This window comes from Streptomyces sp. SN-593 (assembly GCF_016756395.1).
Lineage (GTDB): Bacteria > Actinomycetota > Actinomycetes > Streptomycetales > Streptomycetaceae > Actinacidiphila > Actinacidiphila reveromycinica.
In genome coordinates, this window is record NZ_AP018365.1 from 2418304 (window position 1) to 2474725 (window position 56422).

General features: G+C 74.1%; 55 protein-coding genes and 1 tRNA gene (2 of these 56 running past the window's edge). 31 read left to right on the forward strand and 25 right to left on the reverse strand.

Features of this window, described 5'->3' with window-relative positions:
• Window positions 1-1092: the 5' portion of a hypothetical protein gene (locus tag RVR_RS09905; protein WP_202233484.1), read on the reverse strand. The gene continues 186 nt to the left of window position 1, outside the view; the window shows 1092 of its 1278 coding nt (coding positions 1-1092); its start codon is at window positions 1090-1092; its stop codon lies beyond the left edge, outside the window.
• A gap of 440 nt (window positions 1093-1532) precedes the next feature.
• Between RVR_RS09905 and RVR_RS09910 the strand changes: the two genes are divergently transcribed.
• Together RVR_RS09910 and RVR_RS09915 are read left to right on the forward strand one after the other, a co-directional pair.
• Window positions 1533-2387 (forward strand): helix-turn-helix domain-containing protein, encoded by an 855-nt coding sequence (locus RVR_RS09910; RefSeq protein ID WP_202233485.1) that lies wholly within the window; start codon window positions 1533-1535, stop codon window positions 2385-2387.
• Window positions 2388-2410: 23 nt separating this feature from the next.
• Entirely contained in the window at window positions 2411-2650 is a 240-nt protein-coding gene (locus RVR_RS09915) for a DUF397 domain-containing protein (RefSeq protein ID WP_202233486.1), read from the forward strand.
• Here RVR_RS09915 and RVR_RS09920 read toward each other — a convergent pair.
• The gene (locus tag RVR_RS09920; RefSeq protein ID WP_202233487.1) at window positions 2574-4640 is read right to left on the reverse strand and encodes an MFS transporter; all 2067 of its coding nucleotides are present in this window, start codon (window positions 4638-4640) and stop codon (window positions 2574-2576) included. The genes RVR_RS09915 and RVR_RS09920 overlap by 77 nt on opposite strands.
• A 202-nt stretch (window positions 4641-4842) precedes the next feature.
• Here RVR_RS09920 and RVR_RS09925 point away from each other — a divergent pair, with 202 nt between their 5' ends.
• Window positions 4843-6000, forward strand: a complete 1158-nt coding sequence (locus RVR_RS09925; protein ID WP_202233488.1) for a peptidoglycan-binding domain-containing protein — start codon at window positions 4843-4845, stop codon at window positions 5998-6000.
• A gap of 131 nt (window positions 6001-6131) precedes the next feature.
• Here RVR_RS09925 and RVR_RS09930 read toward each other — a convergent pair whose 3' ends face one another.
• Entirely contained in the window at window positions 6132-6713 is a 582-nt protein-coding gene (locus RVR_RS09930) for a hypothetical protein (protein ID WP_202233489.1), read from the reverse strand.
• Window positions 6714-6985: 272 nt separating this feature from the next.
• Here RVR_RS09930 and RVR_RS09935 point away from each other — a divergent pair, with 272 nt between their 5' ends.
• Together RVR_RS09935 and RVR_RS09940 are read left to right on the forward strand one after the other, a co-directional pair.
• The gene (locus RVR_RS09935) at window positions 6986-7657 is read left to right on the forward strand and encodes an HAD family hydrolase (protein ID WP_202233490.1); all 672 of its coding nucleotides are present in this window, start codon (window positions 6986-6988) and stop codon (window positions 7655-7657) included.
• Between the two features lie 272 nt (window positions 7658-7929).
• Complete coding sequence (locus RVR_RS09940; RefSeq protein WP_202233491.1) at window positions 7930-8286, forward strand: DoxX family protein; 357 nt, start codon at window positions 7930-7932, stop codon at window positions 8284-8286.
• Between the two features lie 70 nt (window positions 8287-8356).
• Here the strand turns inward: RVR_RS09940 and RVR_RS09945 are convergent, their stop codons facing one another.
• Window positions 8357-8950 carry a TMEM165/GDT1 family protein gene (locus RVR_RS09945; protein ID WP_202233492.1) on the reverse strand — a complete coding sequence of 198 codons (594 nt, stop codon included), beginning with the start codon at window positions 8948-8950 and terminating at the stop codon, window positions 8357-8359.
• A 593-nt stretch (window positions 8951-9543) separates the two neighbouring features.
• On the opposite strand from RVR_RS09945, the gene RVR_RS39130 reads away from it, so the two are divergent.
• A complete protein-coding gene (locus RVR_RS39130) occupies window positions 9544-10488 on the forward strand; it encodes a DedA family protein (protein WP_202233493.1) in 945 nt (314 codons plus the stop codon).
• A gap of 227 nt (window positions 10489-10715) precedes the next feature.
• Window positions 10716-12134, forward strand: a complete 1419-nt coding sequence (locus tag RVR_RS09955; RefSeq protein WP_202233494.1) for a family 2B encapsulin nanocompartment shell protein — start codon at window positions 10716-10718, stop codon at window positions 12132-12134.
• Window positions 12135-12273: 139 nt separating this feature from the next.
• Here the strand turns inward: RVR_RS09955 and RVR_RS09960 are convergent, their stop codons facing one another.
• The 5 genes from RVR_RS09960 to RVR_RS09975 form a co-directional block, all read right to left on the reverse strand.
• The gene (locus RVR_RS09960) at window positions 12274-13032 is read right to left on the reverse strand and encodes a bestrophin-like domain (RefSeq protein ID WP_202233495.1); all 759 of its coding nucleotides are present in this window, start codon (window positions 13030-13032) and stop codon (window positions 12274-12276) included.
• Window positions 13033-13053: 21 nt separating this feature from the next.
• Window positions 13054-13176 carry a hypothetical protein gene (locus tag RVR_RS38575; protein ID WP_272933068.1) on the reverse strand — a complete coding sequence of 41 codons (123 nt, stop codon included), beginning with the start codon at window positions 13174-13176 and terminating at the stop codon, window positions 13054-13056.
• Between the two features lie 568 nt (window positions 13177-13744).
• The gene (locus RVR_RS09965; protein ID WP_202233496.1) at window positions 13745-14188 is read right to left on the reverse strand and encodes a hypothetical protein; all 444 of its coding nucleotides are present in this window, start codon (window positions 14186-14188) and stop codon (window positions 13745-13747) included.
• A 203-nt stretch (window positions 14189-14391) separates the two neighbouring features.
• Complete coding sequence (locus RVR_RS09970; protein ID WP_202233497.1) at window positions 14392-14937, reverse strand: flavoprotein; 546 nt, start codon at window positions 14935-14937, stop codon at window positions 14392-14394.
• 47 nt (window positions 14938-14984) lie between these two features.
• Window positions 14985-15641, reverse strand: a complete 657-nt coding sequence (locus RVR_RS09975) for a TetR/AcrR family transcriptional regulator (RefSeq protein ID WP_202233498.1) — start codon at window positions 15639-15641, stop codon at window positions 14985-14987.
• Between the two features lie 179 nt (window positions 15642-15820).
• Here RVR_RS09975 and RVR_RS09980 point away from each other — a divergent pair, with 179 nt between their 5' ends.
• The 8 genes from RVR_RS09980 to RVR_RS38580 all read left to right on the forward strand — a co-directional run bounded on the left by RVR_RS09980 (window position 15821) and on the right by RVR_RS38580 (window position 21568).
• The gene (locus tag RVR_RS09980; RefSeq protein WP_202233499.1) at window positions 15821-16540 is read left to right on the forward strand and encodes an SDR family NAD(P)-dependent oxidoreductase; all 720 of its coding nucleotides are present in this window, start codon (window positions 15821-15823) and stop codon (window positions 16538-16540) included.
• Window positions 16541-16704: 164 nt separating this feature from the next.
• Window positions 16705-17352: an HAD family hydrolase gene (locus RVR_RS09985; protein WP_202233500.1), complete on the forward strand. Its 648-nt coding sequence runs from the start codon at window positions 16705-16707 to the stop codon at window positions 17350-17352.
• A 770-nt stretch (window positions 17353-18122) separates the two neighbouring features.
• Window positions 18123-18533 (forward strand): hypothetical protein, encoded by a 411-nt coding sequence (locus tag RVR_RS37460; RefSeq protein ID WP_237404666.1) that lies wholly within the window; start codon window positions 18123-18125, stop codon window positions 18531-18533.
• A gap of 365 nt (window positions 18534-18898) precedes the next feature.
• Window positions 18899-19639: a DUF6879 family protein gene (locus tag RVR_RS09995; protein WP_202233501.1), complete on the forward strand. Its 741-nt coding sequence runs from the start codon at window positions 18899-18901 to the stop codon at window positions 19637-19639.
• Window positions 19636-20478, forward strand: a complete 843-nt coding sequence (locus RVR_RS10000) for a helix-turn-helix domain-containing protein (RefSeq protein ID WP_202233502.1) — start codon at window positions 19636-19638, stop codon at window positions 20476-20478. The genes RVR_RS09995 and RVR_RS10000 overlap by 4 nt, the downstream gene beginning before the upstream one ends.
• 109 nt (window positions 20479-20587) lie before the next feature.
• Window positions 20588-20908, forward strand: a complete 321-nt coding sequence (locus tag RVR_RS10005; protein ID WP_202233503.1) for a hypothetical protein — start codon at window positions 20588-20590, stop codon at window positions 20906-20908.
• An 81-nt stretch (window positions 20909-20989) separates the two neighbouring features.
• Window positions 20990-21181, forward strand: a complete 192-nt coding sequence (locus RVR_RS10010; protein WP_202233504.1) for a hypothetical protein — start codon at window positions 20990-20992, stop codon at window positions 21179-21181.
• Window positions 21182-21433: 252 nt separating this feature from the next.
• Window positions 21434-21568 (forward strand): hypothetical protein, encoded by a 135-nt coding sequence (locus RVR_RS38580; protein ID WP_272933069.1) that lies wholly within the window; start codon window positions 21434-21436, stop codon window positions 21566-21568.
• A 380-nt stretch (window positions 21569-21948) separates the two neighbouring features.
• Here RVR_RS38580 and RVR_RS10015 read toward each other — a convergent pair.
• Window positions 21949-22020, reverse strand: a tRNA-Val gene (locus tag RVR_RS10015).
• 209 nt (window positions 22021-22229) lie between these two features.
• Between RVR_RS10015 and RVR_RS10020 the strand changes: the two genes are divergently transcribed.
• Window positions 22230-23519 (forward strand): coiled-coil domain-containing protein, encoded by a 1290-nt coding sequence (locus RVR_RS10020; RefSeq protein ID WP_202233505.1) that lies wholly within the window; start codon window positions 22230-22232, stop codon window positions 23517-23519.
• Window positions 23520-24032: 513 nt separating this feature from the next.
• Here the strand turns inward: RVR_RS10020 and RVR_RS10025 are convergent.
• A complete protein-coding gene (locus RVR_RS10025; RefSeq protein ID WP_202233506.1) occupies window positions 24033-24254 on the reverse strand; it encodes an FmdB family zinc ribbon protein in 222 nt (73 codons plus the stop codon).
• Window positions 24255-24351: 97 nt separating this feature from the next.
• Here RVR_RS10025 and RVR_RS10030 point away from each other — a divergent pair, with 97 nt between their 5' ends.
• Window positions 24352-24912, forward strand: coding sequence for an HD domain-containing protein (locus RVR_RS10030; protein ID WP_202233507.1), 561 nt, complete (start codon window positions 24352-24354; stop codon window positions 24910-24912).
• Here the strand turns inward: RVR_RS10030 and RVR_RS10035 are convergent.
• Window positions 24872-25531, reverse strand: a complete 660-nt coding sequence (locus RVR_RS10035) for an O-methyltransferase (protein ID WP_202233508.1) — start codon at window positions 25529-25531, stop codon at window positions 24872-24874. The genes RVR_RS10030 and RVR_RS10035 overlap by 41 nt on opposite strands.
• A gap of 97 nt (window positions 25532-25628) precedes the next feature.
• On the opposite strand from RVR_RS10035, the gene RVR_RS10040 reads away from it, so the two are divergent.
• The 3 genes from RVR_RS10040 (at window position 25629) to RVR_RS10050 (ending at window position 28769) form a co-directional block, all read left to right on the forward strand.
• Entirely contained in the window at window positions 25629-26264 is a 636-nt protein-coding gene (locus tag RVR_RS10040; RefSeq protein ID WP_202233509.1) for a nucleoside/nucleotide kinase family protein, read from the forward strand.
• 97 nt (window positions 26265-26361) lie between these two features.
• The gene (locus RVR_RS10045; protein WP_202233510.1) at window positions 26362-27084 is read left to right on the forward strand and encodes a GntR family transcriptional regulator; all 723 of its coding nucleotides are present in this window, start codon (window positions 26362-26364) and stop codon (window positions 27082-27084) included.
• A gap of 326 nt (window positions 27085-27410) precedes the next feature.
• Complete coding sequence (locus RVR_RS10050; protein WP_272933070.1) at window positions 27411-28769, forward strand: MFS transporter; 1359 nt, start codon at window positions 27411-27413, stop codon at window positions 28767-28769.
• Between the two features lie 24 nt (window positions 28770-28793).
• On the opposite strand, the gene RVR_RS10055 is transcribed toward RVR_RS10050, so the two are convergent.
• The 3 genes from RVR_RS10055 to RVR_RS10065 are packed head-to-tail and all read right to left on the reverse strand — an operon-like array spanning window position 28794 to window position 33522.
• Window positions 28794-29612 (reverse strand): HAD family hydrolase, encoded by an 819-nt coding sequence (locus RVR_RS10055; RefSeq protein WP_202233511.1) that lies wholly within the window; start codon window positions 29610-29612, stop codon window positions 28794-28796.
• 11 nt (window positions 29613-29623) lie between these two features.
• Window positions 29624-32308, reverse strand: a complete 2685-nt coding sequence (locus tag RVR_RS10060; protein WP_202233512.1) for a phosphoribosyltransferase — start codon at window positions 32306-32308, stop codon at window positions 29624-29626.
• A 41-nt stretch (window positions 32309-32349) separates the two neighbouring features.
• Complete coding sequence (locus tag RVR_RS10065) at window positions 32350-33522, reverse strand: HpcH/HpaI aldolase/citrate lyase family protein (RefSeq protein ID WP_202233513.1); 1173 nt, start codon at window positions 33520-33522, stop codon at window positions 32350-32352.
• 193 nt (window positions 33523-33715) lie between these two features.
• Between RVR_RS10065 and RVR_RS10070 the strand changes: the two genes are divergently transcribed.
• Entirely contained in the window at window positions 33716-34645 is a 930-nt protein-coding gene (locus RVR_RS10070; RefSeq protein ID WP_202233514.1) for a TerD family protein, read from the forward strand.
• A 69-nt stretch (window positions 34646-34714) separates the two neighbouring features.
• On the opposite strand, the gene RVR_RS10075 is transcribed toward RVR_RS10070, so the two are convergent.
• The 8 genes from RVR_RS10075 to RVR_RS10110 form a co-directional block, all read right to left on the reverse strand.
• On the reverse strand, window positions 34715-36247 hold the full coding sequence (locus RVR_RS10075; protein ID WP_202233515.1) for a type 1 periplasmic-binding domain-containing protein: 1533 nt from the start codon (window positions 36245-36247) through the stop codon (window positions 34715-34717).
• Window positions 36244-38271 (reverse strand): hypothetical protein, encoded by a 2028-nt coding sequence (locus RVR_RS10080; protein WP_202233516.1) that lies wholly within the window; start codon window positions 38269-38271, stop codon window positions 36244-36246. The genes RVR_RS10075 and RVR_RS10080 overlap by 4 nt, the downstream gene beginning before the upstream one ends.
• A gap of 127 nt (window positions 38272-38398) precedes the next feature.
• Window positions 38399-39130 (reverse strand): TerD family protein, encoded by a 732-nt coding sequence (locus tag RVR_RS10085; protein WP_202233517.1) that lies wholly within the window; start codon window positions 39128-39130, stop codon window positions 38399-38401.
• Window positions 39131-39234: 104 nt separating this feature from the next.
• A complete protein-coding gene (locus RVR_RS10090; RefSeq protein ID WP_202233518.1) occupies window positions 39235-40404 on the reverse strand; it encodes a DUF475 domain-containing protein in 1170 nt (389 codons plus the stop codon).
• A 63-nt stretch (window positions 40405-40467) separates the two neighbouring features.
• Complete coding sequence (locus RVR_RS10095; RefSeq protein ID WP_202233519.1) at window positions 40468-41043, reverse strand: TerD family protein; 576 nt, start codon at window positions 41041-41043, stop codon at window positions 40468-40470.
• A gap of 50 nt (window positions 41044-41093) precedes the next feature.
• Entirely contained in the window at window positions 41094-41669 is a 576-nt protein-coding gene (locus tag RVR_RS10100; protein WP_202233520.1) for a TerD family protein, read from the reverse strand.
• A 101-nt stretch (window positions 41670-41770) separates the two neighbouring features.
• Entirely contained in the window at window positions 41771-42229 is a 459-nt protein-coding gene (locus RVR_RS10105) for a peroxiredoxin (RefSeq protein ID WP_202233521.1), read from the reverse strand.
• 221 nt (window positions 42230-42450) lie between these two features.
• On the reverse strand, window positions 42451-42891 hold the full coding sequence (locus RVR_RS10110) for a DUF3052 domain-containing protein (RefSeq protein ID WP_103883542.1): 441 nt from the start codon (window positions 42889-42891) through the stop codon (window positions 42451-42453).
• Window positions 42892-43340: 449 nt separating this feature from the next.
• Here RVR_RS10110 and aceE point away from each other — a divergent pair, with 449 nt between their 5' ends.
• From aceE to RVR_RS10125, 3 genes are all read left to right on the forward strand, one after another.
• Window positions 43341-46088: a pyruvate dehydrogenase (acetyl-transferring), homodimeric type gene (gene aceE / locus RVR_RS10115; protein ID WP_202233522.1), complete on the forward strand. Its 2748-nt coding sequence runs from the start codon at window positions 43341-43343 to the stop codon at window positions 46086-46088.
• 547 nt (window positions 46089-46635) lie between these two features.
• Window positions 46636-47829: an alpha/beta hydrolase gene (locus RVR_RS10120; RefSeq protein ID WP_430393228.1), complete on the forward strand. Its 1194-nt coding sequence runs from the start codon at window positions 46636-46638 to the stop codon at window positions 47827-47829.
• Between the two features lie 54 nt (window positions 47830-47883).
• Window positions 47884-48606, forward strand: coding sequence for a DUF4429 domain-containing protein (locus tag RVR_RS10125; protein ID WP_202233523.1), 723 nt, complete (start codon window positions 47884-47886; stop codon window positions 48604-48606).
• A gap of 99 nt (window positions 48607-48705) precedes the next feature.
• On the opposite strand, the gene RVR_RS10130 is transcribed toward RVR_RS10125, so the two are convergent.
• Window positions 48706-49167 carry a MerR family transcriptional regulator gene (locus RVR_RS10130; protein ID WP_202233524.1) on the reverse strand — a complete coding sequence of 154 codons (462 nt, stop codon included), beginning with the start codon at window positions 49165-49167 and terminating at the stop codon, window positions 48706-48708.
• Window positions 49168-49394: 227 nt separating this feature from the next.
• Here RVR_RS10130 and RVR_RS10135 point away from each other — a divergent pair, with 227 nt between their 5' ends.
• The 7 genes from RVR_RS10135 (at window position 49395) to fabF (ending at window position 56016) form a co-directional block, all read left to right on the forward strand.
• Complete coding sequence (locus RVR_RS10135; RefSeq protein ID WP_202233525.1) at window positions 49395-50216, forward strand: serine hydrolase domain-containing protein; 822 nt, start codon at window positions 49395-49397, stop codon at window positions 50214-50216.
• Complete coding sequence (locus tag RVR_RS10140) at window positions 50213-50920, forward strand: pirin family protein (RefSeq protein WP_202233526.1); 708 nt, start codon at window positions 50213-50215, stop codon at window positions 50918-50920. The genes RVR_RS10135 and RVR_RS10140 overlap by 4 nt, the downstream gene beginning before the upstream one ends.
• Before the next feature lie 149 nt (window positions 50921-51069).
• On the forward strand, window positions 51070-52209 hold the full coding sequence (locus RVR_RS10145; RefSeq protein ID WP_202238515.1) for a PucR family transcriptional regulator: 1140 nt from the start codon (window positions 51070-51072) through the stop codon (window positions 52207-52209).
• A gap of 90 nt (window positions 52210-52299) precedes the next feature.
• A complete protein-coding gene (locus RVR_RS10150; RefSeq protein ID WP_202233527.1) occupies window positions 52300-53295 on the forward strand; it encodes an ACP S-malonyltransferase in 996 nt (331 codons plus the stop codon).
• A complete protein-coding gene (locus tag RVR_RS10155; RefSeq protein ID WP_202233528.1) occupies window positions 53292-54326 on the forward strand; it encodes a ketoacyl-ACP synthase III in 1035 nt (344 codons plus the stop codon). The genes RVR_RS10150 and RVR_RS10155 overlap by 4 nt, the downstream gene beginning before the upstream one ends.
• 67 nt (window positions 54327-54393) lie before the next feature.
• Window positions 54394-54639: an acyl carrier protein gene (locus RVR_RS10160; protein ID WP_202233529.1), complete on the forward strand. Its 246-nt coding sequence runs from the start codon at window positions 54394-54396 to the stop codon at window positions 54637-54639.
• Between the two features lie 108 nt (window positions 54640-54747).
• Window positions 54748-56016 (forward strand): beta-ketoacyl-ACP synthase II, encoded by a 1269-nt coding sequence (fabF, locus tag RVR_RS10165; protein WP_202233530.1) that lies wholly within the window; start codon window positions 54748-54750, stop codon window positions 56014-56016.
• Window positions 56017-56097: 81 nt separating this feature from the next.
• Here fabF and RVR_RS10170 read toward each other — a convergent pair whose 3' ends face one another.
• Window positions 56098-56422: the 3' end of an NAD(P)-dependent oxidoreductase gene (locus RVR_RS10170; protein WP_202233531.1), read on the reverse strand. Its footprint extends 557 nt past the window's final position; only the last 325 of its 882 coding nucleotides appear in the window; its start codon lies beyond the right edge, outside the window; the stop codon is at window positions 56098-56100.

A 56422-nucleotide genomic window follows, 5' to 3' on the forward strand; every position in this document is an offset into this window, starting at 1 on the left:
GGGGGCCGGGGCGGCAGCCGGGGACGGGCCCGGCCCACCGGTCCCGGCGGCGGGGTCGGGATCGCCGGCCTGCACGTGCAGGTCGGGTGGGGGTGAACTCGCGCGCAGGCCGGTTCCACCGCCGCTCCCGCCCCACGCGGCGGCGTGCGGCGGGCCGTCGGCGCCCTGCGGCGCCCGCGTGATCTCGGCGACCGCCTCCTCCGGGAACCGTGCCGGTACCGGGAACCGGCGGCCGAGCACCTCGGCCGGGTGCGCGGCCTTGCCGCGGTCGACGGCGAACAGCCTGGTGACGGGCAGGAAGAGGGCCGGCCGCGGGCGGGCGAGGGGGTGGATGTCCTCCTCGGTGCCGCGCCGGTCGGGCCGCGCGACGGAGCCGGGGTCGCCCACGGCCCGGCGGCCGTTGTCGGTGCTCCGCGCGGCGGCCTCGACGTCCGGCAGAGGCACCGTCTCGTCGCCCGGCCCGCCCATGGTGTCGAACGCGTGCGGGTCGTTGAAGACGGGCCCGCACGCGTGCACTTCGGCCACCGCGTCCTGCACGCCGGCGCGGATGCGCAGCGGCCGGCGGGTGAGGTCGGCGACGGCCGCCGCGTCGCGTTCGCGCCGCCGCCGGGTGACGGCGTCGGCGCCGGCGGAGGCCGGACCCGCGTGCGGGCGGCCCTTCTTGAGCACCACCGCGTCCCCGGTGCGGGTGACGGTGCCGGCGTGGACGCCACCGCCGTCGGAGAAGTACGGGGCCTGCCCGATGCGGTAGGGCGGGTCGGCGACGGTGGCGGCGTTGCGCGCCGCCGACTGCGGCGCGGGGAACTCCGGCAGGGTGGCCCGGCCGGGCACGTGGGAGGCGGGGCACTGGTCGTCGGGCGCCAGCCGGCCCTCGCGGCCCTCGACCGCGGGCACCGGGCCGCCGGGCCCGGCGTACGTGGAGTCGCGCGGGTGCACCGGTCGGGGCCCGGGCACGAACGGTACGGCGGCGGCGCCCGGGGCCTTCCCGTCCCCGGGCGCCGCGGCCTCGTCACCGGTGGTCGCGGACAGCCGGTCCGGGCTCTCGTGGAAGTGCCGGTCGGCGAGGCGGAAGACCTCGTGGTGGTTGTCCATCGATCCCCCCTCATCACGGTGACGACACCGAGACTGGCACCGGAGGCGGAATCGGGAGAAGTCACCGTTGTCACCTGATCGCCGTGCGGAACGCATATGTCGGACCGTCGGATCACCTGACGTACGACAGCCGCGATGCGTTCCCCGCCGCGCGCCCTCGGTGTTCGCCCAGCGTGAACGCGCCTCCCCGCCCGACCCTCCCGCCGCACACGGCAGCCCTGCCACTCGCGCGCCGACCCGGTCGGCGTTCTCGGCGCACCCAAGCAACGCGACGTCACAGCAAGGGAGTTGACTATGCGAGAGTAAGATCTCCGAGGTGTTATGGGGCAATCATGCACCACTGCAACATTGTCTCTGATTAGGTACGGATTTCCTGAAACGATCTGGACCCCGCGAGAGCGGAACGGCACACTCGGAAACCAGCACCAAGAAGGGACACCATGCCGCTCAGGAGCACCGCGACCGCCCGCCAGGAGCGCCTAGGCGCGGAGCTGAGAAAGATGCGGGAAGCCGCCGGCATCACCGCCCGCGACACCGCGCGGTTGCTCGGCACCGACCCGGCGAAGGTCAGCCACATCGAAGCGGGGCGGCTCGGTGTCAGCGAGGAGCGGTTAAGGCGTCTCGCCGCGTTCTACGAATGCGGGGACGCGGCCCTGGTCGACGCCCTGGTCAGCATGGCCAACGGGCATGGCCGCAAGGGCTGGTGGGAGGCGTACCGTGGCGTGGTGCCGGCCGGCATGCTCGACATCTCCGAGATGGAGCACTACGCCGTCCACCTGCGTCCGCTCCAGGTCAGCCACATCCCGGGCCTGCTCCAGACCGAGGCGTACGCCCGGGCGGTGGTCGGCCACGCCGTCCCGCCGCTGCCGGACAACGAGTTGGCCGCCTGGGTCGCCCACCGGATGGAGCGCGCCAACGTCCTGCACCGCGAGGCCGCGCCGCCGTACGAGGCGCTGGTGCACGAGGCCGCCTTGCGGATGCGGTTCGGCGGGGCGAAGGTTGCCAAAGCCCAACTGGAGCACATCCAGGAGCTGAGCCACCTGCCCCAGATAAGCGTGCGGGTCATCCCGTTCGCTTCGGAGGGCCATGTCGGCTCCAGCCACGCGATGCTCTACGCGAGCGGCACCGTCCCGCAGTTGGACACCGTCCAGATCGACTCCGCGCACGGCGTGACCCTGCTCCATGCGACCACCCAACTCGCCAACTACCTCAGCCGTTTCGAGATCCTGACCAAGGTGGCGCTGGACCGGGAAGAGTCACGCGACTTCATCCACAGCATCTCCCGAGACCTCTGAACCTCTGAAAGGGCCCTCATCCCATGACCGCGCCCCTGGCTTGGCAGAAGTCCACGTACTCCCAGGACAACGGGGACTGTGTCGAGTTGACCGCACACGGGGGCGCGGTCCTCCTTCGCGAGAGCGACAACCCGGCGGTGGTGCTCACCACCACGCGCAAGGACCTCGCCCGGTTCCTGCACTTCCTCAAGGCCGCACCGACCTCGACGGCCGCTCCGGCCGGTCGTGGTCGCCGCCGCACAGGTCCGCGCTCAACTTCGTGACCAGTGCGCCGAGTTCGGAGTTCCGGGACGCGTCCCAGTCGCCGAGCAGGTCGGCCAGCACCGCCCGGCGGGCCTCACCGAGCCGGTCGGCCAGCGCCTTCCCGGACGTGGTGAGCCGCAGCGGGTTGCCGTCCCGTACGGCGAAGCCCCGGCTCTCCGCCTCGACCGCGGACCGTTCGATCACCTCGCTCGGCACCGTGGAGTGGGCGGCCAGCTCCACCGGGTCGGCCTCGCCCTGGTGCGCGATCCGCAGCAGCAGCCAGCCCGTGGCCGGGTGGATGTCGGCGCGCGCCTTGCCGGTCACGCGGACGTACAGGTCGCGCTTGGCCTCCCGGCTGCCCAGCACCGACAGGCAGCGGGCGATCTCGTCGAGCGAGGAGCGCTCCACCGGGTTGGTGCCGAACGTCTCGTTGGCGTCCGGCGCCGTCACCGACCCGCGCAGCGGCTGCTCCTTCAGCAGCCAGGCCAGCACGAAACCGAGCAGCGCGACCGGCACCGCCCACAGGAACACGGTGGTGATGGACTCCGCGTAGGCGTGCAGCACCGGGGCCTTGACCGCGCTCGGCAGCCCGGCGATCGCCTTCGGATCGGCCTGGAGCCGGGCGGGGTCGAAGCCGGCCGGCACGTCGACCCCGCGCAGCGCCGACACCAGCTTGTCCGACAACTGGTGGGTGAAGACGGTGCCGAAGACCGAGACGCCGAAGGACGCCCCGATGGAGCGGAAGAAGGTGGTGCCCGAGGTGGCCGCGCCCAGGTCCTCGTAGCCGACCGCGTTCTGCACCGCGAGCACCAGCACCTGCATCACCAGGCCGAGGCCGAGGCCGAAGACGAAGAAGTACAGGCTCATCTGCCAGGTGGCGGTGAACTCGTCGAGCTGGTGCAGCAGGAGCAGCCCTGCCGCGGTGACGGCGGTGCCGAGGATCGGGAAGACCTTGTAGCGGCCGGTGCGGCTGACGATCTGGCCGGAGCCGGTGGAGGACAGCAGCAGGCCGACCACCATCGGGATCATGTGGACGCCGGAGAGCGTCGGCGAGTAGCCGTGCACGACCTGGAGGAAGGTGGGCAGGTAGGTCATCGCGCCGAACATCGCGAAACCGATGATGAAGGAGACGGCCGAGCAGATCAGGAAGGTGCGCACCCCGAACAGCCGTGGCGGCAGCACCGGTTCCTCCGCCCGCCGCTCGATCAGCACGAACACCCCGACCAGCAGCACGCCGAGCACCGCCAGCGCGATGATGCCCGGCGAACCCCACGCCCAGGTGGTGCCGCCGAGCGAGGTGACCAGCACCAGGCAGGTCGCCGCCGCGGCCACCACCGCCATGCCGGCGTAGTCGATGCGGTGGGGGGCCGGAGCCCCTGGTGCGCCGCTCCGGGGACGGGCCGGGATGTGCAGGACGACGGCGATCACCCCCAACGCGACCACGCCGATCGGCAGGTTGACGTAGAACACCCAGCGCCAGGAGAGCTGCTCGGTGAACACCCCGCCCAGCAGCGGCCCGAGCACGCTCGCGGCCCCGAACACCCCGCCGAACACGCCCTGGTAGCGGCCCCGGTCGCGGGGCGGCACGATGTCGCCGACGATCGCCATCGACAGCGCGATCAACCCGCCGCCGCCCAGCCCCTGCAACGCCCGGAACGCGATCAACTCGCCCATGCTCTGCGCGATCCCGCACAGCGCCGACCCGATCAGGAAGAGCACGATCACGGACTGGAACAGCCGCTTGCGGCCGTACATGTCACCGAGCTTGCCCCACAGCGGAGTTGCCGCAGTGGACGCCAGCAGGTAGGCGGTCACCACCCAGGAGAGGTGGTCGATGCCGCCCAGGTCGCTGACGATCGTGGGGAGCGCGGTCGACACGATGGTCTGGTCGAGCGCGGCCAGCAGCAGGCCGAGGGCGAGCGCGCCGATCGCGATCCGTACCGCGCGCCTGTCCTGCTGCTCGCCCGGTGCCGCCGCCGGCGCAGCGGCGGTGGGGGTGTCCTGGGCCATGTGGCAGCTCCTCGCCTCGTCTCCCCGAGGGTCGAGAACTCATATTCGCACCCTTTGCCCCGGTACGGCCTGCGGAACAGGTCACCCCCGCCGCCGTGCGCTGTGCCGGAGGCGTGTCGTATCGGCATAATCACCGGAGACGTCGCGCACGCCGTGTGAACGGACCGTGCGGATTCACGTACGAACGGCGGGAGGGGACACCGTGGCGCCGAGGCAGCCGAGCGGACCGGAGGACCGGTACGACGGCCGGTACGACCGGCCGGACCGGCCGTACCCGTCGCACGGGCCCCACCACCCGCCGGCCGCCCACCCCGCGCCCGGCGGCCCCGCCGAGGACGACGCCGGCGGGATACGCGCGGCCGAGCGGTCCGCGGAGCGCGCGGCGGCCGTGGCGGCCGTCGAGGGCTTCCACCCGCTGCGCCTGCGCCCCTACGTGGCCGAGCCCGACGGCGAGGCAGGCGAGACCACGGTCCGACGGCTGATCGACACCGGGGCGACCGGCGCGACCGGCATACCCGGCGCCGCGTACGCCGACACGCCCGGCCCCGTGGCGGGCGGGCCCGCCCCGCACGACCTCGGCCTGTTCCCCGCCGACGGCCCGGACCGGCCGGACGACGGAGACGGGTACGCCGCGGCCGCCGCGCGCGGCCGGCACCGCCGGCGCAAGCGCGGCCTCGTGGTCGCCGCGGCGGCGGTGGCCGCCTCGGCACTCGCCGCGGGCGCGGTGGCGGTCAGCGGCCAGATCGGCGAGGAGCAGAGCGGCGCCGACCGCGCCCTGCCCGACCAGTCGTCCTCGATGCCGGACGTGGTGCTGCCCCCGGACGCCGCCCACGCCACCGCATCGGCGGCCCCGGCCATGACCGGCCGCAGCACCGCGGCCGACACGCACCGCGCGGCCGGTCCGTCGGCCACGCCCTCGGCGTCCGCCACCCCTCCCCCGGCCGCCGGCGACGGCACGCCGGCCGCGCGTTCCGCCGCGCCGGCCCTGGTCTCCGGGTCCGCCTCGACGGTGACCGCCACGCCGCCCGCCACGTCCACCGCCGCCACCGACCCGGCGCAGGGCACCGGCGATCCCACACAGCCCACGGGCACGGGTGGGAGCACCACCACGACGACCCCCGCCCAGGTGCTGGAGGTCGGCGACTCGGGCCCGGCCGTCGCCGACCTCCAGCGGCGGCTCAGCGAGGTGTGGGTCTACGCGGGTCCGATCGACGGCGTCTTCGACGGGCAGGTGAAGCTGGCGGTCGCCACCTTCCAGACCTGGTACTGGGTGACCGACGCCTCCGACGGCAGCCACAACGGCGTCTACGGCCCGAACACCCGCGCCGCCCTGGAACGCCAGACGCAGGGCGACTCCTAGCTCCTAGCCAGGGCCTGTCCGGCGGACCCTGCCGGACCCGCGGGGACGGTGCGTGCGGCGCCCCTCCCGGTCGGCGGGCGGACACGCGCCGCCGGAACCGCCGCGTCGGGACCGCCGCGCCGGCGGTCGCGTCAGTGCGGGGCGACGTACTGGAGCAGGCCCCAGGTGAAGTGCGCCACCAGCCGCTCCCCGGTGAGCGGGTCGGTCAGCGCCAGCCGGGCCCGGGACGGCGCGTCGGGCGGCAGCGGCGCGGCCGGCGGGAAGGCGCGCGCCGCGTCGTCCACGGTGCACGACCAGGGCGCCAGGTCCTCGACGGCCGCGAGACGCGGCGCCGCCGCCCCGGGGGCCCGCACCAGCCACTCGCTGACGACCGCCCCGCCGCCGGCACCGCCGCCACCCGGGAGCGTCACCACCTCGAACCGCAGGTCCGGCCAGAGCGGTACGGGCCACCGCGCCGCACGCAGCGCGAGGTCCCCGGCGCGCTGCTCCCGAACGTCCTCCGGCGGACCGAGCGCCGTGCGGTAGCGGGCCTCGCCGCGCGGGAACGTACGGCTGTGCAGCCGCGCCTGCCACCGGCGGTTCGCCTCGCGCAGGTCGGTGTGGTTCGCGCCCAGCGCCCGCAGCGCCTCGTCGACCAGGCCCGGCTGGTGGTCGGCCATCCTCCGCAGCAGCACGAGCTGGAACTGGAGCGGCCCGAAGGGTTCCGTGGGCATGCCGTGAGTCTAAGGGCCGCCCGACCGGGGGCGCGGGGGCCGGCGGCCGGGGGTCGCGCAGGGGCGGGGTGGCGCATGCGGCACATCTTTTGTATCGTGATGGAACAAAGTGGTTCCGCCCGCCTCCCCTGACCGGCGGGCGGGACCACGGAGTAACGGAGTCACCGTCGGGGGCGGTCGCAACGGCACCAGCCGGGGCGGCCGCCCCCGCGCCGTCCGTACGGCCGCGTGCGGAGGGCCCGCGCCGCCTCGTACCCCCAGGGAGCACTTCCATGACGCCGTCCACCCCGTCCGCCGAGTTCCGCGCCCGCGCGCTGCTGCTGGACATGGACGGGACCCTGGTGAACTCCGACGCCGTCGTGGAGCGCTGCTGGCGCCGGTGGGCCGAGCGGAAGGGGCTCGACCCGGCCTACGTGCTCTCGGTCGTGCACGGCCGCCAGGGCCACGCCACGATGGCCGTGCTCTTCCCGGACCGGCCGATGGCCGAGAACTACGCCGAGAACGCGGTGCTGCTGGCCGAGGAGACCGCCGACACCGACGGCGTGGTGCCGATCCCCGGCGCCGCCGCGTTCCTCGCCTCGCTCCGGGGCCTGCCGCACGCCCTGGTCACCTCCGCCAGCGCCGAGCTGGCCCGGACCCGGATGGAGGCGGCCGGGCTGCCCCTCCCGGAGGTCAGGGTCACCGCGGAGTGCGTGAGCGCCAGCAAGCCCGACCCGGAGGGCTTCCTGAAGGGGGCCGCCGAACTCGGCTTCGCCCCCGAGGACTGCGTCGTCTTCGAGGACGCCGAGGTCGGCATCGCCGCGGCCCGCGCCGCGGGGATGCGGGTCGTCGGCGTGGGCCCCCGCGCGCTCGCCCAGCACCCCAGCGCGCACGCGCCGTCCCTGGAACACGTGCGGGTGCGCCCGGCGTCCGGCGGCGGCCTCGTGGTGACCGTCACGCCGTGATCCCGTGATGCCGTGAGCCGGTGAGCCGGGTGATCCCGTAATCCGTGAGCCGGTGATCCCGTGAGCCGGTGATCTCGCGCTCCCGCGCTCCCGCGTCGGACCGATCCACCCGATCCCCCTCGCGCGGAAGGCGCGCGGGCCGGTCCTCCTCCCGGGGACCGGGACTGTCACACATCGCGGCGCCCGCCGGTTCGTCCTGGCAGCGGCGCCCCGCGACGGGGCGTCCGGCACGGGCAGTCCATCCGCACGGACAACGGACAACGGGAGAGAACGTGTTCGCCGCCTACCTCACGGTCACCCTCATCGGCGTGGTCCTCAACGGCGCCGCCGCCGTCACCTACCTGATCGGCCACGAATACCCCAAGACCCAGGCGGACATGAAGGGGATCGCCCGCGTGTGGGTGCCGGTCCTCGGCTCGCTGCTGGCGGCGGGCACCGCGGGCCTGGCGGCCGGGCTCGCGGTGCCGCTGTTCGGCACCCTCGCCGCCTGCGGCCTGGTGCTCTACTTCGTGGGCGCGATCCTCGCCCACCTGCGGGTGGGTTCGCGCGACATCGTCGGCGGCGCCGTGTTCCTCGCGACGGCGCTCGCCGCGCTCGTCCTGGGCCTCGCCGAGCACGGCGCCTGGTGACCCGCCGCTCCGCCCGGGTGTGCCCGGGGCAGCGGTCGCGGGCGCACGGCCGCGCGGCCGCGGGCGGGACTCACAGCAGGGCCGCGCCCGTGGCCGCCTCGTAGAGGCTGAGCGCGGCCAGCACGACCATGACCACCGCCGCCGCCTTGGTGATCAGCGGCAGGGGCACCCGCTTCATCAGCAGGCGGCCGCCGAAGATGCCGAGCGCCGCGACCGCCCAGAGCCCGAGCACCGCGCCGATCGCGACGGACACCGGGGCGTCGTAGCGCGCGGCGAGGTTCGCGGTCATGATCTGCGTGAGGTCGCCGAACTCGGCCACGAGGATGAGCATGAAGCCGGCACCGGAGACCTTCCAGAAGCTCTGGTCGGCCGGCGCCCTGACCTCCTCCTCGTCGTCGTCCTTGGCGAACAGCAGCATGGCCGCGCCGCCGAGGAACAGCACCCCGACCACCCCCTGGACCCAGCGGTGCGGGAGCAGCGTCAGCAGGCTGCCGGCCGCGATCGCGAGCGCGACGTGGACGACGAAGGCGGCGGCGACGCCGACGAAGACGTAGGACGGCCGGTAGCGGGTGCCGAGCATGAGACCGGCGAGCGCGGTCTTGTCGGGCAGTTCGGCCAGGAAGATCACGCCGAAGACGACGGCGATGACGCTGATGCTGAGCACGGAAGCTGTTCCTCGATCGGTCGGGGCGGCCGTACCGGGAGGAACCACGGGCTGTCCGGGGGTCGCTTCGGCACGGCAGCGTCAGGACACTGCGGCCGAAGGTCTCGCTGGCGGGCACCGCGGTGCACCGCCTCCGGGCGCCGGCCCGGCACGCTCCCACCTCGCGGTGCGGAACGGCCCGGCAGTATGTCGACGGTCCGGCGAAGAGCTACTCCCCTTCTGCTCCCGCCATGCTACGGCATCGCCCCCGTCCCACCCGGCCGCCGCCCACCCGGCCGCCGTCCACCGGGCCGCCCACCCGACACGAGGGCGCGGGCCCGCGCGGCCACATCCACGGAATCTGCGCCGAACCGTTTCCTGGAGAGTAATCCGGCCGTGATAACGCCGTGATTGTCTAGTACGTCACGTGCCCTCACGGGAACCGGGGCCCGGCACTGGCGTACGCTGTACGGCTGACGGTGGATGAAGATCCGCCGCTCGTTGACGCGACACCGGGAGCGCTCCTCCGGGGCTGCTTCGCAGACGGGCTCGCAGGACCAAGGCATGAGACCACGGCACGACACGAGCAGGACGGCGAAGGGCGAGGAGGCGTAGTGCTGCACCACCTGGGCTCCCTCTTCGAGTGGCCGTGGATCTACCTGCTCGTGGGCCTGTCCGTGCTCCTCGACGTGTTCGTGCCGGTGCTCCCCAGCGGCGTGCTGGTGATCAGCGCGGCGACCGCGGGCTCCACCGGGGCCCGGGACGGCGTGCTCGACATCCTCGTCCTGCTCGCCTGCGCCGCCACCGCGTCCTGCGCCGGCGACCTGCTCGCCTACCGGCTCGCCTGGCGCGGCGGGGCCTGGTTCGACCGGCGGATCGCGAACTCGCGGCGGCTCGCCGCCGCCCACGAACGGCTCGGGCAGGTGCTCAACAGTGGCGGCGGCGCCCTGGTGGTGCTGGCCCGCTTCGCACCGGCCGGCCGCAGCGTGGTCAGCCTGGGCGCCGGCACCGCCCGCCGCCGCCCGCGCGAGTTCCTGCCCTGGTCCGCGCTGGCCGGCGTCTGCTGGGCCACCTACAGCGTCGGCCTGGGCTGGATCGGCGGCCGGTGGCTGGGCGCGAGCTGGTTCGGCACGCTGATGTCCTTCGTCGCCCTGCTGGGCGCCGGCGCGTTCGCCGCGCTGGTCTTCCGCCGTGAGCGGCGGATAGCGCTGGAGGCGGCCGCCTTCGCCGCCGCCCCCCTCGACGTCGAGCCGCTGGCCGGCGCCGGTCCGCTGGCCGCCGCAGGTTCCCTCACCGCCCTCGGTCCGCTGGCCGCGGCGCCCGCGTCGGCCCTGGCCGAGGGGCCGCTGACCACCGCCCCTGCGGCCGCGACCCCGGCGGCCGCCGCGCCGCGCCCGGTGTCGGCCACCCCGCTGGTACCGCCGCCGGCCCCGCCGTTCGTCCCGCCGCGGCCGACGTTCGCGCCGTCGTTCTCGTCCTCGCTCGCCGTGGGCCCGCTCGGCGTCCCGCCGCAGACCGCCACGCCGACCGAGCGCGGCCCGGTCGTCGAAGCGCTCTGAGTTCCCCCCGCCCTCCCTCCCGGTGCGGCTCCGCACCCGCGCGTCGCACACACGTTCCCGTCCCTGGGACGGATGACCACGGAGCCGTACGGAACCGGACGGATCACCCCGGCCGCGGTGCCGCTTTCCCGTATTTCGGAAAGTATTCTCACTCGATCCGGCAATAGTCAGCACTCTGCGTCGCCGAAAGAATTGGGCCGTACCACCTCCTTACGGAAGGACAGTCCATGTCGGTTGATGCGGGTCAGGACACCGCACAAGGCAATCCGCAGGACGCTCAGGCGCGGACCAGTCTCGACACTGCCGCCGCGCGGAACCTGGCGACCACCACCAAGTCCACCCCGCAGATGCAGGGCATCTCGTCCCGCTGGCTGCTGAAGGTGCTGCCGTGGGTGCAGGTGAACGCGGGTACGTACCGGGTCAACCGCCGGTTGAGCTACGCAGTGGGCGACGGCCGGGTGACCTTTGTGAAGACCGGGTCCGAGGTCCGGGTCATCCCGCAGGAGCTGGGCGAGATCGCCGCTCTGCGGTCGTTCGACGACCTGCCGGCGCTGACCGCACTGGCGGATCGTTTCGTCCAGCGGGAGTACCAGCAGGGCGAGGTGCTGGCCGAGGCGGGGCGCCCGGTGGACACCGTCTACCTGATCGCCCACGGCAAGGTCGAGAAGATCGGCGAGGGGTCGTACGGCGAGCAGACCCGGCTAGGTTCGCTCGCCGACGGCGCCTACTTCGGTGAGCAGGCGCTGCTGGGCGAGGACACCTGGCAGTACACCTCCAGGGCGGCCACCGCGACCACCGTGCTGGAGCTGCCGCGGCAGGCGCTGGCGTCCCTGCTGGAGACCGCGGCGCCGCTGCGCGACCACCTGGAGGCGGTCCGGGCGATCCCGAGCCAGCGGACCAACAAGCGCGGCGAGGCCGCGATCGAGCTGGCCTCGGGCCACAAGGGCGAGTCCGCGCTGCCGGCCACCTACGTGGACTACGAGGTCAAGCCGCGCGAGTACGAACTGAGCGTCGCCCAGACCGTGCTGCGGGTGCACAGCAGGGTCGCCGACCTCTACAACGAGCCGATGAACCAGACCGAGCAGCAACTCAAGCTCACCGTGGAGGCGTTGCGCGAACGCCAGGAGCACGAGCTGATCAACAACCCCGAGTTCGGCCTGCTCAACAACGCGGAGTACGACCAGCGCATCCAGCCGCACGCCGGCCCGCCGCTGCCGGACGACCTGGACGAGCTGATCAGCCGCCGCCGCAACACCCGCTACCTGCTCGCCCACCCGCGCACCATCGCCGCCTTCGGCCGCGAGTGCACCCGCGCCGGCATCTACCCGGACCCCGTGGAGGTGAACGGCTCCACCGTCCCCGGCTGGCGGGGCGTGCCCATCCTGAGCTGCAACAAGATCCCGGTCTCCGAGGCGCGGACCAGCTCGATCATCGCCATCCGCACCGGCGAGGACAACCAGGGCGTCATCGGCCTCAACCAGACCGGCCTGCCCGACGAGTACGAACCGGGCCTCAACGTGCGCTTCATGGGCATCGACGAGAAGGCGATCATCAGCTACCTGGTGAGCACGTACTTCTCGGCCGCCGTGCTGGTGCCCGACGCGCTCGGCGTGCTGGAGAACGTGAACGTGTCGAACTGGCGCTGAACAGCGGCGACCCGCGACCGCCGACCGCGGCGGGGCGGCACTGACGAGGGCGGTTCCCCACCGGTCCGGGTGGGGAACCGCCCTCGTCGCGCGCGCTACGGGCGCGTGCCCGCTCCGTTCACCGCCGGAGCACGATCTCTCACTGCCGGAGCACGATCTCCCGGAACACGCCCGCGCCGACCGACAGGCCGTCGCCGAACGGCGCGTCCAGGTCCCAGATCAGGAAGAGCAGGAAGGCGATCAGCGCGCTGAACAGCCCGGCGAGGAGCAACTCCCGCCCCGAGCGCCGGATCTGGAGCGTGAAGATCAGCCCGACCGTGACCAGCGCGCCGGTGATCAGGCCGAACCACACCATGCCCGGCATGGTCGCCCCGAGGCTCTGGCCGCGGTCCGTCCGGGCCTGGTCCGCCGCGGTGACCTGGTCGAGCAACGGCTGGTACGCCTGCTGGCCGAGGTCGTCCTTCGGGTCGTAGCGCGTGATGTCGCTGCGCACCTTGTCCAGCAACTGCGTGGCCCTGGGCGACAGTTCGTCGTGGTCGCGCATGTAGGGCCACTCCTTGTCGGCCACGTACACGGCGTAGGCGTCCACGTCCGCGCGCACCTGGTCGCGTACGCCTGCCGGGTAGACCTGCACCCGGGCCTTGATCTCGTGCAGGGCCTGCGCCTCGGCGAGCACGTCCGCCTGCGCGCTGCCGCGGCCCTCCCACACGCCCGCGATGGCCAGGCCGAGCACGATCGCGTAGACCACGCCGATCATCATGACCATGTACTCGATGACGTCCGGCGTCTCGGACGGGTCGTCGTCGACGGCGATCCTGCGCTGCCGGAGCACCACGACGCTGATCACCACGGCGCACACCGCGACCATCGCGATGACCAGCACCAACCACTGTGACATGGATGAACTCCCCCTCTTTCGCTAGTGGTTCCTGCGGTAGGTGTGGGAGCCGGGGCGCAGTACGGCCACGGCGAGCAGGGCGGGCACGGTGGTGAGCAGCATCGTCTCCATCACGGTCCGGGTGTGCCGGGTCGGCTTGTGCACGGCTTTGGGCGCGGGGGTCGGCCACACGGCCGGGCGCGGCGGCGCGGCGGCGGGACTCGGCGCGGTGGTCGGCGGGGTGGTGGGCGCCGGCTTCGTGGTCGGAGCCGGGGCCGGGGAACGCGTCGGGGCGGGCGGGGACGGCGGTGGCGGGGCAACGACCGCACGCCGGGAGGGAGTCGGGGTCGGCTTCGGGGTCGGAGTCGGAGTCGGAGTGGGCGTCGGCGTCGGCGTGGGCGTGGGCGTGGGTGTGGGCGACGCGGGGGGTGAGGACGGGGGTGGGGAGGGCGGTGAGGACGGCGGCGGCTTGGGATGGCACCTCGCCGGCGGGCGGGTGTGCCACGGGTGGCCCGGCGGGAGGGTCCACGGACCGGTCCAGCCTCCGCTCCAACTCCAGGGCCAGGGCCAGGGCCACGGCCACGCGCCGCACTTCAGCGGCCAGGGCGGCTGCCAGTCGGTGTGGTGCGAGCCGAGTTCCCAGAACGGGGGCTTCGGGCGGGCCGGTTGGCGGGGGTGCCGGGCCTGCGGACGGGACGCCGGCGTCGAGGTCGACCCGGGTGTTGAGGTCGACCTAGTGGTCGGCTTCGGCGCCGGCTTCTGCCCGGGTTTCGGCGCCGGCCGCCGTGTCCGGTTCGGTGCGGTCGGCGGCGGATCGGCCGCGGTGGGTGCCGTCGTGGGTCCGGGCGCCGTGCCCGCGCGGGGAGTCGGAGCCGTGGAGGTCCGTGCCGGGGCGCGGGTCGGGGTGCGGGTCGGGACGGGGGTAGGGGTACGCGAGGAGCCCCGCGTCGGCGTGGGTTCCGCCGTCGGTCGCGTGGTCCGTGTCGGCGTCGGTCTCGGTCTCGGAGTCGGAGTCGGTCTCGGATCGGGCGAGGCGGTCGGGCCGGGTGGCCCTGACGGCTCTCGCGCGGTGCCCGGGCGGGCCGGTGGACGGGAGGTCGTACAGGCGCGGGTGGCGCGTATGCCGTCGCCGCAGCCGGGCCCGGAGGTCGCCGCGGCCACGCCGCCCAGACCCCACGAACCCGCTGCCATCACCACGGCGAGCGCCGCCCACAGCCGGGCGAGCCTCCCCCTCGAAATGCTCACCCCACCATGCTTCGCAGCGCCGTCGCGCGCACCCACGCGAATTCCGGCCGTTCACCCGAAAGGGTCATCCACGCCGCAAACGCGCCGATCCACCGCCCCTCGGGCCCGTCACCCGGCGCCGTCCGCGGGCACGGCCTACCGCGGCGCTCCCGCCTCGCCCAGCTCCGCCATCACCAGGTCCCACGGGTACGCCACCGGTTCGTCGCCGCCCGGCGGACCGGGTTCGAAGCCGCCGGGACCGTAGAGCACCCGCACGCCCGCCAACCGCAGTTCCCCCACGGACCGTTCGAACGCGGGGTGCCGGGCGTACGCCGAGTTGAGGCAGGGCATCGTGACCAGCGGGATGCCCTTGCCGATCGCCTCCGCGGCCACCCCGACCACGAACTTGTCCGTGATGCCGGCCGCCCACGCGTTGATCGTCGTGAACGTCGCCGGGGCCACCACGATCACGTCGGCCGGCGGCCACACGTCGGGCTCGCCGGGAGACTTGTACTCCCACCGCACCGGGTGGCCGGTCAGCACCGCCAGACCGTCCAGCGACTCCCCCAACCACCGCGCGGCGGTGGGCGTCAGGCCGAGGCACACGTCCCACCCCGCCCGCTGCGCGGACTCCACCACCCGCGCCACGTCGAACACCGGGGGTGCGGCGGAGGCGAACAGATAGAGCGTTCGAGTGATCATGCGCCCTACCCAACCGCCCCTCCCGCCCCACCGCAACCACCCCCCGCTCAGGGCCTGTCCGGCGGATCCCCGCGGTGTCCCGGGTCCGGACGCAGGGCCGTACCCGTATTGCCCAGCGCGGCCAGGCCCCGGTCGTAGAGATCGAGGACGTCGCCGCGCCCGTCGTCCTCGAGCCAGGTGACGGTGGCGGCGTCGAAGCACGCGAACGCCGTCGCGACGATCGCGCGGGCCTGCCCCCGGCCGATCCCGGAGGGGGCGAGCCTGGCTTCGAGCAGCGGCAGCACCGCCTCCTGGAGCCGTACCCGCTTCCCGAGGTAGGCGGCGCGCAGCGAGTCGGTGCGGTGCACCAGGCGGAAGCGCTCCAGCGCCTCCCCGGGGCTCGTGTGGAGCGAGAGCACCGCCTCGAACCCGGCGCGCAGCACCTGCCAGACGTCCGCGTCGGCCGGCTGTGCGCGGACGGCCTCCGTGAGGAGGGTGACGAACTGCTCCTCGCCGCTGCCGAGAAGGTCTTCCTTGGTGCCGAAGTAGCGGAAGAGGGTGCGCTGGGAGACGCCGGCCTCGCGGGCGATCTGCGCGACGGTCGTCTCGTCGTACCCCTGCTGCGCGAACAGGCGCAGCGCGGTCCGGAGGATCTCCTGGGCGGCCAGTTGCCGGGTGCGGTCCCACAGCGTGGCCGCCCCTCCGCCCTCTGCTCCCTGCGTCATGCCCTCAGCCTAGCGCGGCCTGCCATCCTGGCACACGCACGAGGTTTGGCAGTCACTGCCAGTCAGGCGTACGCTGCCGGAAACCGGGGCCGGGCGCCCGCACGGCGCCCTCCCTCCCGTTCCGCGCCCGGCGCGGGGGAACCGGGAGAGACCCCGTGCGACCAGCGAGGAGAACATCCGTGGCAGCGAAGACAGCACTCATCACCGGCGGGACCAGCGGGATCGGCAGGGCCACCGCCGAACTGCTCGCGGCACGCGGCTACCGCGTGATGGTCACCGGCCTCCACGACGTCACCGACGCCGTCCTCCCCCAGGGCGTCACCGCGGTGCAGGCCGACCTCGCGTCCCTGGCCGACATCGACCGGGCCGTCGAGCGGGCGCGCGAGCACCTGGGCTCCCTCGACCTGCTCCACCTCAACGCGGGCCTGCCCCGCCCCGGCCTCACCGTCGAGACCACCGACGAGGCCGCCTTCGACGCCCTGTTCGACGTCAACGTCAAGGGCGGCTTCTTCACCCTGCGGAAGGCGCTCCCCCTGCTGAACGACGGCGCGTCCGTGGTGTTCACCGTCGGCGCCGGCGAGGGGCTCGGCGCCGCGCTGACCGCCGCCAAGGGCGCCCTGCTGCCCCTGGTGCGCGCGCTGGCCGTCGAACTCGCGCCCCGCCGCATCCGGGTCAACGCGGTGAGCCCCGGCGTGGTGGACACCCCCGTGTACGGCCGGATGGGCATCTCCCCCGAGACGGTCGCCGCCTGGGGCGAGGGCGTGCCCCTCGGCCGCGTCGGCACCCCCGCGGACGTCGCCGAAGCCGTCGCCTTCCTCGCGTCCGACGCGGCCGGCTACATCACGGGTGACAACCTGCGCGTCTCCGGCGGCATGGGCGTGCACGCCGGCGCCGCGTAGGGCGTCGAGGGGACGAGGGCACGAGGGCACGGGGGGACGGGAAGCGAGGGAGCGGGGGTCGAGCGCGCGGGCCGGTCGACCCGCCACCGATCCCGTCGAGGAACAGCCACCGCGACCGGGTCGTCGCGCCCGGGTGGGCGGCGCCGCTCGCTACGCTGGCCGGCATGATCCACACCGTGGCGCTCGACATCGGCGAGACCCTCACCTCCGACACCCGGACCTGGGGGATGTGGGCCGACTGGCTCGGGGTCCCCCGCCACACGGTGTCGGCCCTCGTGGGTGCCGTCGTCGCCCGCGGCCAGGACAACGCGGACGCGCTCCGGCTGATCCGCCCCGGGCTGGACGTCGCCGCGGCGCAGGCCGCGATGGAGACCGCCGGGCGGGGCGAGCACCTGGACGAGACGGACCTCTACCCGGACGTCCGGCCCGCGCTCGGGGCACTGCGGGCCGCGGGGTACCGGGTGGTCGTCGCGGGCAACCAGACCGCGCGGGCGGCGGAGTTGCTGCGCGCCCTCGACCTGCCCGCCGACGTGGTCGCCACCTCCGGCGAGTGGGGGGTGGCCAAGCCGGACCCGGCGTTCTTCGCCCAGGTGGTCGGCGCCGCCGGGTGCGAGACGCACGACGTGCTGTACGTCGGCGACCACCCGCAGGACGACACGTTCCCCGCCGCTGCCGCGGGCCTTTCCACCGCGCACCTGCGCCGCGGGCCCTGGGGCCACCTGTGGGCCGACGACCCGGACGTGGCGCTCACGGCGGACCTGCGGGTCGGCTCCCTGACGGAACTGGCCGACCGGCTCACCAACCGTTCCTGACCCGCCCCCGGCCCCGCTCCGCCGCAAGGGCGGCCGCGCCACCGGACCCCGGACCCCCGCCGGGGCCCGACGACGCAACCGCCCCGCCGTGCCCACCGCCTCAGAGCGAAGGGGGCACTGCGGGACCGAGGTCTGGTTCGCCACGAGGGACGCGTGGACGAAGCCGACCCAGTTGTTCGTGCCGTTGGACTGGACCGTGGAGTAGAACCACCGGTTCGTCGCGTAGTTGCCGGTCGCCCAGTCGCCGTCCCGCCAGCACATCATGTCGACGTAGCGGCCGTTGGGGGCGATGCCGATGATGGCGCTGTTCTGCGTGGCCCCGGTGCGGACGTACGCCTGCCCGCTGTTCGAGGAGACGTAACTGCCGGTCCAGGCGGACGCGGGGGCGCCGGTGAGCGCCACGACGGCCGCGCCCGCCAGGGCGACGGTCGTCGCGGTGACTGCCATGCGCAGGGGTCCGAGCTGCATGTCGATGCCTCCAGGTGCTCGTGTCGTTCCCGTCGCACCCGACGCTAGGGGGTGCCGGCGGCCCGCTCCGCCGCCCGTTGCACGCCCTTCGCGGCGGCGCAACACCCGCCCCCACCCGCGCGCCGGCTCGCCCGCGCGAGGCGGAGGCGAAGCGGGGCGTGCTGCTTGCTGGGCACGTGGCGGTGCAACCGGGCGCCCGCCCGCCCGTCAGGCGACAGCGCTGGGGCCGCCGCCGGAAGACGCGCATCTTCCGCCGAAGCGTTGGCCTGCCCACTCGGGCGAGGAGAGGGCAGACTCCCCGCATGGACACCGCCAAGCTGGAGCTCGCCGCCCAGCGCTACCGAGACGCCGAAGCCGCACTCGCCGCGGCCCGCGAAGACCTGCAAGCCGAAGCCGTCGCCGTACTCCAGGAGACAGAGCGCGGCGGCCAGACCGAGGTCGCCCGCCTCACCGGCTGGCCCCGAGAGCAGATCCGACTCCTGGTGCGCACAGCGACGCACGCCGACGCCCTCGCCCGCGACGTCGCCGACCAGGACGGGGACTGGGACACCGCACGCGCGGTGGCCGCCCTCCGGGCTGCCGGCGTGGGCGTGGGCAGCGGGGACCGCGCCGACGAGAAGCAGGCCCGCGAGGCGCTGCGGAAGCTGGAGGCGCGCGGCGTGCTGGTGCGGGTGGACAGCCCGGGGAACACCGCGGTGTACCGCCGCGCCTGATCCTGCGCTGATTGTCGTATGGCCTCCCGCCCGGCCGGGGTGCATGGTGGCCCCACCCTCAAAGGGCGCGCCGCCCCGCCGAGTCTCCCCCTCCCGGCGGGGCCGCGTCGCGCCCGCGCTCCGGCCGCTCCTGGCGGAAGATCCGGTCGGCCGCGTCCCACCACGCCTCGGGCGCAGGGCGGCGCCCGGTCCGGGCGGGCCGGATGCTGCACGGGTCCCATCCGTGCGCCTGGCTGTTTCTGCGCGGCCGTCGTCGCCCATTTCGGGTGCGCCGCGCGGATCAGATCCCCTGTCGTGTTTCTTGATCATCGGGCTACCGTGCCCACACAGACCGGCACCGAGCCGGCCCGACACCAGGAGTCCAGATGGCCCGCCAGCTCCGCTACGTCGGCACCAACAGCGGTAACAACGGCTGCCCCACCCTGTACGAGGCTGACCCTGATACGTACGTCGTGCAGGGCCCCCGCGCCGACGCGAGCGATCTTGCGCAACTGCGCCACCTCGCCGACGACGAGACAGCGGTCACCGTCCCCCGAGCCCTGCTGGCGAACTTCGGCCCTAAGGAGACGATCCCCACGCGCGAGCCCATCAGCTTCGACGACTTCGACGACATGTTCACCACCTTCCGCCACACCGCGTGGCGCCTGGAAACCCGGCGCCGATACGCCTCCGACGAGGCCACCGACACCTACCAGCAGTTCCTCCAAGACGGCCGTGCCGACTGGGACCTCGCCGACCCGTGGTGCGTCGAGCGCCGCGAGCAGACCGCGCTCGGCAAGACCATCGGCCGGGTGCGCGTCATCGACGAACCGGCCACGCCAGGGCAGCTCTACCTCCTGGACAACGCACGCCGGAACACCGCGGTGGGCGAGACGATCCGCGTGCTGCCGCGGGCCCGCGCGCAGGAGGCGGCGCTGCCCGACGAGGACTTCTGGATCTTCGACTCCCGCGTGGTCGCGCTCCTGGCCTTCGACGGCGACGACCTGGTGGGCGTCGACCTCATCACCAACCCCGTCGAGGTGAGTGCCTACTGCCAACTCCGGGACGCCGCCGAGCACCACGCCATCCCCTTCGACCAGTTCGAGGCGGTACCGTCCGCTGAGTGACCACTGATTTCCAGCAGGGCCGTATTGCACTCGGCGAGCGGCTACGCGAGCTGCGTCGGGAGGCGCAGATGACCGTGCGGCAGCTCGCCGAGTCGTGCGGGTGGGCACCGTCCAAGGTGTCCAAGCTGGAGAACGGGAAGCAGACCGCGACGCCTCCGGACCTCGAGCGGTGGGCGGCTGGTGCCGGACGGCCTGCAGCCGCCGAGGAGTTGAAGGCCCGGCTGCGGGGCCTGGAGTCCGCGCAGCGCTCGTGGCGCCGGCAGTTGGTGGCCGGGCACCGGCCCGTGCAGGATGCTCTCAACGCGGAGTACGAGAGGTCCACGGTGCTGCGGGCCTGGGAGGACGCCATGGTGGTCGGGGTACTCCAGACCGCCGACTACGCCCGTGCGGTGTTCCGGGCCTACGCCGAACTCCAGCAGTCCCCGCCCGACGTCGAGGAAGCAGTTCGGGCCCGGTTGCGGCGACAGGACACGCTGTACGAGAGAGGCCGCCGGTACCGGATCGTGATGGGCGAGAGTGCCCTGCATGTCCGCGTGTGCACGCCATCGGTCCTGGCGGCGCAGCTCGACCGGCTGGCGGGCGTGGTGGGCCTGGACACCGTGGAGCTGGGCATCGTGCCGCTAGCCGCCCGCACGAAGCTGCCGCCCGCGAATGGCTTCTGGGTGTACGACGAGCGGCTGGTGATCGTTGAGGACTGGCACACAGAGATGTGGCTTGACGGCGCCGACGATGTGGCGCTGTACGTGCGCGTGTGGGAGGCGCTGGCGTCGTCTGCGGTGTACGGGCCGGCGGCGACGAGGTTGATCTCGCGGGCCCGGGCCGCGCTGGACGTCGCCTGAGGAACATCCCGAACCGCGGTGGCGTGGATTCGAAACATCGAGAAACACGGCTCGATCGGAGAAACACGGCGGGCATACCTTCCTGGTGACAGCTCATCAGGAGGCCGCCATGCAGGACACGTGGGTACCGAGCCGCAGTGTCTCTTCCGTACACGATCTCCTGGCTGATCCGCTGCCGCTGCCGCGGGTGCGGACGCTGGAGGTTTTCTGCGCCGGGCTCGCGGGACGCCCGCTGGAAGTCACGCTCGCCGAGCTGCGCCGGGCTCTGCTGGGGCCGGTGAGTGGCGAGAGCCGGAGACGTCTGCATGTCCTCGTCTCCACGCTGTACCACCGCGCTGGCGCGCCTTTGGACCTCACCATCGAGCTGCGCGGCGACATCGAGGCGGCGCCGACCGTCACGTTCACTGAGGAGGATCGCCATGTCGTGTGACACCCCTGGCTGCCGTAAGGGCGGCTGCACCACCGAGCCCACCGAGCCCACCCCTGCCCCCGCGCCGACCGGCGAGTGACGGTGACCGCCGGCGGGGGGCGCAGTTCCCTCACCCTGGTGCGGGGCAGCGCGGCGGTGCAGGACGCTGCGGCCGGGGCCTCGTACCGGGCGTACCTGGACCACGGCAAGACCTGCCCGCTCTGCCCCGACCACGCCTCGCGGTGCAACACGGCCGGGGACCTGTGGGCCGCCTACCGGCAGACCTGCCGATGACCCGACTGCCGCCTCCTGTACGGCGGCAGGGCCCGACGCCGGTCGCGTCCCCCGGCGTCGGGCCCACCCCATAGACGCCGCGGCCCGCATCCGCGGCGGACGGCTCTGGCGCCGGTCGTCGGGACCTGGGGCGCCAGAGCCGATCCACCCCCTGATCGCCGCGGCGGGGCCAGCCGCGGCGGGCCGTGTCTGGCGGCCGCCCCGGCGCGACCGTTCCGGCGCCGGGGCCACCCACTACCTCAGGAGAGGCGCATGCCCGACGCCCAGCCCGACGAGCCGACGCCTGACTCCACGCCCGAGCCGCCCCTCGTGGACTCGCGGGACATGCTCATCGCACGGGTGCGGTCCGAAATGCTCCTCCGCGGAGAAGAGGACCGCGAGCGGTAGTCCAGCCGCCGGTACCGGCCCGTCACCCGCAGGGCGGTGGCCAGTCCGAGAGCATCTCCGCGACGGACATGCCGAGGCCGTGAGCGAGCGGCAGCAGCACGTCCAGGCCCACGCTGCGGGTCGCGCTCTCGGCTCCCATCACCGTCTTCCGGTCGAGCGCGCCGCCTCGTCACCGTGCTGGTGGCGAGGCGGTCTACTGTCAGAAGAAGGGCCCCGCCGGATCGCCCGGCGAGGGCCCGCTCCCTGCGCGGTCGGTCCCCCACGTCGCGGGCCGGTGGGGGGAGGGCGCGGATCCGGCGCGGCCGGGAAGGAGATCGGCCCTGCGGGATGCCGAGATCGAAAGCCCCTCCCGACTGTGTCGGAAGGGGCTTTGACCTGGGTGGGCGTGGACGGTTTCGAACCGCCGACATCCGCCTTGTAAGGGCGGCGCTCTACCACTGAGCTACACGCCCCTGGGTCCGCGACGACACAGATTACCCCGGGGTGGGGCGTGCTCGGCAAGCGTCGCGGATCGGGCGGGTCCCCGCGGGCGGCGCGCGGAGGCGCGGGCGGCGTACGGCGGAGCCCGGTGGCGTACGGCGGCGCGCGGTGGAGTACGGCGGCGTAGGGCGGCGGGGGCGCGGAGAAGGGGGCCGTGTGTTCGGGCCGGGCGGGTGGGAGGATGGGGCGGAACGACGGTGAGCAGCGGACGCGGGGAGAGAGAGTCACTGTGACGACGGCACGCTCGTGGTGGCGGCGCGGCGACGACCTGCGTGCGGAGGCCCAGGCGGCGAAGGACGCCGCGGCCCAGGCGTTCTACGACCTGGACACGGCCCAGCGGGACCTGGAGATCTCGATAGAGACGATCTCCGCGGTGGACGACACCCCGCAGGCCCGCCAAGCGCTCGACGGGTTCCGGGCCCTCGTGGAGAAGATCGACCGGGTCAGCGGCGCCTACATCGCGACGGTGGACGCGCACGACATCGACCGCGACGGCCTGGACCACGCGGCGGCCTCCCGCGCCGTGTCCGAGCTGACCCAGGCGAAGAACGAGCTGGTCAGCGCGAAGAAGGAGCTCGAACGGTACAAGGCGGGCCTGGCCCCGCTGCTCGGCAAGGCCGAGACGCAGCTCGCACAGCTCGCGCCCGCCCGTGAGCGGGCCAAGCAGTCGCTGCTCGCGGCGAGCCAGGCGCTGGACGCGGTGCGTGCGGCCGGGCTCAAGGCCGACGAGTTGGCGGCCCGGCTCGCCGCGCTCGGCCCGGAGCTGACCAAGCTCAACGAGGGCGCGGGCAAGCACGGGGTGCAGGAGACGGTCCGGCGCGCCGACCAGATGCGGCGCACCGCGGAGGCGGTCAGGGCGGAGGCCGAGCGGCTGCCCGAGCAGGCGAAGGAGATCGACAAGCGGCTGGTGTCGCTGCGCACCCGGGTGCAGGCGCTGGGCACCCGGGCGGAGGGCGTCGCGCCCGTGCTCAGCGAGCTGCGGCGGCGGTTCTCCACAGCCTGCTGGCAGGACCTCCAGCACGTGCCGGACCAGGCCGCGCAGGCGGTCCGGCTCGCCGAGCAGGCTCTCGCGGAGGCCCGCTCGGCACGGGCGGAGCAGCGCTGGAACGACGCCACGGCGCGGCTGGCGACCGTCCGCACGCAGATGGACGAGGTGGACGGGGCGGTGTCCGCCGCCGGGGAGCGGCTGCGCCGGCTCAACGAGGTGAGCAAGGACCCGAGCGGCGAGGTGGAGAAGACGCGGTTCGCGATCCGCGACGCGCAGCGGCTGGCGATGCAGGGGCGCAGTACGCCCGAGCCCCGGCACGCGCGGCCGCTCGACGAGGCGGTGGCGCGGCTCGACCGGGCCGTGGGGGCGTTGCAGGGACGGCACCCGGACTACTGGGCGTTCCTCACGGAGACGGCGGCGGTGCGGGAGACGGCGAACCGGGTGGTGTCCAACATCAGGGAGGACCGCGCGGCGGGGCGGTAGGGGTCGCCTTGCGGGTAGGGCGGCCGTCACGCCCCCGAAGGGGCGGCCCCCGGACACCCGCGACCACCTGCCGGTGGACGGCTGAGCGCGCCGTTCCCCGCGCCCCTGGGCACGCCCGGGTACACCCGGGGCACCCACGCCCCCGAAGGGGCGGCCCCCGGACACCCGCGGCCACCCGCCGGTGGACGGCTGAGCGCGCCGTTCCCCGCGCCCCTGGGGAACCTCGGGACTACCCGGGGCACCCACACGCCACCAAGGGGCACCTCGGGAACCCCCGCGACCACCCGCCGGTGCACGGCTGAGCGCGCCGTTCCCCGCGCCCCTGGGCACGCCCGGGTACACCCGGGGCGCTCACGCGCCCGAAGGGGCGGCCCCCAGAGCCCGCGACCACCCGCCGGTGGACGGCTGAGCGCGCCGTTCCCCGCGCCCCCGGGCACGCCCGGGGCACCCACGTCCCGCCGGTGGACGGCTGGGCGCGCCGTTCCCCCGCACCCGCGGGGAGGGCCGGGGACGTCAGCCGCAGCAGCCGCCGCCGCAGCAGCCGCCTCCGCCGCCGGAGGCAGGAGTGGGGGAGGAAGAGGACGGGGCCGAGGTGGCGACGGAGACCGTGGAGAGGAGCTTGACCGTGTCGGCGTGGCCGCGGGGGCAGGGCGCGGGGGCGTCGGACTGGGACATGGGGCGGCGCATCTCGAAGGTGAAGCCGCACGCCTTGCAGCGGTACTCGTAACGGGGCATGCCCTCAGGGTAGCCGGAGCCGCGGGAGCGATCGACGTTCATCCACAGGTAACCCGGGGGACGCCGACGGCCCGCGCGGGTGTGGCATCTTCCGGGCATGGACACCGCCCCGCTCGACGCGCTGGAAGCGCTGTTCGGGGGCGCCGGCGCCGAGCGGGGCGCCGGCGGGGACCCCACCCGGGCCGGGCACCTGCTGCGGGCCGCGGCCCTCGCCGAGGCCGACGGCGCCCGGCCCGCGCTGGTCGCCGCCGCGCTGCTGCACGGCATCGACGCCCTCGACCGCGGGGAGCGCGCCGACGACCGGCGGGACCGTACGGGCGCGGACCGGCTCGCCGCGTGGTTCGGGCCCGACGTCACGGAGCCGGTACGGCTGCACGCGGCGGCCGGGCGCTACCTGTGCCGCGCCGAACCCGGCTACGCCGACCGGCTCCCCGCACCGGCGCTGCGCGCCCTCGCGCTCCAGGGCGGCCCGATGACGGTCGCGGAGGCGCGGGCGTACGAATCCGAGCCGTACGCCCGGGACGCGGTGACGCTGCGCCGCTGGGACGAGCGGGCGAGGGACCCGGCCGCCCGGGTGCCGCCCTTCGCCCACTACCGCCCGCTGCTGGCCGCACTGCTCACAGCCTCCGGGCCAGCGTCGTGCCGTCCGCGACCGTGAGCAGCACGTCGTCCACCCGGTCGTCGGCCCGTACCCGGTCGTTGAACGCCCGGATCGCCGCCGCCCCGCCGCCCTTGCCGAGGTCGGTCACGTCGCCGTGGTACAGGGTGTTGTCGACCACGAGGAGGCCGCCGGACTTCATCCGCGGCACCAACTCCTCCCAGTAGTCGACGTACGAGCCCTTGTCGGCGTCGACGAACGCCAGGTCGATCCACGGGTCGCGCGGCAGCGCCCGCAGCGTCTCGATCGCGGGGGCGATCCGCAGGTCGACGCGGTCCGCGACCCCGGCGTCCGCCCAGGCGGCGCGCCCCAGCGCCGTCCACTCCTCCGAGACGTCGCAGGCGATCACCCGGCCGTCGGCCGGCAGCGCGGCGGCCATCGACAGCGTGGAGAAGCCGGTGAACGTGCCGACCTCCACGATCCGGCGGGCACCGGTGAGCCGGACCAGGAACGCCAGCAGGGGACCCTGCTCCTGGGCCGTCTGCAGCCCCGCGACCTCCGCGAACCGGCGGTGCGTGGCCTCCACCAGCGCGCGCTGCGCCGGGCTCAGCGGCGGGTTGTGCTCCAGCACGTACGCGTACAACTCCGGTGTGAGCAGGGGGTTCTTCGTCTCGTACAACGGTCTTCTCCACTCGACGCTGCGAAGCTCCGCCCCGGCCCGACCCGACCGGGTGCTGCCGGGTCCGGACGGGGCCGGCCTGACCTAGGCTGACCGGATGCTCGTCGATGACGTGGTCGCCATGGTGCCCAGCATTCCAGGTCGCAGGGTGCTGCTCGGGTTGGCGGGTCCGCCGGCCGCCGGGAAGTCGACGCTCGCGCGGCGGCTGGTCGACGGCGTCAACGACCGGCTCGGCGCGGAAACGGCGGCGTACGTGCCGCTGGACGGCTTCCACCTGTCCAACGCCCAGTTGGACCGGCTCGGGCTGCGCGGGCGCAAGGGCGCCCCGGAGACCTTCGACGTCGACGGCTACCTGCACCTGCTGCGCCGCCTGCGCGCCACACCCCGTGAACGGCCGGTCTACGCGCCCGCGTTCGACCGGCGGCTGGAGGAGCCGGTCGCCGCCGGGCTGGTGGTCCCCGTCGCCGCGCGGCTCGTCGTGACCGAGGGGAACTACCTGGCCGACGACCAGGCCGGCTGGTGCGAGGTCCGCGACCTGCTCGACGGCCTCTGGTACGTGGACACGCCCCGGACGCTGCGGGAGCGCAGGCTGCTGGACCGGCACGTGAGCGGCGGGCGCTCCCAGGAGGAGGCGGTCGCGTTCATCGGCGACAGCGAGCGGCCCAACGCCCGCCGGGCCGAGTCCGGCCGGGTCCACTGCTCCCGGGTCGTGGCCGCGGAGGGCGGCGCCTGACCCGGCGCCGAGCACCTCCACACCTCGTCATCCGGACACCCGGACACCCGGGAGAAAATCTCATGGTCCCTACATGTATCCATGCTAGGGTGCATGCATGGATAACCGCCTTCCCGGCGACGCCCTCGCCGCCGCCCCCGACAGCGGCTCCAGCGCCGCGGGCGGCCGGCCCCGGCCCGCCTCGGCGGCCGAGCGGGCGTACACCGACACCAAGGAGCGCATCCTCGCCGGCGACCTGCCCGGCGGCAGCCTGATCAGCGAGGTCGAGGTCGCCGACCGGATCGGCCTGAGCCGCACCCCGGTGCGGGCGGCCTTCCTGCGCCTGGAGGGCGAGGAGTTGCTGCGGCTGATCCCCAAGCGGGGCGCGGTCGTGGTACCGGTCCCGCCCCACGAAGCGGCCAACGTGCTGGAGGTGCGCGAGGCCCTGGAGTGCGCGGCGGTGCGCCGGCTGCTGGCGGCGGACGACGAACGGCTCGCCGGCGCGGTGGCGCTGCTCCGCGGCCGCCTCGACGCGCAGGCGGCGCCCGCCCGGGACCTGGACGTCGACGCGTTCACCCGCCTCGACCAGGCGTTCCACCTGGCGATCGTCGCCGCCTCCGGCAACACCCTCGCCGAACGCTTCTACGCCTCCCTCGGCGACCGGCAGCGGCGGATGGCCGTGCACGCGCTGCGGCCCCGCCCGGACCGGCTGAGCGTGCTCGCCCGGGAGCACGAGGCGCTGGTGCGCCACATCGCCGCCCGCGACGAGGCCGCCTTCGCCGCCGCGCTGCGCCGCCATCTCGACGGCACCCACCGCGCCCTCGACGGCGACCCCCGCTGACCGTGCGAGCCGCTCCGCCGCCGCCCCGCTGACCGCGCCACGCCCCCACCACGCCCACCCGCCACCGGCCGATCGCCCCCGCGCAAGCCCCCGCCACCGAACACCGACGCTCCGTGCCCACCCGCCACCCGCCACCCGCCACCGATCCTCCGCGCCCCCGTCGCGCGGCCTCGTACCCCGCCGACGGCGCCCCCGACGGCGCCCCCTGACCCGGGCAGCGGCGACCACCGCCGCTCGGGCCCGCCCGCCCACCCCACACCCCCGGCCGTAGAGCCCGCGGTGCCCGTCCCTCCCCCGGGTTCCGCGGCGCGGAAAGGACAACCCAGGTGACCGCCCCCGCCGCCGGCCCCGTCTCCCCCGACGCCGTCTCCCCCGGCCCCGTCTCCCCCGACGCCACCCTCGACACCTCCCCCGCCGTGTCCGCGGCCCGCCCCCTGGACGGCTCCGGGGGCGCCGGCCGGCCGGCCGGCTGGCGGCAGGCCGCCGCCGGGCTGGTCGCGTGCGGCTGGGGAGGCAACCAGTTCACCCCGCTGCTGCTGATGTACCGGCGTACCGACGGCTACTCGACGGTGACCGTCGACGCGCTGCTCGGCGCGTACGTCGTCGGCCTCATCCCCGGCCTGCTGATCGGCGGGCCGCTCTCCGACCGCCTGGGGCGCCGGCCGCTGATGATCGCCGGCACCGCGGTCTCACTGCTGGCCAGCGCGGTCCTCGCGGCCGGCTCGCTGGGGCTCGTCCCACTCGTCGCGGGGCGGCTGCTGACCGGCGCCGCCGTCGGGATCGCGATGGCCGTGGGGTCGAGCTGGGTGAAGGAGCTCTCGCAGGGACCCCACGACCCGGGCGCCGACCCCGGTGCCGGCGCCCGGCGCAGCTCGCTGGCGCTCACCGCGGGGTTCGGGATCGGCCCCGGCGTGGCGGGCGCGCTCGCCCAGTGGGGGCCGTGGCCCACCGCACTGCCCTACCTGGTGCACGTCGCCGTCGGGGCCGTCCTGCTCGCGGTCATGCTCCGGGCTCCCGAGACGCGGCAGCGGACGGGGGCGCCCGGCGGACTGCTGGCCGACCTGAAGGTCCCGGCCGCCGGGCACCGCCGCTTCCTGCGGGTCGTCCTGCCCCTGGCCCCCTGGGTGTTCGGGTCCGCGGGCATCGCGTACGCCGTGACGCCCCAGCTCGTGGACGCGCGGGTGGGGCACTGGGGTCTGGCGTACGCCACCGCGCTGACGGTACTGACGCTGGGCACGGGCGCCCTCGTGCAGCCCTTCGCCAAGCGGCTGGGCGCGCGCTCGACGGTACTGGCGATGTCGGCCGCCATGGTGCTGATGGCGCTGGGCATGGCCGTGTGCGCGCTGGACGCCGGGACCCGCTCACCGTGGCTGGCGCCGGTCGGCGCGCTGGTGCTGGGCGCGGGCTACGGCATCGCGATCGTCTCCGGGCTGGTGGAGATCCAGCGCATCGCCCGCCCCGACGACCTGGCCGGGCTCACCGGCGTGTACTACGCGGCCGCCTACGCGGGCTTCCTGCTGCCGACCGTGCTCGCGGCCGCCTCCTCGGTGGTCGGCTACCCCGCGATGCTCCTCGCGCTGGCGGTGCTCGCGGTCGGCTGCCTCGCGGTCATCCTCGCCAACTCCCGGACCGGCCCGGGCGAGCCGGCCGCGCCCGGGACTGCGCCGGTCCGGCGGGCGGGCTGAGCCGCGCCGCCGGACCGGGGGCCGTCACCGCTCCAGCCGCTCCAGCACACGGCGGACGATCTCCTCGCCCGCGGCCACCCCGGCGGTGGGCAGCGCGGTGACGTGCGGCGCGGTCCACCGGGCGTCGGCCAGCTCACCGTGGCCGGGCGTCCAGCCGGCGTCGGCGGCGAGCAGCAGGTCGGCGTCGAGCAGTGAGTCCCCGGCGGCGAGCACCTGCTCGGCGCCGGTGCGCCGGACCACCTCGGCGAGCGCCGCGGACTTGCTGAGCGGCCTGGGCACCGCGTAGACCTTGCGGCCCTGGAGCGAGACGGTCCAGCCGCGCGTGTCGGCCCAGCCGGCGAGTTCCTCGACCCAGCCGGCCGGCAGCCGTTCGCGCTCGACCACGAGGTAGGCGAACAGGTCCTCGGCGATCCGCTCCTTGCGCAGCCACTCCGGGTCCGCGGTGGCGGCCAGGTGCGCGCGCACCTCGGCGAGCGGCGCGCAGCCGTCGGCGAGCCTGCGCCGCATCTCGTCGTGCCAGTCGTGGTCGGTGCGCCCGTCGACCAGCAGGTGGCCGCCGTTCGCGCAGATCGCGTACCGCGGCACCCGCCCGGGCAGCCTGATCCGCCGGTACTGCTTGCGGGTGCGGGTGGTGGCGGGCACGAACCGCGCGGTGTCGGCGAGTTCGACCAGCAGCCGCCCGGCGGTCTCGGTGAGGTAGGACAGCGGCCTGGCCTCGTGGACCTCGACGCACAGCAGCCGGGGCGCGTGCTCGTCGGGCATGGTCAGGCCCAGCGCGGCGGCGGAGTAGACCAGGGTCCGGTCGAGGTCGCTGGCGACCACGGTGCGGTGGTGCGTCGGCATCGGCACGCGGCTCACTTCGCGGCCACCGCCTTGCCGTCGCCCCCGGTGGCGCCGCGGGTGTAGCGCGGGTGGATCAGGCCCACGCAGGTGTACGGCAGGCCGTCCACCTCCTCGACGGGCACGCCGCGCTGGGCGGCGAGCAGGCGTACGTGGTCCAGGTCGGCGCCCGCGCCGCGCTGGGCGAGGATCTTCCACGGCACCCGGCGCAGCAGCACCCGGGTGGTCTCGCCGACGCCGGGCTTGACCAGGTTGACGTCGCCGATGCCGTACTCCTCGCTGATCCGCTCGACGGCGGCCCAGCCGGCCCACGTCGGGCGGCGGTCCCGCGCGCGCAGCGCCTTGACGTCCTCGGCGACACCGCCGGCGACCGCGTCGAAGGCGGCGGCGACGGTGTCGAGGAAGAGCCCGGAGACGTCGGCGCCGAGCAGTTCGCGGTAGAACTTCGCGCCGTGGAAGTCGTCCGGGCCGATCAGCCCGTCCCGCAGCACCGTGCGGGAGACGAGGCCGGAGACGGTGGAGTTGAGGCAGGCGGAGGGGATGAGGAAGTCGTCGCGGGTGCCGTAGGTGCGCACGCAGCCGCCGGGGTCGGCGAGGACCGCGATCTCCGGGTCGAAGCCCCGGCCGGCGCCGCGACCGGAGGCGGCGGCGAAGTCGGCCACCGCGGCGGCGAGTTCGCGGGTGATCGCGCCCTTCCCGGTCCAGCCGTCGACGAACACCGCGTCGGCCGGGTCGTGGTGGGCGGCCAGCCAGCGCAGCGCGTTGGCGTCGATGCCGCGGCCGCGGACGATGGAGACCGCGTAGTGCGGCAGCCTCAGCCCGTGCGCGTGCTGGGCCCAGCGGCGCATCAGCACGCCGACGGGGGTGCCGGCGCGGGCCAGCGAGACCAGTACGGCGTCCGGGCCGCGCTCGGCGAGCACGAGTTCGGTGACGGTGCCGACCGCGCGGGCGATCCGCGCCGCCGAGGAGTCCAGCGCGGCGCGGAACAGCTCCTGGTACTCCGCGCTGGGCTGGTACTCCACCGGCAGCGACTCGGCGTAGTGCGCGCCGCCGCTCTGGATGGCCTCCTCGCGCTCCTCGACGGGCGCCTCCAGCTCCACGCCGGAGAGGTCCTTGAGCAGCCAGCCCACCTCCTCGGGCGCGTAGGAGGAGAACTCCGGCCCGCGCAGCGGCTCGGCGAGCCCGCCGGTCCCGCCGGCGGCCGGCGCGGTCGATCCGTGGGTGCCGCTGCCGGACGCGGTGCCGGTGCCGCTTCCGGGGTCGGTGCCGGGAGCGGCGGTCCGGTCGGTCGAACCTGCCTCGTCGGTCGTGCTGTTCATCGGTTGCGGGGTTCCGTTCGGTCGGTAGGACGGCACCACCGCGAGCAGTACCGAGTCGGTGGCGGCGGAGAGCCGGTCCAGCAGGCCGCCGGGCGCGTGCAGGGCAGCGGTGTCCCCGACGGAGTCCACCACGCAGACCACCGCGTCGAACCCGCGCACGTTGTACGCGTACCGGTCCGGGCTGCCGCCGTCCGTCGGGTCGTCGTGGGCGGGGAAGGCGATCCGGTGGCGTATGGCGTACCCCGGGTCGTCGACGGCCAGTACCGGGGAGCGGGTGGTGGTGGAGTAGCGGACGGCGGCCGGGGCGCGGCCGGGTGGCGCGGCGCCCGCCCGCGCCTCCAGCGCGCTCTGAAGCGCCCCGGCCAGCCGCAGCGGCGCGTACATCAGCTCCTCGTTGCCCAGGACCAGGACGCGGCCGGCGGCCGGCGGCAGCGCGTCGGCGAGCCGTTCGCCCATCGCGGGCAGCGCCTGCGCCAGCCGAGCGGCGTGGTCGGCCCGGAAGCCGTGCCGCCCGCCGTCGGGCAGGTCCGCGGGCCAGTCCAGCGGCACCCGGCGCACCCGGCCGGAGACCTCGGCGGAGCCGCCGGACCCCGTGGACACCGCGGACCCGGCGGGCGCGACGGACCCCGTGGCCACCGCGGACCCCGCGGACGCGACGGGCTCCCTGTCCGCCGCGCTGTGGGCCGCGACCAGGGCCTGCCCCTTGCCGAGCACCCCCTCGGGCAGGCCGACCGTCCCGGTGGCGTGGGCCACCACGTCGACGCGGGCGGGCAGTCCGGCGGCGAAGGCGGTCAGCGCGTCGCGGTCGGCGGCCGGGCGCATGTCGGTGAGGGCCACCACGACGTAGTGCTCGCGCGGGTGCAGGGCGTGCAGGGCCGCGATGGTGTTGCGGATGGTGCGGCCGGTGGAGAACTCGTCGTCGACCAGTACGAGCGGGCCGGGGCGGGCCAGCAGGTCGGCCTCCTCGGGCAGCAGCAGGTGGGAGGTGGCGTGGCTGTGCTCCTCTTCGAACCCGCCGTGCGGGGTCGTGCCGGGCACCGCGCGGCGGGTGGAGTGCAGGTAGGGCGCGAAGCCGATGCCGTCGGCGACCGCGTGGCCCAGCCCGGTGGCGGTCTCGGCGTACCCGAGCACGACCGCGCGCGCCGCCTCGACGTCCCCCAGCAGCTCCCGCACCCGCGCGCCGAGCGCGAGGGCGAGGCCGTAGACGGTGCGGGGGTCCTGCGGGACGTGCTTGCCGAGCACGTTCGAGACGAGCAGGTGGGCCCGCTTGGGGTTGCGCCGCAACGCCAGGCCGACCAGGTCGGTCAGGCGGTCGCCGTGCAGGGTGACGCCGAGGCGGTCGGCGACCCACTGCCCGGTCCAGGGCGCGTTCGTTGGCATCAGGCGGATGTCCTTTGCGTGCGGGAAAGGCAGGGCGCCGGTCACGAGGACGGCAGGATCGCGGCGAGCAGTTCCACGAAGCTGATGTCCTCGCGGGCGACGCCGAAGACCTCGGCGCGGTGCAGGGTGCGCTCGGCCCAGGCGCGGTGCGGCTTCACCTCGTTCATCTTGTTGGTGTAGGCGGAGCGGAGCACCCCGCCGCCGCTGCGGTCCTCGTGCAGGATGTCGGCGGCGTCGCAGAACTCCTCGTGGGTGACCACGCTCAGCGCGTTCACCACCGGCACGTGGCTGGGGTGGATGCAGGTCTTGCCGAGCAGGCCGTTGGCGCGGTCGAGCTCGATCTCGCGCAGCAGGCCGTCCATGTCCTGCTGGATGAGCGCGTCGCGCAGGTCCTCCGCCTCCGGGGTGAACGGGCTGCGGCGCAGTTGCGGCTTGAACATCCGCTCGTGGTGCCGGAAGTACTCCCACACCGGGCCGGTGACCACGAACCCGCTGCCGTCGGCGCGGCCGAGCACGTTGACCACGTCGGCGATGACCGAGGCGACGATCTGCACGTCGTAGGCGGTCATCGCGGGCGCCCGGCGCAGGCCGTAGGAGGAGCAGAAGTCGGTGACGCCCAGCCGCAGCGCGAGCACCCGGTCGCGGTACTTGTCGACGGTGCGGGATATCCCGTACAGCGTCTCCACCCGGCTCTCCAGGTGCATCAGCTCCGGGGACTCCAGGACCGGCATCGCGAACAGCCGCCGCCCCGACGCCGCCTCGGCGGTGCCGAGCGCTTCGAGGAAGGGCACGCCGCTCTCCTCGGTGAACTTCGGCAGTACGAATCCGGACAGCAGCCGTACGGAGTCGCCCAGCCGCCGCACCAGGTCGGTGATCTGCGCCGGGGTGCGGACCCGGATGAACAGCAGCGGCAGCGCCCGCCCGGCGCCCGGGCGGGCGGCGAGGTCGGCGAACTGCAGGACCAGGTTGGCCTCGCCGGCCTCCACGTCGCGGTCGTCGATGGAGTCCTCCAGGCACAGCACCATGGAGACCACGCCGCGGGCGGCCTGCTTGAGCACGTCGTCGGCGAGGTGCGGCCGGGTCGCCGGACTGTAGAGCGTGGCGCCGAGGGCGGTCGCCAGGACGCGCGCGGGAGAGTCCGCCGCGAACTCCTGGGGTTCCCGGTGGAAGAGTTCACTTCTGAGGTCCGACGCAAGGTGCCCGAAGTGTCGCATACGCCCCCCTTTCACAGTCACAGCCGCGAGAACAGGCGTCAATCGCGTGGCCGATTATCGTACGTGTGCCCCCCGCGCAAAGGTTCCCACCGCGCGTGACAAACAGGTAACCGGCTCCGGTCGCCGAGGTGTCCGCCGCCGTGCGCCCACGCGGCGTTGTGGGGCGCCCCGCCGGACGGGCAGGATGGCGGTCATGACGCACGTGATGGTGAAGGGCTCGAACATCCCGCTGGACGCCTCGGGCATCCGGGCGGTGCTCCGCTGGAGCCCGGCGCCGGCCGCTCCGGACGTCGATGCCTCCGTGCTGCTGCTCGGCCCCGACGGCCGGGTGCGCTCGGACGCCGACTTCGTCTTCTACAACGCCCCGCGGCACCCGTCGGGGCTGGCCCGGCACCTGCCGAAGCAGCGCGTCGCGGAGGGCCTGACCGACACCGTGGAGATCGACCTGGCCGCGCTCGACCCGGGCGTGGACCGGGTGGTGGTGGCCGCGTCCTGCGACGGCGGGCCGTTCCGGATGGTCCCCGACCTCGTGCTCGCGCTCTACGACGCGGCCGGCCCGCAGCACGCCGCGCCGCTGGTCACCTTCGACGTGGTGCCCGACACCGGCCAGGAGACCGCGCTGATCTGCGGCGAGCTGTACCGCAAGGGCACCGGCTGGAAGTTCCGCGCGCTCGGCCAGGGGTACGCCACCGGCCTGGTCGGCCTCGCCACGGAGTACGGCATCGCGGTCGACGACAGCGAGCCCGACCCCGCCGGGCCGCCCGAGGGCGCGACCGCGGCCGCGGGTCCCACGGCGGCGATGCCCGTCCAGGGCCCCACCGGCGGCTACACGGCGGCCGCGGGACCGACCGTGGCCGCCCCGGAGCCCTCCGGCGCCTACGGCTACCCGCTGGCCGCCCCCTACCCCTCCCACGTGCCGGCGCAGCCCGCCTACGGCTACCCGCAGCCGGTGTCCGCCGTCCCGCCCCCGCCGCAGCAGCAGCCGGTGGTCCACCAGCAGCCCCAGGGGTCCTACCCCGCCTACGGCTACCCCCAGCCGGTGGCCGCCCCGCCGACCGCGCCCCCCTCGCCCGACGCCCGCTTCGCCCTGCCCCCGCAGGGCCCCCAGTTCCAGAACGCCTAGGGACAGCCCGCAGGCGGCGGGTCGGCGCGGCGGGGCACGGTTCAGGCGGGCGGGCGCGGCGGGGCGCGTTCAGGGGGTGATGACCTGCCGGAAGACGTAGCGCCCGTCGGGCTCCAGCAGCACCAGCGCGATCGGCTTGTCCTGCGGGTTGCCGTCGGGGCCCAGCCGGATCGGCCCGCTCACCCCCGTGACGTCGTTACCGCCGACCAGGCCGTTGAGCGTGCTGCCCGCGGTCACCGGCACCGTGCCGGCCGGGCCGGCCGCCTCCCGGATCGCCTCGCCGAGCGTCCACACCGCGTCGTGGCCCAGTATCACCTGCCCGTCCTGCAGTTCCGTGTCCCCGCTGCCGCCGAACTGCTGGTGGTAGAGGTCCCGGAAGGCGGGGTAGGGGTCCTTGGCCGCGGAGTAGACCTCGCCGGGCAGCGCGGGGTGGCCGAGCGCGGTGTAGAGCACCGTCACCCGGCTGGTCCGCCAGTCCTGCGCGTACGTCCGGCGCGTCGCGTCGGACGCCGAGCCGTCGTAGTAGACGCCGACCGCGTCGTCCCCGGTGAGCACGGTGACCGGGCACCTGCGGTCGGGCGCGGACATCGCGACGACGAAGTCCCTGAGGTTGGCGCCGCGCCCGGCGAAGTAGACCGCGTCGGGGGCCTTGTCGCACACCTTGTCCGCGACGGAGGACATGGCGTTGCCGACACCGTCGATGCCCGAGACGTACTCCAGGTCGCCGCCGGTCAGCGCCAGCTTCGACGCCGCGCTGTCCCGGGCGAAGTCGCTGTAGAGCGAGGTGTTGTAGATGTCCTGCTGGTTGCGGTCGCGCACCACCATCACCCGGTAGCCCGCGGTCCGCTCCTGCTGCCGCCTGAGGTACTTCACCGCGGCGCTCACCTGGGCGGAGTTCGGCGAGGAGACGCTGAAGAACCCGACGTTCCTCGGGTCGGTGAGGCCGTCGGCGGTGACGGTGGCGCCCATCATCGGCACCTTCGCGGCCCGCAGCGTGCGGACCAGGTCCAGCGTCCCGTCCCGGCTCTGGCCGAACCCGGCGACCCCGACGAGCGGGTGGTCCCCCGGCTCCGACATCCCGATCAGCACCTTCGACAACTTCTGCCACTGCTCGGAGCGCAGGCCCGAGTTGGCGACCAGCAGCCTGATCTGCGGCATGTCCCCGTGGCCGCCGAGCTGCACGTCGTTGAGCTGCTGCTGGGCGAGGTAGGCGCCCTCCAGCTCCTTGCGGATGCCGTACTTGACCGACTCCTGGTCCTGCTCCTCGGTGATCGGCTCGACGTAGGCGACGTCCACCCACGGCTTGCCGGACTTCTCCACCTGCCGGTTCGCCGCCCTGATCCGGCCCATGACCGGCCCGAGCGACTTCTCGAAGACGTACGACCCGTCGCTGACGCCGATGCACTCGCCGCCGACCTCGGTGCCGCGGGTGGCGCAGTCGTCGTCGTGCAGGACGGTCACCACGACGGTCACCGCGGCGGCGACCACCAGGGCCACGGCCCCGGCGATCGCGACGCGCGGCCACCTGCGGGGCGGGGGCGGCGGGACCTCGATCCGCGGGACCGAGTCGTCCGGATCCTGTTGCGGCACTGCGCCGGTCACCACGGCTTCCCCCTGGACAGCTCGTCGTACTCCCTGGCCCTGGCGGCGAACACCGCCCGGGCCGCCCCGCCGATGCCCCGCACGTCGTGCAGGTTGCGGAACTCGTGGGCGATGTCGTCGTACAGCTCGGCGTACGGATCGCCGAACGGGTCCTCGTACCACCGCGCGTACGGGTCCGTGCCGGGGTGCGCGGTGATCCAGCCGGCCGCCAGCAGCCGCACGATGGCCCGGCGGGCCCCGTCGCCGGGAGGGTCGCCGACCAGCCGTTCGTAGCGCTCCTGCGCGGGCTCCGGCCCTCCCGCGGGCCGGCGGGCGGGGGCGCGTTGGAGGTAGGACAGGTCCCGGCACCACGTCTCGACCGGCGAAGCGGGGGGAAGGCGCCCGCGCAGGTAGTCCGCGGCGGCGGCCAGGTCCCCCCGGGCGAGGTCGTGGTAGGCGACCACCCGCCCGGCGTCCTCGCCCGCGGCCCCCTCGTCGTCCAGCGCGGCGGCGGCCAGCGCGGCGTGGGCGCCGTCCCAGGAGGCGGCCTGCTGCGCGTGGGTGTCCGCGTCGAGCCGGCGCAGCAGCAGGTAGCGCGCGGCCGGGTGGAAGGCGACCTCGCCGCCGGTCGCGAACGCCCGCTGCTGCACGCCCGACACGCCCTGCCACAGCCCCGGCGCGGCCCCGGCCTGCACATGGGAGGCCGCCGCGGCCGCCCGCGGCAGCACCCGGCGCAGACCGGTGTCGCAGTCCGCGAGCAGCACGTCGAGGACGGCCTCCGCCACGGTCGGCGGGGCGCCGTCGTCGTCCCGGCCGGGCGCGGGCCGGGCGGGGATCTCCGGCCAGCGCTCCAACCGCTCCTCCCAGGGCGTGGCCGCCGGGAACCGGGCCAGCGCGTCGAGCAGGGCCCCGGTGGCCGCGGGCTGCCCGCGGGTCGCGGTGTACACGTTCCAGCCCAGCCACGCCGACGCGCGCGCCACGGACGGCTGGTCCTCGTCCGGCAGCGCCCGGATCAGCCGCTTCGCGTGCGCCTCCACCTCGCCGGCGTCCAGGTCCCGCAGCCGTCCGACGTGCAGCCGGCCGGCCGGGACCGGGGCGAAGGCGCCGCCGGTCCAGCCCGCCGTGTCGCCGGACGCCGGGACGGGCCCGCCGCCCGCCCCGATCAGCTCGCCCGGCGGCCGGCGGGCGGCCGCGACCACCAGCAGGGGGTCGAGGCCGGCGCCGGGCCCGTCCCGCGCGCCGAGGACCAGTTCCAGCAGCGCGTCCCCGAGTTCGGTGTCCACGTTGTCGAGGGTGACCAGGCAGGCGGACGTGCGCCGGTCGTGGTTGTGGCGGTGGGTGTACGCGGCGACCAGGTCCGCCCGGAAGGCGGCGTAGAGCATCCGCTCGACCCGCCGCCGCTGGACCGGGTTGCCGTGGAAGAGCCGGTTGGCGCCGACCAGGAAGCCCGCGCCCGCCCGCGGGGCGCCCACGGCCGCCGCGGCACGGTCGATCCGCTTGTTCAACCGTACCCGGGCCCGCAGCCGTTGGGCCGCCCGGATGCCGGGGAGGATCTGGGCGATCCAGCCGACCGGCAGTCCGCCGATCGCCGTGGCGACGCCCTCGATGAAGGGCTCCAGCGACTCCAGGTCGTACCCCTGCCTGGTCGCGCTGGCCAGGACGCCGCCCATCTCGCGGATCGCGCGGTCCCGGTCCTCCGTGGTGACGGCCGCGCGCAGCGCCATCAGCAGCAGGGTGAACGAGGGGAAGTGCAGCGGGCGGAAGCCCTCCTTGCCCTCCTGCAACTGGAAGGCCAGTTCCACCAGCGCGTCGAAGACGGTCGCACCGCTGCGCCGCATCGCCTCCAGGTCCAGGCCGGCGAACGGGTGCGCGCGGGCCCACTCCTCCACCACGGCCAGCGTCGTGGTCTTGCCGCTGCCCCGGGGCCCCAGCAGCAGCACCGCCGGCAGCGGGACGAGCACGCCCGGCCGGTCGAGGACCAGGTGCGTGCCGAGGTAGGTGAGGATGCGCCGGTCGCGCGCGGACCGGCCGGGCCATTCGGGCAAAGCAACCCCCCGTGCGCCGCGCAATGCCTCCAGTGGCACACCAGAATGCCCCAATCCCGTTACACCGCAAGCGAATTGGGGCAACCGGCGGGATTGGCACATGCCGACGGCAACCGCCCGGCCGCGGCTACACCTTGGGCTTGTAGCCCCGCCCCCATTGCAGGCCCCACCCGTAGAGCCGGTCGATCTCGGCCTGGAAGCCGTAGACGTACCGCACCTCGCGGCGGACGATCATCTCGTCCTTGCGGTTCTCGATCAGCACCACCGCGCACGACCGCGCCTGCGGTTCCCGCTCGGTGAGCGGGATCTCGATCCTCGGCCCGTTCCCGGGGAAGATCTCCACCTTCGCGTGGGTGCGGTCGAACGCGGGCGTGCCGTCGTAGATGTACACGAACACCAGCAGGCGCTTGAACTCCTCGCGCTTGTCGAAGTTGATGTACAGCGTCTCGCCCGAGGTGCCGCCGAACCGGTCGTCGCCGCTCATCTGGATGTAGGGCGGGGCGTCCAGGTCGCCGTGGAAGCCGCCGAGCGGCTGCACCACGCCCTTGGTGCCGTCGTTGAGTTCGTACATGCAGGCCAGGTCGAGGTCCACGTTGACCATCGCGGGGCCGGCCGCCTGCACCACACGTGGCTTGAAAACGTCGAGTTGGCGGCGCAGGAAGCTGCCCCGGTCGGTGACCCAGTCGCCGGTGTCGGACGGCCGCATCTGCCAGGACAGGTTCACCCGCATGTTGCCGACCGCGGCACCCTGTTTCGTCAGCGACAACTCCGGCCGCCGCTTGGTGAGTTCCACGGTGTGCGCGTTCGTCACGTCGAACTGCTCCGGGCCGCTCGGCCGCAGGAACCGCCACCAGGCCATTGTCGTTCGTCCTCCCCTAGTCACCCACTGCCTCGGCCTCGGTCACGCGCACGCGCCGCTGCCCCCGCCGGAGGGCGGGGGCAGCGGCGCGTGCGCGTCCGGGGTCAGACCCCGGACGTGGCTTCCGCCTTGTCGCCGTCCGACGCCTGGGAGCCTTCCCCGAGACGGCGGTTGCGTACCACCGACGACCAGTACGACGCCGCGATCAGGACAACGCCGATCAGGCCGGTGACGACCTCGCTGACCTCGTACTTGATCGTGACCAGCAGGATGACCGCCAGGGCGCCGATCGCGTAGTGCGCGCCGTGCTCCAGGTACACGTAGTCGTCCAGGGTGCCCTTGCGGACCAGGTAGACGGTGAGCGACCGGATGTACATCGCGCCGATGCCCAGACCGAGCGCGATCTCGAAGATGTCGTTGCTGATCGCGAAGGCGCCGATGACGCCGTCGAACGAGAACGACGCGTCGATGACCTCCAGGTAGAGGAACATGAAGAACGCGGCCTTGCCGGCCAGGCCGACGGTGCGCACCACGCTGGCCCCGCTCGCCCCCGCCGGGGCCTTGGCGACCTCGATCTCGGGCTCGCCGTCCTCGTCGTCGCCCTCCTCGTCCTCCAGCCGCTCCTCGAAGAAGCCGGAGATGCCGCCGACCACCAGGTAGGTGATCAGACCGGCGACGCCCGCCAGCAGCACCGTCTCGGCCTTGTCGACCGTGCCGTGCCCGCCGTGCAGCGGCACCGCGTCCGCGACCGTGGTGCCGGCGATCACCAGGGCGACCATGGCGACCACCACCGACAGCATGTCCAGCTTGCCGAGCTTGGCCAGCGGCTTCTCCAGCCAGGACAGCCAGGTGATCTCGCGCTCCTCGAAGATGAAGTCGAGGAAGATCATCAGCAGGAACATGCCGCCGAAGGCGGCGATCGCCGGGTGGGCGTTGGTGACGAGGTTCTCGTAGCGGTCGTGGTCGTTGATCGCGATCCGCACCGCTTCCCACGGGCTGAGCTTCGCGGTGACGGCCACGATGATGATCGGGAAGACCAGCCGCATGCCGAAGACGGCGATCAGCACGCCGACGGTCAGGAAGATCTTCTGCCAGAACGCGTTCAGCTTGCGCAGGATGCCCGCGTTGATGACCGCGTTGTCGAACGAGAGCGAGATCTCCAGGACGGACAGGATCGCCACGATCGCGAGTCCCTTGCCTCCCCAGAGGATGCCGGCCAGGGCCAGGCCGGCGGCGGTGATGCCGAACGACCAGCCGAATGTTCTGAGGAGCACGTGCTTCCCACCCAATCCCTTGCGGTCCCTTGGGACCACGGGTCCCCCGCGCGGTGCGCGGCTTTACGAAACGTTGACCCCGAAGTCTAGGGCGATGCCGCGCAGACCGGACGCGTACCCCTGACCCACCGCCCGGAACTTCCATTCGCCGTTGTACCGGTACAGCTCGCCGAAGATCATCGCGGTCTCGGTGGAGGCGTCCTCGGTCAGGTCGTAGCGCGCCAGCTCCGCGCCGTCGGACTGGTTGACCACGCGGATGTACGCGTCGCTGACCTGCCCGAAGGTCTGCACCCGGGCGTCGGCGTCGTAGATCGACACCGGGAAGACGACCTTGTCGACGTCGGCGGGCACCTTGCCGAGGTCGACCAGGATCGTTTCGTCGTCACCCCCGCTGCCGCCGGTCAGGTCGTCGCCGGTGTGCTCGACCGAGCCCTCGGGGCTCTTGAGGTTGTTGTAGAAGACGAAGTACTCGTCCCCCAGCACCCGGCCGCCGGAGCACAGCAGCGCGCTGGCGTCCAGGTCGAAGTCGGCGCCGGTGGTCGAGCGGGCCCTCCAGCCGAGGCCGATCTGCACCTGGGTGAGATTCGGCGCGGCCTTGGACAGGGAGACGTTGCCCCCCTTGGCGAGCGTGACGCCCATCGTGGTCCTTTCCCCCTCACACGTGGTGTGGGCAAGCCTGGTGTGCGGTGTCAGACGTTGACGCCGAAGTCCTGGGCGATGCCGCGCAGGCCGGAGGCGTACCCCTGGCCGATCGCGCGGAACTTCCACTCCGCGCCGTGCCGGTACAGCTCGCCGAAGACCATCGCGGTCTCGGTGGAGGCGTCCTCGGTCAGGTCGTAGCGCGCCAGCTCAGCGCCGTCGGCCGCGTTCACCACCCGGATGTAGGCGTTGCGCACCTGGCCGAAGCTCTGCTGGCGCGGCTCGGCGTCGTAGATCGACACCGGGAAGACGATCTTCGCCACGTTCGCCGGCACGGTGGCCAGGCTGACGTTGATCACCTCGTCGTCGCCCTCGCCCTCGCCGGTGAGGTTGTCGCCGGTGTGCTCGACCGAGCCGTCCGGGCTCCTGAGGTTGTTGAAGAAGACGAAGTGCTGGTCGGAGAGGACCTTGCCCTGCTCGTCGGTGAGCAGCGCGCTCGCGTCCAGGTCGAAGTCGCTGCCGGTGGTGGTGCGGGCGTCCCAGCCCAGGCCGACGACGACCGCCGTGAGGTTCGGCGCCTCCTTCGTCAGCGAGACATTGCCGCCCTTGCTGAGGCTGACTCCCACGCGTCCTCCTGTCGGTTTCCCCGCCCGTCACAGCGGTGTGGGTCGTGGCGTTGAGCCGTGCCGGATCAACGTCCCGAGCTTAGTGACCCGTTCCCGGATGGCTACAGCGCGGACAGCGCTTTCGCGTACTGGTCGAGATCGCGCGCGTCCGGCAGGCCGTTCAGCACGGTCCACCGCACGATGCCCCGGCGGTCGATCACGAAGGTGCCGCGCAGCGCGCAGCCCTTCTCCTCGGCGAAGACGCCGTAGGCACGGGAAACCGTTCCGTGCGGCCAGAAGTCGCTGAGCAGCGGGAAGTCCAGGCGCTCGGCGTCGGAGAAGGCGCGCAGCGCGTGCATCGAGTCGCACGACACGGCGAGCACCTGCGTCCGGTCGTTCTGGAACGCGTCCAGGGCGTTCTGGATCGCCTGGAGCTCGCCGGTGCACACGCTGGTGAAGGCGAACGGGAAGAAGGCCAGCAGGACGTTCTTACGGCCGCGGAACTCCTCCAGGGTCACGGCACGGCCGTGCTGGTCGTTCAGCCGGAGGTCGGGAGCGGGCTCGCCCGCGAGGACAGACATGGGGGCGACTCCGCGGTGGGTGGGTGCGGCCGTGGGTGAGGGCGGGCGCGGCCCCGCGCAGGCGGCGGTACGGCGTCCGCGTGGTCCCCGCGCCGCCGGTGGCGCGCCTCCGCGCGGCGCGCAGCCACCCTCGAAGGGGCGCGGGGAACCGCGCGGACGGCCATGACGGCACGGCGGCCGGGTACGGGCCGCGACCCGCTACGGCGCGACCCCGTGCCCGCCTACCGCTTGCCGGCCTTCGCGGCCTTCGGGGTCACCAGACGGCTGCCGGTCCAGTCCTTGGCGGCGTTGACGCTGCTGGTCTGCGCCAGCCCCGCGGTCTGCGCCGCCTCACCGATCTCACTCGGTTCGACGTGGCCGTCACGCCCGGTCTTCGGGGTCATGAGCCAGATCGGGGCGCCGGGGTCGATCGTCGACGTGGCGTCGACGAGCGCGTCGGTGAGGTCGCCGTCGTCCTCGCGGAACCACAGCAGGACGGCGTCGGGCACGTCGTCGTACTCCTCGTCGGCGAGCTCCTCACCCGTGAGCTCCTCGATCCCCTCGCGGAGCTCCTGGTCGCAATCCTCGTCGTACCCGAGCTCCTGGACCACCTGTCCGGGCTCGAAACCAAGCCGGCTCGCCGGGTTGGTCCGCTCCTCCGCGTGGTCCGCGGTCGCGCTCACGCTTTGCCTCCTGTCATGGGCACTGAATTCGTGCGGGTCTTCATGGTCTCTGTGTGCCCGCGACGGTGCGAGCTTATTGGCGGTAGTCCACACGGGCGGGGCGGATCGCGCAAGTACCCGCCGTACGAGACCGCCGAAACAGTGACGATTCGACCGTCTTCATGGCAAGTTCCCCGCTTCCCCGGCACCATGCGCACCCCTCCATGGTGACGCAGATCACGGGCATCTGCCGGGGTTGCCCGTTTTGCAGAGTGTTGGCACCGCGAGTCGGTCGTACGTCCGAGTGGGCGTAGAGTTCGGATTTGGCCGTCCACCTGGGGTTACCGCCCGGTAGAGATGACGTATCGAACGGCCTCGGTACACGATGGACGCGGCGCGCGCCGCCGCCGGCGGCCACTCCACGACGTCCAGGCACATCCCGTATCAGCCCCAGCGAGCGAAGGAACAGCGTGGCTTCCGGATCAGATCGCAACCCGATCATCATTGGCGGCCTTCCCAGCCAGGTCCCGGATTTCGATCCCGAGGAAACGGCGGAATGGCTCGACTCGCTCGACGCGGCCATCGACGAGCGGGGCCGGGAACGTGCCCGCTACCTGATGCTCCGCCTGATCGAGCGGGCCCGCGAGAAGCGCGTCGCGGTCCCCGAGATGCGCAGCAGCGACTACGTCAACACGATCGCCACCAAGGACGAGCCGTTCTTCCCCGGCAACGAGGAGATCGAGCGCAGGATCCTCAACGCCACCCGGTGGAACGCCGCGGTGATGGTCTCCCGCGCCCAGCGGCCCGGCATCGGGGTCGGCGGCCACATCGCGACCTTCGCCTCCTCGGCGTCGCTGTACGACGTGGGCTTCAACCACTTCTTCCGCGGCAAGGACGACGGCCTCGGCGGCGACCAGGTCTTCTTCCAGGGCCACGCCTCCCCGGGCATCTACGCGCGCGCCTTCCTGCTCGACCGGCTCACCGAGGCGCAGCTCGACGCGTTCCGGCAGGAGAAGTCGAAGGCCCCGCACGGCCTGTCCAGCTACCCGCACCCGCGGCTGATGCCGGACTTCTGGGAGTTCCCGACCGTGTCCATGGGCCTCGGCCCGCTCAGCGCGATCTACCAGGCCCGGATGAACCGCTACATGGAGGCGCGCGGCATCGCCGACACCTCCAAGTCGCACGTCTGGGCGTTCCTCGGCGACGGCGAGATGGACGAGCCGGAGTCGCTGGGCCAGTTGTCCATCGCCGCCCGCGAGGGCCTGGACAACCTCACCTTCGTGGTCAACTGCAACCTCCAGCGGCTCGACGGCCCGGTGCGCGGCAACGGCAAGATCATCCAGGAGCTGGAGTCGCAGTTCCGCGGCGCCGGCTGGAACGTGATCAAGCTGGTCTGGGACCGCTCCTGGGACCCGCTGCTGGCCCAGGACCGCGACGGCCTGCTGGTCAACAAGATGAACACCACCCCGGACGGCCAGTTCCAGACGTACGCCACCGAGACCGGCGCGTACATCCGCGAGCACTTCTTCGGTGGCGACCAGCGGCTGCGCAAGATGGTCGAGGACCTCACCGACGAGCAGATCCTGCACCTCGGACGCGGCGGGCACGACCACCGCAAGGTCTTCGCCGCCTACACCGCGGCCCTGGCGCACAAGGGCCAGCCGACCGTGATCCTCGCCCAGACCATCAAGGGCTGGACGCTGGGCCCGAACTTCGAGGGCCGCAACGCGACCCACCAGATGAAGAAGCTCACCGTCGACGACCTCAAGCGCTTCCGGGACCGGCTGCACCTGCCGATCACCGACCAGCGGCTCGACGAGGGGTACCCGCCCTACTACCACCCGGGCCGGGACTCCGAGGAGATCCAGTACATGCACGACCACCGCAAGGCGTGCGGTGGCTACGTCCCGACCCGGGTCGTCCGCGCCAAGCCGCTGCCGCAGCCCGCGGACAAGCTGTACGCCGCCGCGAGGAAGGGCTCCGGCCAGCAGTCGATCGCCACCACGATGGCGTTCGTCCGCGTCCTGAAGGACCTGATGCGGGACAAGGAGATCGGCAAGCGGTTCGTGCTGATCGCCCCGGACGAGTACCGCACCTTCGGCATGGACGCGTTCTTCCCGAGCGCGAAGATCTACAACCCGCTCGGCCAGCAGTACGAGTCGGTGGACCGCGAGCTGCTGCTCGCCTACAAGGAGTCGCCGACCGGGCAGATGCTGCACGACGGCATCTCCGAGGCCGGCTGCACCGCGTCGCTGATCGCCGCGGGCTCGGCGTACGCCACCCACGGCGAGCCGCTGATCCCGGTCTACGTCTTCTACTCGATGTTCGGCTTCCAGCGCACCGGCGACCAGTTCTGGCAGATGGCCGACCAGCTCGCGCGCGGTTTCGTGCTGGGTGCGACCGCCGGCCGGACCACCCTCACGGGTGAAGGACTCCAGCACGCCGACGGCCACTCCCAGCTACTGGCCTCGACCAACCCGGCGTGCGTGGCCTACGACCCGGCGTACGCCTTCGAGATCGCGCACATCGTCAAGGACGGCCTGCGCCGGATGTACGGCGAGACGGCGGACGGCAGGCCCGGCGAGGACGTCTTCTACTACCTCACCGTCTACAACGAGCCGATCCAGCACCCGGCCGAGCCGGACGACGTGGACGTCGAGGGCATCCTCAAGGGCGTGCACCGCTTCCAGGCGGGCGGCGCGGGCGAGATCCCGGCGCAGATCCTCGCGTCCGGCGTCGCGGTGCCGTGGGCGGTGGAGGCGCAGCGCATCCTCGCGGAGGAGTGGAACGTGCGGGCCGACGTCTGGTCGGCCACCTCCTGGAACGAGCTGCGCCGCGAGGCGGTGGCGGTCGAGGAGCACAACCTGCTGCACCCGGAGGAGGAGCAGCAGGTGCCGTGGGTGACCCGGAAGCTGTCGGGCGCGCAGGGGCCGTTCGTGGCCGTGTCGGACTGGATGCGGTCGGTGCCGGACCAGATCGCCCGCTGGGTGCCGGGGCGGTACACCTCGCTCGGCGCGGACGGGTTCGGCTTCGCCGACACGCGCGGCGCGGCCCGCCGGTTCTTCCACATCGACGCGCAGTCCGTGGTGCTGGCGGTGCTCACGGAGCTGGCCGCCGAGGGGAAGATCGACCGCTCCGCGCTGAAGCAGGCGGTGGACCGCTACCAGTTGCTGGACGCCTCCGCGGCCCACCCGGGCGCGGCGGGCGGCGACGCGTAGGGCCGGGGCCGCGCTCGGCGGCCGCTCACGGACGCGGGCGGGCCCGCACCGGTTCTCCCGGTGCGGGCCCGCCCGCGTCCGTGGGCCCCGGCCGCCCGGGCCGTTCCCCGGGCCGGGCCGTTCCCCGGGCACCCGTGCGCGGAGGACGGCCCGCGGCCCCGGGAGTCCGCTCGCGCGGGAGCGGCGCAGTGCGCGGTGTGCATCGTCCGCCCATGCCGCCCGGGAGCCCGCTCGCGTCGGAGCCGCGGCGGGGCCGGTCCGGGCGCGGCGGCGGGGGAAGCCGGGGGCGGTGTCGTAGCATCCCGGACGAAACGCGTGAACACGACCGGAGCCGCATTTCCCCCGGGGGACGGAGCCCGCAAGGCATGACCGAGTGACGCCGCCGCCCGTGCGCGCGGACACGCTGCCCATCCCCGCCGGCCGAGCGCCCAGGGACGCGCGGGTCGCCGTCGCGGTGCCGCCGGCGCGCGGACCAGAACGGCGGCGGGCGCCGGGTCCGCGGCCCGCGCGGCGCCGGCACCCGGGCTTCCCGGGGCCCTGCCGCCCGCTGCTGGCCGCGGCGGTCGTCCTCGTGCTGCTGGCGACCACGGGGTGGACGGCGGCGCTGTCGCCGCGCGCGGCGAAGGGCGCCATGGCCGCCACGCTCGCCACGTGGGCCCGCGGCACCGTGGGCGCCCGGCGGCTGCCGGGCCCGGACGCGCCACCGCGCGCCGTCGCCCGCTTCTTCGCCTCGCTCACCGGCGCCCAGCGGCTCGGCCTGGCCCGCCGCTACCCCCTGGTGGTCGGCAACCTCGACGGCGTCGATCCCGTGCTGCGCTACGGCGCCAACCGGCTCGCGCTGCTCCGGCAGCGGTCCGCGGTCCGCGCCGAGGAGCGCAGCGACCAGCTCACCGCCGACGGCCGCGCCGCCATGGCCGACCTCGCCGACCGGTACACCTCGCTGCTCGCCGGCCACCGGCGGATCCTCGCCTTCGACCCGACCGGCAGCGGGCGGGTCGCCGAGGTGCTCGGCGACCTGCGCACCGCCGACCGCGTCGCCGTCGTCGTCCCGGGCGTCGACACCGGCCTGTCCGACTTCGAACGCGACGACGACCGGCGGTACTCCGCCACCGCCGGCATGGCCCGCGCGCTGTACGGCGCCGAGCGGCGCGCCCGCCCCGGCGCACGCGTCGCGGTGATCGCCTGGGCGGACTACACCACCCCGCGCGGCATCGGCCTGGACGCCTCCACCGGCACCCTCGCGGCCCGCGGCGCGGTCCGGCTCGAATCCCTCCTCGCCTCGCTCCCCCGCCGCCGCGACGTCGCGCTGTTCTGCCACTCCTACGGCTCGGTGCTGTGCGGGCTGGCCGCGCCGCACCTGCCGCCCGGGCGGGTCCGCGACATCGCCGTCATGGGCAGCCCGGGGATGCGCGCCCGGGACGTCGGCGCCCTGCACACCGGCGCGCGCGTCTGGGCGGCGCGGGACGCCGGCGACTGGATCGGTTCCGTGCCGCACGTGGAGTTCGCCGGGCTGGGCCACGGCGCCGACCCGGTCTCCGCGGGCTTCGGCGCCCGGGTGGTGAGCACCGCGGGCGCGGCCGGGCACGGCGGCTACTTCGTGCCCGGGACGACCAGCCTCGCCAACTTCGCGGCCATCGCCCTGGGCGCCTTCTCGGAGATCATCCGCCCCACGGGAACCACCCGCACCAGTGGTCTTGTCCAGGTCGCGGGCACCCGGAAAAACCCGCCCACGTTTTGGTGACGCGCGTAGCGCGTGAGGGGCGCGGTCGGCCGGGGCGGCCATAAGCTGGCCCTTATGGGTGAAGTGCTGACCGGGAGCAACGCCGTGTGGGAGTTCGAGCCCGACGCCGTGGTGATCCGGTACAGCAGAGGCGTGCGGGGTTCCCGGCTGCTCCAGGCGCTCGGCGAGCGGCGGGTGCCGCACGAGGCCCTGGAGGACGTCGAGCTGGCCCCGGGGCGCCGCGGCACCCTGGTGCTGCGGGCGACGCCGCGGCCGGGCGCCGACCCGCTCATGGAGGTCGCCGGCGGCCAGTTGCGGGAGAGCGCCGACCCCTACCGGCTGGTGCTGCCCGAGCAGAGCGCCTCGCTCGCCGGGACCGCCCGCGAGGTCCTGCTGGCCGCCGTGCGCGCCGCCACCGCCGCGGAGCTGCCCGGCGGGCGCTTCCTGGTGCCGGCGCCCGCGGCGCCGCGCTCCTTCAAGGCGTACGACGCGAAGGCCACCTTCGACGGCCACGTGGTCGGGTTCCACTGGTTCCGCACCGGGGCGTCCACCGCGAAGTGGAACTCCGGCGACCAGACGTTCCCGGTCGAGGAGCTGAGCGGCGTCGACTGGCACTCGCCGGAGCAGGTCGACGGGCACCTGCGGCTGCTGCTGCGCGACCGCGCCGAGCCGCCGCCGGCCGCCGACCGCGACCCGGCGAGCGTGGTCTTCGGGCTCGGCTACGGCTCGGTGCACGAGTCGCTGCCCTTCGCCGCGGCGGTGCTGGCCGCGATCCGCACCGCCCGCGTCAGGCCGTGAGGCGTGCGGGGGCGCGCGGTGCGGCCCTGAGCGGTGCGGGCCCGGGGGAAGCGGGCCCGACGCGTGTGGGCCGGCGGGGCGCGGGCCGGCTGCGGACGGTCAGGCCGTCCGCTCGGGGGCGTGCAGGCCCGCGTACGTGCTGATCTTGCGGTCCAGCACCGTCAGGGTGCCCTGGAGCTCGGCGATCCGCCGGAGCACGTCCGCCCGGGTCGACTCCAGCAGCGCCTGCCGCTCGCCGTAGGTGTGGTCGCCGGCCCGCACCATCTCGGCGTACGTCACCATGTCGGCGACCGGCATGCCGGTCAGCCGCAGCTTCCCGACGAACGCGAGCCAGTCCAGGTCCCGGTTGGTGAAGCGGCGCTGGCCGGTGTGCGAGCGGTCCACGTGCGGCATCAGCCCGATCCGCTCGTACCAGCGCAGGGTGTGGGCGCTCAGCCCGGTGAAGTCCGCGACCTCGCCGATCGTGTACTGGTCCCGTCCGTCGGGCCGCAGGTGCGGCTCCGCCTCGGCGCGACCCTCCGTGCTGCCCGGCTTGCTCTTCGCCACCTGCGCGACCGTCATGCCCCCACGCTAAGACCTTGGAGTCCACTCCAGGCAAGTGCGCCCCGGCCCCCGACCGCGAGGGTGGCCGGTTCCCTCGGTCCGGGGGCCGGCTTCCCGCGGGAAAGGCCGAACGGGACAGGGGCGCGGGAAGCTCCGCCCGGGAGGCGTCCCCGGCGCGGCACGCCACCCGGCGGCGGGTGGTCCCGCGACCGACCGGCACCGGCCACCCCGTAGGGTCGGGCTCCATGGACAGCTTGGCGAAGATCGCGCAGTGGCCCGTGGACAACGCCTCCGCGGGAGTGGTCCGGGCGGACGGCACCGTGGCCGGGACGTACGGCGCCCCCGACCGGAGGTACCCCCTCGCCTCGGTGACGAAGCCGCTCGCGGCCTACGCGGTGCTCGTGGCCTGGGAGGAGGGCGCCCTCGAACTGGACGACCCGGCCGGGCCGGAGGGCGCGACGGTGCGCCACCTGCTCGCCCACACCTCCGGGCTCGCCTTCGACGCCCCGAAGGTGACGGCGCCCCCGGGAACCCGCCGTATCTACTCCAACGCCGGCTTCGAGGCGCTGGGCGAGGCCCTCACGAAGGCGGCCGGCATCCCGTTCGCCGAGTACGCCCGCCAGGCGGTGCTGGAGCCGCTGGGCATGGCCGACACCACCCTGGACGGCTCCCCCGCGGCCGACGGCGTGTCCACCGTCGCCGACCTGCTCAGGTTCGCCGCGGAGTTGCAGGCCCCGCGGCTGCTGCACCCGTCGACCGTGGCGACCGCCACCTCCGTGGCCTTCCCCGGCCTGAGCGGCGTCCTGCCCGGCTACGGCCGCCAGGTCCCGAACGACTGGGGCCTGGGCTTCGAGATCCGCGACTCCAAGACCCCGCACTGGACCGGCTCGGGCTCCTCGCCGGCGACCTTCGGCCACTTCGGCCAGTCCGGCACCTTCCTGTGGGTCGACCCGGCCGCGCGCGCCGCCTGCGTGGTCCTGACCGACCGCCCCTTCGGCGAGTGGGCGATCCGGGAGTGGCCGGGGCTGACCGACGCGGTCCTCGCCGAACTGCCGACCGCCGGATGACCGCCCCGCCGCAGGTGTGGCCCGCGGGCCGCCGCTACCGCGGCGGGCGGCCGCAGGACGGCATCGAGACGCTGCACGCGTTCTCCTTCGCGGGCTTCTACGACCCGGCGAACGTGCGCTTCGGGGTGCTGCTGGCCTGCAACGAGGAGCGGCTGGCGCCCGGCGCGGGCTTCGCCGAGCACGCGCACCGCGACACCGAGATCGTCAGCTTGGTGATCGAGGGCGAGTTGGAGCACCGCGACGCAGACGGCACCGCGACCCTGCTGCGCGCCGGGGACGCCCAACTGCTCAGCGCGGGCGCCGGTGTGCGGCACGTCGAGCGCAACCCGGGCACCGTCCCGCTGCGCTTCCTCCAGATGTGGCTGCACCCGGACCCGGCCGGCGGCCCGCCCCGGCACACCGTCGCCCGCGGCGCGATCCCGCCCGGTCCCGGCCGGCACCCGCTCGCCTCCGCCGAGCCGGGCGCCCCGCTGCCGCTGCGCCAGCCGGCCGCCGCGCTGCACCTGGCCCGCGGCGCGAACCGGCTGCCCGACGCCCGGTTCCTCTACCTGCACGTCCTGCGCGGCCGCGTCCGCGTCGACGGCGCGGAACTCGGCCCCGGCGACGCCCTGCGCGCGGTCGACTCCCCCGCCCGGCGGGCCGAGGCGGCCCCGGACGCGGAGTACCTGGTGTGGCGGATGGGCGCCGAACCGTCGTACGGATAGCCGAAACGGACAACCCGCCCCCCGCGCGGCGACACCCATAAGGCAGGCTTGGACCCGTGGCTCCTCCCGCGCAGAACCCGCAGAACCCGCAGCAGCGGCACTCCCCGCCCGCCCGACCGGAGCCGCCCCGCGGCGACCACGCCGCGACCCTGCGCCGGCTGGAGAAGTCGGCCGGGCGGCTGGCCGCGCACGCCATCGCGCGGATGGACGAGCAACTGCCCTGGTACCGGGCGATGCCCCCGGAGAACCGGAGCTGGATCGGCCTGGTCGCGCAGGCGGGCATCGCCGCGTTCACCGAGTGGTTCCGCCACCCCGAGGCGCCGCAGGCGATCAGCACCGACGTCTTCGGCACCGCGCCGCGCGAGCTGACCCGGGCGATCTCGCTGCGCCAGACCGTGGAGATGGTGCGCACCACCATCGAGGTCATGGAGTCGGCGATCGACGAGGTCGCCGCGCCCGGCGACGAGAGCGTGCTGCGCGAGGCGCTGCTCGTCTACGCCCGGGAGATCGCCTTCGCCACCGCGCAGGTCTACGCGCAGGCCGCCGAGGCGCGCGGCGCGTGGGACGCCCGGCTGGAGTCGCTGGTGGTCAACGCGGTGCTCTCCGGCGAGGCCGACGAGGGCGTGCTGTCGCGGGCCGCCGCGCTCGGCTGGAACTCGCCGGACAAGATCGTGGTGGTGCTCGGCACCGCGCCCAACGGCGACAGCGAGCTGACCGTGGAGGCGATCCGGCGGGCCTCCCGGCACGCGAAGCTCCAGGTGCTCACCGGGGTGCTCGGCGAGCGGCTGGTGGTGATCGCGGGCGGCGACGACGACCCGATCCGGGTGGCCAAGGCGCTGATCGGGCCGTTCGCGCCCGGTCCGGTGGTGGCCGGGCCGGTGGTCGGCGACCTGCTGTCGGCGACGAGGTCGGCGCAGGCGGCCGCGGCCGGGCTCAAGGCGTGCCGGGCCTGGCCGGACGCGCCACGCCCGGCACTCACCGACGACCTGCTGCCGGAACGTGCGATGGCGGGTGACCGCTATGCTCGCAGTCAGCTGGTGGAGGAGATCTACAGGCCGCTCGAAGAGGCGGGCTCGGCACTGCTGGAGACTCTGAGTGTCTACCTGGAGCAGGCGTCCTCGCTGGAAGGCGCCGCACGCATGCTGTTCGTCCACCCCAATACGGTCCGCTACCGGCTGCGACGTGTGACCGATGTCACCGGCTGGTCACCCTCCGACGTACGTTCGGCGTTCACCCTGCGCATCGCACTGATCCTGGGACGACTTTCGGACGGCGAGCGGCCGCGCTGACACTTTTGTTGGACACCCACAAATCGGCTGACACTTCTTCGTCCTTGTCCCCACGGGCGGTGACACCCGCCCGCGAGAGAGAGTGTGAACGTGCTCGTACTCGTCGCTCCCGGCCAAGGCGCCCAGACGCCCGGCTTCCTGTCCCCCTGGCTCGAACTGCCCGGCGCCGCAGACCGGCTCGCGGGCTGGTCGGACGCGGTCGGCCTCGACCTGGTCCGTTACGGAACGAAGGCCGACGCGGACGAGATCCGCGACACCAAGGTGGCCCAACCGCTGCTGGTGGCGGCCGGGTTGCTGTCCGCCGGCGAGCTGGGTCTGTTCGGCGCCGACAGCGCCGGGCGGCCCGACGCGGTCGCCGGCCACAGCGTCGGCGAGATCACCGCGGCGGTGCTGGCGGGCGTGCTGTCCGAGCAGGACGCGCTGTCCTTCGTCGCCGCCCGCGGCCGGGCGATGGCCGAGGCGGCCGCCGTCACCGAGACCGGCATGTCCGCGGTGCTCGGCGGCGACCAGGAGGCGGTGGTCGGCCACCTCGCCGCCCTGGGGCTGACCCCGGCGAACATCAACGGCGCCGGCCAGATCGTGGCCGCGGGCACCCTGGAGCAGCTCGCGGCGCTCGCCGAGCAGCGGCCCGAGGGCGCGCGGGTGCGGTCGCTGGCGGTGGCCGGCGCGTTCCACACCGACCACATGGCGCCCGCGGTGGCCGCGCTGGAGGCGCTCGCGCCGGGCCTGACCGTTTCCGACCCGTCGTTGCCGTATGTCTCGAACGCGGACGGGCAGAAGGTGGACAGGGGCGCGGACGTCGTGCGCCGGCTGGTCGCCCAGGTCTCGCACCCCGTGCGCTGGGACCTGTGCATGGAGACGTTCAAGCAGCTCGGGGTCACCGGGATCATCGAGGTGTCGCCGGGCGGCACGCTGGTCGGCATCGCCAAGCGCGCTCTTCCCGGCGTCCGCACCCTGGCGCTGAAGACACCGGACCAGCTCGACGCGGCACGCGAGCTGGCCGCGGAGGCGGCGGGCGTTCCGCCGCAGGACCGACCGGAAGACTCCACCCCGCAGGACGCGACGAAGGAGCACCCGCAGCGATGACAGCCACGATCAACCCCAGCAAGGGTGCCCCGTACGCACGCATTGTCGGCGTCGGCGGCTACCGCCCGGTCCGGGTGGTCCCCAACGAGGTCATCCTCGAACACATCGAGTCCAGCGACGAGTGGATCAGGTCCCGGTCCGGGATCGCCTCCCGGCACTGGGCCGGGCCGGACGAGACCGTCGCCGAGATGTCGATCGAGGCCGCCGGCAAGGCGATCGCCGACGCGGGGCTGGACGCCGCCGACATCGACGCCGTGGTGGTCGCGACCGTCTCGCACTTCAAGCAGACCCCGGCGGTCGCCACCGAGATCGCCCACCGGATCGGCGCGGGCAAGCCGGCCGCCTTCGACATCTCGGCCGGCTGCGCGGGCTTCACCTACGGCCTGACCCTCGGCAAGGGCATGATCACCGACGGCAGCGCGAAGCACGTGCTGGTGATCGGCGTGGAGCGGCTCAGCGACCTGACCGACAAGGAGGACCGGGCGACCGCGTTCCTCTTCGGCGACGGCGCGGGCGCGGTGGTGCTCGGCCCGTCCAAGCAGCCCGCCATAGGGCCGACGGTCTGGGGCTCCGAGGGCGACAAGTCCGGCACCATCACGCAGACGGTCGCCTGGGACGAGTTCCGGTCCGGCGACGTCTCGAAGCTCCCGGTCGACTCGCGCGGCGAGGTGAAGTTCCCGGCGATCACCCAGGAGGGCCAGGCGGTCTTCCGCTGGGCGGTCTACGAGATGGCCCGGGTGGCGCAGGAGGCGCTGGACGCCGCCGGCGTGGCCGCCGAGGACCTGGACGCCTTCATCCCGCACCAGGCCAACATGCGGATCATCGACTCCATGATCAAGGCCCTGAAGCTGCCCGAACACGTCGCGGTGGCCCGGGACATCGAGACCACCGGCAACACCTCCGCCGCCTCCATCCCGCTGGCGATGGAGCGGCTGCTCGCCTCCGGCGCGGCCAGGAGCGGGGACACCGCACTGATCATCGGTTTCGGGGCGGGGCTGGTCTACGCCGCCACGGTCGTTACTCTCCCCTAGACACATCTCGCGGCGCCGCAGTCCCGCACGCCGCATCGCAAGCGAACCATCAAGGAGTGCCGTACACATGGCCACCAAGGAAGAGATCGTCGCGGGTCTCGCCGACATCGTGAACGAGATCGCCGGCATCCCCACCGAGGACGTGCAGCTCGACAAGTCCTTCACCGACGACCTGGACGTCGACTCGCTGTCCATGGTCGAGGTCGTGGTGGCGGCCGAGGAGCGGTTCAACGTGAAGATCCCGGACGACGACGTCAAGAACCTCAAGACGGTCGGCGACGCGGTCGACTACATCCTCAAGGCACAGGGCTGAGTCGGCCGTACGGCGGCCTCATCCCCCGCGACGGGTCCCGCGCGGGCCCGTGAACACCGGGACGACGCGCCTGTCGCCCGCCCTTCTAGACGTGGAGAGACAATTCCTGTGAGCCCGACCAATCACACCGTGGTCGTCACCGGTATCGGAGCAACCACACCACTGGGTGGCGACAGCGCGTCGACCTGGGAAGCACTGCTGGCCGGCCGGTCCGGGGTCCGGACGCTGACGGAGGACTGGGCCGCCGAACTGCCGGTGCGCATCGCCGCCCGCGTCGCGGTGGAGCCGGGCGAGGTGCTGCCCCGCCCGGTCGCCCGCAAGCTCGACCGCAGCGCGCAGTTCGCGCTGATCGCGGCGCGCGAGGCGTGGGCGGACGCCGGGTTCACCGCCAAGGCGGGCGAGGACCCCTCGGTCGACCCGGACCGGCTGGGCACGGTGATCGCCTCCGGCATCGGCGGCGTCACCACCCTGCTCGACCAGTACGACGTGCTCAGGAACCAGGGCGTCCGCAAGGTCTCGCCGCACACCGTGCCGATGCTGATGCCCAACAGCCCGGCGGCGAACGTCGGCATCGACGTGAACGCCCGCGCGGGCGTGCACACCCCGGTCAGCGCCTGCGCGTCCGGCGCGGAGGCGATCGGCTACGCGATCGAGATGATCCGCACCGGCCGGGCCGACGTGGTGGTCGCCGGCGGCACCGAGGCGGCCATCCACCCGCTGCCCATCGTGGCCTTCGGCAACATGATGGCGATGTCCAAGAACAACGAGGACCCGCAGGGCGCCTCCCGTCCGTACGACGCGGCCCGCAACGGCTTCGTGCTCGGCGAGGGCGCCGGCGTGGTGGTCCTGGAGTCGGCGGAGCACGCCGCCGCACGCGGCGCGCGCGCCTACTGCGAGGCGGTCGGCCAGGGCATCTCGGCCGACGCGCACCACATCACGCAGCCCGAGCCGTCCGGCCGCGGGATCGCCTCCGCGCTCCAGCACCTGATGGAGAACACCGACATCAAGCCGGCGGAGATCGTGCACGCCAACGCGCACGCGACCTCCACCCCGCAGGGGGACATCGCCGAACTGAAGGCGCTGCGCAAGGTGTTCGGGGACGACGTGGACCACATGGCGATCTCCGCCACCAAGTCGATGACCGGGCACCTGCTCGGCGGCGCCGGCGGGATCGAGACGGTGGCAACCGTCCTCGCGCTCCACAACCGGCTCGCCCCGCCCACGATCAACCTGGAGAACCCGGACCCCGAGATGGACGCGGACGTCGTCCGCGGCGAGCCGCGCCCGCTGCCCGCCGGCACCATCGCCGCGCTCAACGACTCCTTCGGTTTCGGCGGCCACAACGTGGTCCTGGCGCTGCGGACGCTGCCGCAGTAACGGCTCCCCCGGGGGTGCCCCGTCCGCGAAGTCGCGGGGCCCTGCGTCCCGTGACCGCCCGGACGGGGTGGCCACGCGGGGTCAGGCCCCCGGGAAGCTCGCGAAGTAGTTCGCCGCCATGTCCTTTCCGCCGTGCCCCTGTTCGGTGGCACGGCGGAAGCGTTCGGCGCCGGCGGCCGCGAGGTCGAGCCGTACTCCGTGCCGCTCGCCCGCGTCCGCGATGAGCCGCAGGTCCTTCCACGCGCCCTCGACCGTGAAGGACGGGCTGTAGTCGCCGGAGCGGATCGCCCCTGCCTTCAGCCGGAGGTACGGGGTGTCCATCGGCCCGCCCTCGATCGCCTCGAAGAAGCGGTCCGGGTCCACGCCGAGCCCCTCCGCCAGCGCCATCACCTCGCCCGCGGCACTG

Bases quoted from the DNA above. Each gene is read 5' to 3' on its own strand.
- RVR_RS10125 (WP_202233523.1), top strand. From the start codon at position 47,884: ATGGGTGAAGTGCTGACCGGGAGCAACGCCGTGTGGGAGTTCGAGCCC.
- RVR_RS09955 (WP_202233494.1), top strand. From the start codon at position 10,716: ATGTCGGTTGATGCGGGTCAGGACACCGCACAAGGCAATCCGCAGGAC.
- RVR_RS10030 (WP_202233507.1), top strand. From the start codon at position 24,352: ATGGACACCGCCCCGCTCGACGCGCTGGAAGCGCTGTTCGGGGGCGCC.
- RVR_RS09995 (WP_202233501.1), top strand. From the start codon at position 18,899: ATGGCCCGCCAGCTCCGCTACGTCGGCACCAACAGCGGTAACAACGGC.
- RVR_RS38580 (WP_272933069.1), top strand. From the start codon at position 21,434: ATGCCCGACGCCCAGCCCGACGAGCCGACGCCTGACTCCACGCCCGAG.
- RVR_RS09960 (WP_202233495.1), bottom strand. From the start codon at position 13,032: ATGTCACAGTGGTTGGTGCTGGTCATCGCGATGGTCGCGGTGTGCGCC.
- RVR_RS10060 (WP_202233512.1), bottom strand. From the start codon at position 32,308: ATGCCAACGAACGCGCCCTGGACCGGGCAGTGGGTCGCCGACCGCCTC.
- RVR_RS10065 (WP_202233513.1), bottom strand. From the start codon at position 33,522: ATGCGACACTTCGGGCACCTTGCGTCGGACCTCAGAAGTGAACTCTTC.
- RVR_RS10025 (WP_202233506.1), bottom strand. From the start codon at position 24,254: ATGCCCCGTTACGAGTACCGCTGCAAGGCGTGCGGCTTCACCTTCGAG.
- RVR_RS09910 (WP_202233485.1), top strand. From the start codon at position 1,533: ATGCCGCTCAGGAGCACCGCGACCGCCCGCCAGGAGCGCCTAGGCGCG.
- RVR_RS10020 (WP_202233505.1), top strand. From the start codon at position 22,230: ATGGGGCGGAACGACGGTGAGCAGCGGACGCGGGGAGAGAGAGTCACT.
- RVR_RS09970 (WP_202233497.1), bottom strand. From the start codon at position 14,937: ATGATCACTCGAACGCTCTATCTGTTCGCCTCCGCCGCACCCCCGGTG.
- RVR_RS10040 (WP_202233509.1), top strand. From the start codon at position 25,629: ATGCTCGTCGATGACGTGGTCGCCATGGTGCCCAGCATTCCAGGTCGC.
- RVR_RS09930 (WP_202233489.1), bottom strand. From the start codon at position 6,713: ATGCCCACGGAACCCTTCGGGCCGCTCCAGTTCCAGCTCGTGCTGCTG.
- RVR_RS10045 (WP_202233510.1), top strand. From the start codon at position 26,362: ATGGATAACCGCCTTCCCGGCGACGCCCTCGCCGCCGCCCCCGACAGC.
- RVR_RS10055 (WP_202233511.1), bottom strand. From the start codon at position 29,612: ATGCCGACGCACCACCGCACCGTGGTCGCCAGCGACCTCGACCGGACC.
- RVR_RS10130 (WP_202233524.1), bottom strand. From the start codon at position 49,167: ATGACGGTCGCGCAGGTGGCGAAGAGCAAGCCGGGCAGCACGGAGGGT.
- RVR_RS09985 (WP_202233500.1), top strand. From the start codon at position 16,705: ATGATCCACACCGTGGCGCTCGACATCGGCGAGACCCTCACCTCCGAC.
- RVR_RS10135 (WP_202233525.1), top strand. From the start codon at position 49,395: ATGGACAGCTTGGCGAAGATCGCGCAGTGGCCCGTGGACAACGCCTCC.
- RVR_RS10105 (WP_202233521.1), bottom strand. From the start codon at position 42,229: ATGTCTGTCCTCGCGGGCGAGCCCGCTCCCGACCTCCGGCTGAACGAC.
- RVR_RS09975 (WP_202233498.1), bottom strand. From the start codon at position 15,641: ATGACGCAGGGAGCAGAGGGCGGAGGGGCGGCCACGCTGTGGGACCGC.
- RVR_RS09920 (WP_202233487.1), bottom strand. From the start codon at position 4,640: ATGGCCCAGGACACCCCCACCGCCGCTGCGCCGGCGGCGGCACCGGGC.
- RVR_RS10085 (WP_202233517.1), bottom strand. From the start codon at position 39,130: ATGGCCTGGTGGCGGTTCCTGCGGCCGAGCGGCCCGGAGCAGTTCGAC.
- RVR_RS10140 (WP_202233526.1), top strand. From the start codon at position 50,213: ATGACCGCCCCGCCGCAGGTGTGGCCCGCGGGCCGCCGCTACCGCGGC.
- RVR_RS10155 (WP_202233528.1), top strand. From the start codon at position 53,292: ATGACAGCCACGATCAACCCCAGCAAGGGTGCCCCGTACGCACGCATT.
- RVR_RS09915 (WP_202233486.1), top strand. From the start codon at position 2,411: ATGACCGCGCCCCTGGCTTGGCAGAAGTCCACGTACTCCCAGGACAAC.
- RVR_RS37460 (WP_237404666.1), top strand. From the start codon at position 18,123: ATGGACACCGCCAAGCTGGAGCTCGCCGCCCAGCGCTACCGAGACGCC.
- RVR_RS10095 (WP_202233519.1), bottom strand. From the start codon at position 41,043: ATGGGCGTCACGCTCGCCAAGGGGGGCAACGTCTCCCTGTCCAAGGCC.
- RVR_RS10070 (WP_202233514.1), top strand. From the start codon at position 33,716: ATGACGCACGTGATGGTGAAGGGCTCGAACATCCCGCTGGACGCCTCG.
- RVR_RS10005 (WP_202233503.1), top strand. From the start codon at position 20,588: ATGCAGGACACGTGGGTACCGAGCCGCAGTGTCTCTTCCGTACACGAT.
- RVR_RS09935 (WP_202233490.1), top strand. From the start codon at position 6,986: ATGACGCCGTCCACCCCGTCCGCCGAGTTCCGCGCCCGCGCGCTGCTG.
- RVR_RS10160 (WP_202233529.1), top strand. From the start codon at position 54,394: ATGGCCACCAAGGAAGAGATCGTCGCGGGTCTCGCCGACATCGTGAAC.